Consider the following 55,755-nt stretch of genomic DNA (forward strand, 5'->3'; position numbering starts at 1 on the left):
CGGGCGCCCCGCCAGGCGGTCGCCCTCCCGCACCCGGGACGCCCTCACGGCGCCTCGAACCCGGCCCGGCTCAGCGCCGTCCTGCCCCGCTCCCCCAGCACCAGCTGGATGAACTCCTTCGCAAGCGCACTGTGCGGAGCCTCGGCGACCTCGACGATCGGGTAGTCGTTCGCGGCCCGCGCGGCCTCGGGGAACTCGATCCCCCTGATCTTCTCCCCCGCCGCCTCGACGTCGGTGCGGTAGACGAGCCCGGCGTCGGCCTCGCCCAGGATGACCTTGGTGAGGACGGCCTTGACGTCCCGCTCCTGCGACGCCGGCTCCAGTTCGATCCCGGCGGCGCCGAGCGCCTCCCGCGCGGCCGCCCCGCAGGGCACCTGCACGGCGCACAGGACGACCTTGAGCCCGGGCCTGGACAGGTCGCCGACCGCCGCCACCCCGCCGGGATCCTCCTGCGGGACGGCGATGACCAGCCGGTTCCGGGTGAACACCCGCGGCCGCCCGGCCGCGTCGCCCGCACCGGTCACGGCCGCCATCGTGGCGGGGCTCGCGGACGCGAACACGTCCGCCGGGGCGCCCTGGGTGATCTGCTGCGCGAGCGTCGAGCTGCCGCCGAAGTTGAACCTGACCCGCACGCCGGGATGGGAGCCCTCGAACGTCTCGCCGAGCGCGGTGAACGCCTCGGTGAGCGAGGCCGCCGCGAACACCGTCAGCGTCTCGCCGCCGCCCGTCCCGGACGAGCCGCCGTCCTCGATGCCGCCGCACCCCGCCACGACCGTGAGCAGCAGGGACACCGCCGCCGTTCGCTTGATCACGGACCCTCCCCCGGGGCGTCAGCCCGGCTCGGACACTTCGACGACGACGTTGGTGGACTTCACGACGGCCTCGGCGACCACGCCCACCCGCAACCCGAGATCGTCGGCCGCCTCCCGGCTCATCAGCGACACGATCCGGAACGGCCCGGCCTGGATCTCCACCTGCGCCATCACCCCGTCGCGGACGACGTCGGTCACGATGCCCCGCATCCGGTTGCGCGCGGACGAGAACCGCTCCCCCTGGTCGGACGGCCCTCCCCCGCGCGCCTGATCGCGCACGAAGGCGGCGAGCTCGGGGCCCGGCACCAGCCGGTGCCCGTGCTCGTCCCGGGACGCCGGGAGCCGCCCGCCGTCCACCCAGCGGCGGACGGTGTCCGCGCTGACTCCCAGCAGCGCGGCCGCCTCACTGATCCTGAACGTCGTCACAGGGCACAGGGTATCCCCTCGCAGATGCAAGCCGAGGCGCGCGGCTACCGCATCGAATACAAGCCCCGCCGCCTTCCTTCGCTGGCAAATGCCGCCCGCCGGGTCAGATCCCGGGCTCCGTCTCCGGCGGCACGGCCCCTGCGGCGTGTTCATGGCCGTGTGGAGTGGTTTAGTCCGGGTATTGGGTGATTTAAACGACAATCACACGCCCGGTCAGGAGGAATGATCATGACTGGGACCATGCGCGCACCACGTACCCGGGGCCTGCTCAGCGGGACACTGCTGGTGCTGCTGGGCCTGTGGGGCGGCCTGCTCCCCTTCGTCGGCCCGTACTTCGGCTTCGGCTTCGCGCCGGACGACACCTGGGTCTACGACACCGACCGGCTGCAGCTCAGCATCGCGCCCGCGGCGGCCGTCGTGCTGGGCGGGCTGATCGTGCTCGCCGTCGCCAACCGCGCGTTCGCGATGTTCGGCGCCTGGCTCGCCGCGCTCGGCGGAGCCTGGTTCGCCGTCGGGCACACCCTCGCCGGGCTGTGGGACGTCCCCGGCGTCGGCGCCCCGCTCGGAACGGACGAGGGGCAGCGGATCGCCGAGCAGCTCGCCGGATTCACCGCGCTCGGCATCGTCATCGCGTTCCTCGCCGGCCTCGCACTCGGCCGCTTCGCCGTCCTCGGCGCACGGGAGGCGGCACGGGGGACGGCGGGGCAGCCCGAATCCGAGCATCCCGGTGCGAACACCACCCAGCCGCTCGTGTACGGGCGCTACGCGCGGGAGAACCCGCCCGGGCAGGCACCGCCACCGCCACGACCCGGTGACCAGCAGGTGGCGGGCGAACCCCGCTACGACCGGTAGCCCACCCGGACCCGGACCGGCCCGTCAGCGGTCGGGGTTGCGCATGTTGCGGACGGACTTGGTGGTCTCGTAGCTGCCCCGCTCATCGTCCAGCCGCACGTCGTCGCGGTCGGTGAACATGGCGACGAAGGCGACCAGGAGGCCGACACCGCCGATCCAGGGCTCCCGCCATGCGAAGCTGAGCGCCACGCAGACGACAGCACAGGAGATGAGCAGCAAGAGCTTCACGTCGCACCCCTCGACCCGCGCCCTGATGTCCGGTAGATCCGGTCACTCCGGACTCGAACGTGCACTTCGCGCGGGATCGACGAGTAATGGAAGACTTACTCGCCCCCGCAGAAAGCATCCTGACATGCCGCGGCCCGCCCGGGAAAGATCCCCGGCGGGCCGCACGCCGAATATTTCCGCTACTTCTTGCCCTTGCCGCGCTTTTCCCGGATCTTCATGGCGATGTCGAGGGGCGTCCCGGCGAAGCCGAACTCCTCGCGCAGCCGCCGCTCGATGAACCGCCGGTACCCCTCCTCCAGGAACCCGGAGGTGAACAGCACGAACCGCGGCGGCCGCACCCCGGCCTGCGTCGCGAACAGCACGCGCGGCTGCTTGCCGCCCCGCACCGGGTGGGGGTGCGAGTTCACCAGATCGGCGAAGAACTGGTTCAGCTTGGACGTGGGGACGCGGGTGCCCCAGCCGTCCAGGGCCGTCTCGATCCCCGGCACGAGCCTGTCCATGTGCCGGCCCGTCTTGGCGGAGATGTTCGCCCGCGGCGCCCACCGCGCGTTGTGGAGCTGCCGGTCGATCTCCCGCTCCAGGTAGTGGCGGCGCTCCTCGTCCAGCAGATCCCACTTGTTGTAGGCGATGACCAGCGCCCGGCCCGAGTCGATCACCATCGAGATGATCCGCAGGTCCTGCTCGGCGAGCGGCTGGTCGGCGTCCACCAGGACCACCGCGACCTCGGCGCGCTCCAGCGCCGACTGGGTGCGCAGCGTCGCGTAGAAGTCGGCGCCCTGGTTCTCGCGGTGCCGCCGCCTGATCCCCGCCGTGTCGATGAACCGCCACGTCTTCCCGCCGAGCTCGATCAGCTCGTCGACCGGGTCGCGGGTCGTCCCGGCCACCGGGTCCACGACGGCCCGCTCCTCCCCCGCCAGCTGGTTCAGCAGGCTCGACTTGCCGACGTTCGGACGGCCCAGCAGCGCGACCCGGCGCGGCCCGCCCGGCTCACCGAACGTCTCCGGCGGGGCCTCCGCCGGCAGCGCCTCCAGCACCGCGTCGAGCAGATCGCCGCTTCCGCGCCCGTGCAGGGCGCTGACCGGGTGCGGCTCACCGATGCCCAGCGACCACAGCACGGCCGCGTCCGCCTCGGTGCCCATGTTGTCGACCTTGTTGGCGACCAGCACCACCGGCTTGCCGGACCGGCGCAGGATCTCCACCACGGCCTCGTCGACGTCGGTCGCGCCCACCGTCGCGTCCACCACGAACATCACGACGTCGGCCAGCTCGACCGCCAGCCGCGCCTGCTCGGCGATCGCCGCGGCCAGCCCGGACGAGTCCGGCAGCCACCCGCCGGTGTCGACGACGGTGAACCGCCGGCCGCTCCACGTCGCGTCGTAGGCGACCCGGTCGCGGGTCACGCCCGGCACGTCCTCCACGACCGCCTCACGGCGGCCGAGGATCCGGTTGACGAGGGTGGACTTGCCGACGTTCGGCCGCCCCACCACCGCCACGACCGGCGCCGGGCCCTCGTCCTCGGGGACGTCCTCGACGACGTCCACCGTTTCGATCTCGTAATCGCTCACTGTGACATCCCCGCGGGGGCCGTCAGGCCGCCCGCTCACTCATGCTCTTTGGCGAGGCGGACGATCGCCTCGATGACCTCGGCGAGGCTCAGCTCGGTCGAGTCGATCTCGTGCGCGTCGCCCGCCCTGGTCAGCGGCGACGCCTTCCGGGTGGAGTCAAGCCGGTCCCGCCGGGCCTGCTCGGCCCGCGTGACGGTCACCGACGCGCCCGGGTCGGCCGCGAGGTCCTTCGCGCGGCGCCGCGCCCGCATCTCCTCGCTGGCGGTCAGATACACCTTGACCGGCGCGTCCGGGGCGACGACCGAGCCGATGTCGCGGCCCTCCACCACGATGCCCCCGGCCCCGATGATCTCGCGCTGCAGCTCCACGAGCCGGGTGCGGACCGCCGGGACGGAACTGACCGCGCTGACCGCGTTCGTCACCTCACGGGTGCGGATCGGCCCGGACACGTCCGTACCGTCCACCGTGATCGCCGGCGCGTCCGGGTCGGTGCCGGACTCGATGACCGGTTCGAGCGCGCGGGCCGCGACGGCACCGCCGTCCTCGACCGGCACGCCGTTGTCCAGCATCCACCACGTCATGGCGCGGTACATCGCGCCGGTGTCCAGGTAGCGGAGCCCGAGCGCGCGGGCGACGCCCTTGGAAGCGCTGGACTTGCCCGACCCGGAGGGGCCGTCCATGGCGATGACGAGCGGCACGATCGCTCCCTCTCTGTTCCGTTGAGGCGCCCTCCGGCGCGGGCCGCGGGCGGATCGGGCGGCGGTCACCGCCGCGCCGGTGCGCAGGTGTCCCCGGACGAGCCCCGGCGAACCAGGCTACCGGCCCCGGCGCACTCCCCGCGCCGCCGCTCGCACGGCCGCGCCGCGGGCCGTCCGCTAGGGCACCGACCAGCCGCGGGCGCGCAGCTCGGCGGCCAGCCGTTCGGCCGCCTCCGGCACCACCGACAGCTCCAGCACGCCCAGCGGGCGGCCCGGCGAATGCTCGATCGTCACGTCCTCGATGTTGACCCCCGCGATCCCCGCCGCCTGGAAGATCATCGCGAGTTCGCCCGGACGGTCCGGGATGACCACCGGGACGGTCGCGTAGGCGGGCTGGTCCCCGCCGTGCTTGCCCGGGATGCGGGACCGGCCCGCGTTCCCGCGCAGCAGCAGGCCCGCCACATGGGCGGCGGCCTCCTCGCTGCCGTCGCGCAGCAGCGACGCGGCCACCGCGAGATCGGTCGCGACGGCCTCCAGCACGTCCGCGACCGGCTCGGAGTTCGCCGACAGGATCCCGATCCACAGCCGGGGGTCGCTGGCCGCGATCCGGGTGACGTCCCGGACGCCCTGACCCGACAACCCGAGCGCCACGTCGTCGGCGCCGGTGAGGCGTGCGGCGACCGCGGCCGACACCACATGCGGGCCGTGCGAGACCAGGGCGACGGCCCGGTCGTGCTCGGCGGCGTCCACCTCCACCGGCATCGCGCCGCACGCCTTCACGAGATCAGTGACGACCTCGACCGTTTCCGGCGTCGCGCCCGCGGGCGCGCACAGCGCCCACGGGCGGCCGAGGAACAGGTCCGCGCGGGCGGCGCCCGGCCCCGACCGCTCACTGCCCGCCAGGGGATGCCCCGCCACGAACGTCGTCAGGTCACAGCCCAGCTCGGCGGCCTGCGCCAGCGGCTGCGCCTTCACGCTCGCCACATCGGTGTAGGCGGTCGCGAGGCCGCGTTTCTGCGCGTCCAGCAGCGTCACCGCCACCGCCGCCGGCGGCACCGCGAGCACCGCCAGATCGGCGGGCTCCGCGTGCGCCCCGTCCGGCACCGCCTCACCGGCGCCCAGCTCCACCGCCAGCGCCAGCGCGGCCGCGTCCCGGTCGGTCAGCAGCACCTCCGCGCCGCGCTCCCGCATCGCCAGGGCGATCGACGTCCCGATCAGCCCCGTCCCGACCACGACGATGCGCCGCGCCACCACGTCCTCACTCACGCCGGTCACCCTACTGCGCCCCGTCTTCCGCCGAGCGATGCCTACTGTGCGATGTCGAGGCGCAGCGCCGTGGCGCCGCGCAGGTAGACGTGCTGGACGTCCGAGCGGGGACGGCCGGTCTCGATGTGGGCCATCAGCCGGATCACCCGGGGCAGCGAGCCGGGGACGGCGATCTCCGAGGCGCACAGCAGCGGCACCTCGTGGAAGCCGAGCTTGCGGGCGGCGAGCGCCGGGAACTCCGCCGTCAGGTCCGGCGTGGTCGTGAAGATCACGCTGATGACGTCGTCGGTGCTCAGCTCGTTGCGGGCCATCACCTCGGCGACGAGTTCCGTCGTCGCCTCCAGGATCTGGTCCCGGTCGTCGGCCTCGACCTGCGTCGCCCCACGGACCGCGCGTACCGTCACAGCCGTTCCCCTCCTCGTGTCCGCCGGCTACAGCCCGACGACCTTGTACAGCTCGCCGATCTCCTGCACGGACAGCGCCCGCATCGTGCCCGGCTTCAGCGACCCGAGCCTGATCGGCCCGAACTCTATTCGGGCCAGCTGCTGGACGGGGAACCCGACCTCCTTCAGCAGCCGCCGGACGATGTGCTTGCGTCCCTCGTGCAGGGTGATCTCGACCAGCACGCGCCTGCCGACCTGGTCGAAGATCCGGAACTTGTCGGCCTTGGCGGGGCCGTCGTCCAGCGTCACGCCGGCCCTCAGCCGCTTGCCGAGGTCCCGCGGGATCGGACCGTGGATCTCGGCCAGGTAGGTCTTGAAGACCCCGTAGCTCGGGTGGGTGAGGCGGTGCGAGAGCTCGCCGTCGTTGGTGAGCAGGATCAGGCCCTCGGTGTCGGTGTCCAGCCGGCCGACGTGGAACAGCCGCTCGGGCACGTCGACGTACTCGGCGAGGGACTTGCGGCCCCGCTCGTCCGACATCGTGCTCACCACGCCGCGCGGCTTGTTGATCGCGTAGTAGCGCATCTCGGCGCGGGTCTCGACCCGCATGCCGTCCACATGGATGACAGCGTGATCCGGGTCGACGCGCTCGCCGAACCGGAACACCTTCTTCCCGTCGACGGTGACGCGGCCCTCGCCGATCAGCTCCTCGCAGTGGCGGCGGCTGCCGATCCCGGCCTCGGCCAGGACCTTCTGCAGCCGCACGCCCTCATTGTCGGTCACTGGGCCCCTCGCCTGGCGGCTCGGCGCCCGTGACCGGACGGTGCTGTGCTTGCCTGGTTCGCTGCGTTCCTCGCCCGGGGGCTCGTCGCTTCGCTCACGTGTCCTCAACTATGTCGTCTGGAAGGTCATCGGGCAGGAAGGGGGCGAGCTCGGGCAGCTCGTCGAGGTCGCGGAGCCCGAGCCGCTCCAGGAAGTACCCGGTGGTGCGGTACAGGTGCGCCTGCGACTCGGGGTCCTGCCCGGCGTCCTCGATCAGGCCCCGCAGCGTCAGGGTGCGCATCACCCCGTCGCTGTTGACGCCGCGGATCGCCGACACGCGCGCGCGGCTCACCGGCTGACGGTACGCGACGACCGCGAGCGTCTCCAGCGCGGCCTGCGTCAGCCGCGCCTGCTGCCCGTCGGTGACGAACCGCTCCACGACCGGGGCGCACACGTCCCGGGTGTAGAACCGCCAGCCGCCGGCCACCTCTCTCAGGTCGAACCCGCGGCCCTGCCCGGTGTATTCCTCGGCCAGCTCCCGCAGCGTCTCCGCGATCTCGCCGCGGGGACGTTCCAGCAGCTGCGCGAGCGTCATCTCGGTGACGGGCTCGTCCACCACCAGCAGGATCGCCTCGATCGAGGCGCGCAGCCCCGGAAGCTCCGGCGCGTCCGCGCCGGGTTCCTCAGTCATCGTCTCCCTCGTCCCTCTGGTCCTTCTCGCCGTTCCGGCCGGCGTCGTCCTTCTTGGGAACGCCCTCGTAGTCGTCGCCGACCTCGATGTCGCCCTCGTCGGTGCCGACCCAGGTCACGTGCAGATCCCCGAGGGGCTCCAGCTGCTCGAACGCGACGTACTGGTCCCGGTACAGCTCCAGCAGCGCCAGGAACCGCGCGACGACCTCGTATGTGCCCTCGGCGTCGGACGCGAGGACGCGGAACGTCGTCCGGCGGAGCCGGCGGAGCCGTTCCACGACGATCGCGGCCTGCTCGGTGACGCTGGCCTTCGGCTGGTAGATGTGCTCGACGGAGACCGACGGCGGCTCCTTGGGCGTGAAGGCCCTGGCGGCGACTCGGGCGAACTCCTCGGGCCCGAGACCGAGCAGCACCTCCGGCAGCAGGTTCGCGAACCGCGGCTCCATCGGCACGACGCGCGGGAACCGGCGGCTCGCGTCGGCGATCCGCCCGGCGAACACCCGCGCGACCTCCTTGTAGGCGCGGTACTGCAGAAGCCGCGCGAACAGCAGGTCGCGGGCCTCCAGCAGGGCCAGGTCGTCCTCGTCGTCGACCTCGCCGGACGGCAGCAGCCGGGCGGCCTTGAGGTCCAGCAGGGTCGCGGCGACGAGCAGGAAGTGGCTGGCCTGGTCGAGGTCCCAGTCCTTGCCGTGGGAGTGGATGTGCGCGATGAAGTCGTCGGTGACCTTGTGCAGCGACACCTCGGTGATGTCGAGCTTGTGCTTGGAGATCAGCCCGAGCAGCAGGTCGAACGGCCCCTCGAAGTTGTCCAGGTGGACGCGGAACCCCTGCTCCTCCCCGGTCTCCTGCCCGGCCCCCCGCTCCGGCTCCGGCGACGTTTCGTCCACGTCGCTCACGGTAGCGGAGGTCACCTCCCGCGCTGTGCTCACCGGCCACATCGTCCCACGCGCGGCGCGTCCTCGCACCACGGCCGGTCACGAGCGGTGACGGCGCGGGCGCGGGCGCGGCGTCCCTACCGCCCGGTCATCCGCGCGACGAGGTCCTCCGCCTCCGACCGGGTGTACCGCCCGGAGATCATCACCAGGCCGCCGGTGATGGGGCCGCCGGACACCGAGGGCGCCGAGACGACCCTCCCGCCGACGATCATCGCGATCCGCCGGCCGGGAGAGCCCGCCGGCTGCTCGGCGGCCTTGCCGGTCAGCCGCCCGAACGCGGCCCCGTCGGGGGTGGTGAGCTCCAGCTGGACGGCCCAGCCGGTCTGGCCCGACCCCGGCTCCGGGGGCACCGCCTCGATGCGCTCGACCCGCTCGACGGTCATGCGTTCCGGGCCGAGCCGCAGGCAGCCGGCGTCTTCGGCGTCCGGCACGGTCCCGGATCCGCACGGCGGCCGGGAGGTCTCCGCGACCTGCTGGAAGATCATCGGCTCGCGCAGGTCCGCCGGGCCGCTCCCGCCGTCCCCGCCGCCCACGGCATCGCGGATGACGAGGAACACCGCGGCGCCCGCCAGCAGCACGCCGAGCGTCAGGAGGGCGACGACGATCACCACCCGTCTCCCGGCTCCCCGGTCCGGCGGAGGCCCGCAGGGCGGCGGGAACGCACCGTACGGCGGCTCGTACGGCGGGCCGGGCGGAGGCGGGGGCGGGGGGCCGGGGGGCTGGGTCACGGCGTGTCCGGTTCGTCAGGGGGCGCCGCGCAGGCGGCGGACCAGGGTGCTGTGCTCGCCGTGCGCGTCGAAATCGTTGATCATCGCGGCGACGGCCTCGCGGACGAGGCGGCCCCGGTCGACGGGCAGGCCGTGCTCGCCGCGCAACGTCAGGCGGAGCTGCTCCAGCGCGAACAGCTCGTCGGAGGAGATATAGACCGTGATCTTGGAATCGTGGCGCTGCCGCCCGGTGGGAGACCGGGGCTGCGGCGCTGACGCCCGCACGGGCGGGGACGGACGGAAGATCTCATCGACACCGGGCAGCCTTACCCGACGTGAGCCCACCTTCCGAGCACCTCCCGCGCCAGACCCCGGTATGCGTTCGCTCCCATCGAGTTCGGGTCGAAGAAGGTGATCGGCTCCCCGGCGACGGTCGCGTCAGGAAACCGTACCGTGCGGTTGATGACCGTGTGGAAGACCTTCTCGCCGAAGGCCTCGACGATGCGTCCGAGGACCTCGCGGGTGTGCAGGGTGCGCGAGTCGTACATGGTGCCGAGGACGCCGTCGATGACGAGTTCCGGGTTGATCCGGCCCTGTACCTTCTCGATGGTCTCCATCAGCAGCGCGACGCCGCGCATCGCGAAGTACTCGCACTCCAGCGGGATCAGCACGCCCTCGCTCGCGGCCAGCGCGTTGACGGTGAGCAGGCCGAGCGACGGCTGGCAGTCGATGAGGATGTAGTCGTAGTGGGGGATGGCCGACTTCAGCGCCCCCTGCAGGATGTACTCGCGGCCGACCTCGTGGACGAGCTGGACCTCCGCGCCGGACAGGTCGATGTTGCTCGGGAGCAGCTCCATCCCGTCGACACCGGTCTCGATGACGATGTCCTCCCACTCGGTGTCGCGTTCGAGCAGCAGGTTGTGGATCGTCACGTCGAGCTGGCGCGGGTCGCCCATGCCCAGGCCGACCGACAGGGCGCCCTGCGGGTCGAAGTCGACGAGGAGGATGCGGCGGCCGTACTCGGCGAGCGCCGCGCCCAGGTTGATGGTCGTGGTCGTCTTGCCGACGCCGCCCTTCTGGTTGCAGACGGCCACGATCCGTGCGGGCCCGTGCTCGGCCAGGGGTTCCGGTTCCGGAAACACCGGCACGGGTCGCTGAGTGGGCCCGAGAGCCCTGCTCGGATCGGTCTCTATGGTGGCGGAGGAAAGGACTCCATCCGCACCGTTAGTGCTGGTCACCAGATCCCTCCCCGGCGGCCCGGAAATGCCATCCAGAACGGGGACTCTAGGCCCGCCGAACCCGGGTCTCAAGCCGACGCGCGCCGAACGTCGCGATTTGTCGGCGCAGCGGTTCGCCCGATTTGTCCCTGCGGGTGCCGTCTCGCGGCCCGCCGGTCAGCTCCGCGCACGCGGATGCGAGGTGGCGTAGACCTCGCGCAGCAGCTGCACGGTCACCAGCGTGTAGACCTGCGTCGTGGTCACCGAGGCGTGCCCGAGCAGTTCCTGGACGACGCGGACGTCGGCTCCGCCGTCCAGCAGATGAGTCGCGAACGAGTGCCGCAGCGTGTGCGGGGACACCTCCGACAGGTGCGCCCGGTCGGCGGCGGCGCGCAGCACCATCCACGCGCCCTGCCGCGACAGCCGCCCGCCGCGCGCGTTCAGGAACAGCGCCGGGCCGCCCCGCCCCGCCCCGGCGAGCTCGGGACGCGCCCGCACCAGGTAGGCGTCCACGGCCTCGCGGGCGTAGTCGCCGATGGGCACGACCCGGGCCTTGCCGCCCTTGCCCGCCACACGGGCGAACCCGTCCCGCAGGTCGAGGTCGTCGACGTCCAGGCCGACGGCCTCCGAGATGCGCGCCCCCGACCCGTACAGCAGCTCCAGCAGCGCGCGGTCGCGCAGGCCCCGCGCCGTGCCGGGGTCGCCTCCGGACGGCCCCGCCGCCGCGGCGAGGAGCCGCTCGACCTCCTCAAGGGAGATCGCCTTCGGCAGCCGCCGCGGCGGCGTCGGCGGCTTCACGTCGTGGGCGGGGTCGCCGGCCGCCAGGCCCTCGCGCAACGCGAAACGATGCAGGCCCCGGACGGCGGCCAGCGCCCGCGCCGCCGAACCCGCCGACAGCGGCGGATGGTCGTCGTCGCCCTCCCGCAGGCTCACCAGGTACGCGCGGACATCGTCCTCGGTGATCTCGCCGACGGCCCCGCGGCCCCGCCCGTCCTGCACCCGCACATAGCGGCGCAGATCACGGCGGTAGGAGCTGAGGGTGTTCGCGGCCAGGCCCCGCTCGACGGCGAGGTGCCCCAGATACGTGCGCACGGCCGAGCCGAGCGCGGAACCGGCGCCGGCGTCGTCCACGGCGGGCCGCGCGGTGCTCCGGGGGGTCGGGCTCGGGGACAGTGCGGCACCTCTTCCGGCGGTGGCTACGGGGACCCGCCCATCATGCCCCCTCCCGCCGCGGACGGGGACCTCATCCGGGGTCAGGCCTCCGGCGCGTCGACCGGACGCAGCCCCGCGAACCCGGACGCGCGGGCCGCGTGCGCGGCCAGCACCCCCATACAGGCGATCATGTTGTGCAGGTCGCCGGCCAGCGCCTTGCGGACCGCCTCCTCCAGCGGCACCCACACGACCGGCATGTCGGCCTCCTCATGGACCCGCTCGAAATCGATCTGGTCGGCGGGCACCTCGGTGACGCCGCGGGCCAGGAAGATCCGGACGCGCTCGTCGGTCATCCCGGGCGACGGGTACACGTCCAGCAGCGTGTCCCACCGCTCGGCGCGGTACCCGGCCTCCTCCAGCAGCTCCCGCTCGGCGAGCTTGTGCAGCGGCTCACCGTCCACGTCCCGCAGCCCGGCGGGCGCCTCCCACAGCAGCCGCCCCACGGGATGCCGGTACTGGCGCAGCAGCAGCACCCGGTCACGGTCGTCGAGGGCGAGGACGCCGACGGAACCGATGTGCTCGATCACGTCGCGGTCGACGACCTCGGTGCCGTCGCCGCGCGGCATCTCCACCCGGTCGCTGCGGACACCGAACACGCGCCCCCGGTAGACCGTGGACTCCGCCACGACCCGCCACCGCGCCGGACCGTCGCGGACGTCGTCCGGGCCGAGTTCCCCCGCGGGACTCATGAGACGGTCACGTTCCCCGCGCCGCCATCGCCCGCGCGGTCCGCCGCGTAGTCGAGGGAGGCGGCGACCAGGCCGGTGAACAGCGGATGCGGGCGCGTCGGCCGGGACCGGAACTCCGGATGCGCCTGCGTGCCGACGAAGAACGGGTGCCGGTCGCGCGGCAGCTCGACGTACTCGACGAGGCGGCCGTCGGGCGACAGGCCGGAGAACAACAGCCCCGCCTCCTCCAGCCGGTCCCGGTAGGCGTTGCTGACCTCGTAGCGGTGCCGGTGCCGCTCCGACACCTTGGCCTCCCCGTACAGACCCCGGACCACCGACCCCTCGGCGAGGTCCGCCGGGTAGAGGCCGAGCCGCATCGTCCCGCCCATGTCGCGCTCACCGGCGACGACGTCGAGCTGGTCGCTCATCGTGGCGACGACGGGGTCGGCGGTGGTGGCGTCGAACTCGGCGCTGCCGGCGTCGGCGAGCCCCCCGAGCGTCCGCGCCGCCTCGATCACCATGCACTGCAGGCCCAGGCAGATGCCGAGCAGCGGGACGCGGTTCTCGCGGGCGTGCCGGACCGCGCCGATCTTGCCCTCGATGCCGCGGACCCCGAACCCGCCGGGCACGAGCACGCCGTCGACGCCGTCCAGCTCCCGCTTGGCGCCCTCCGGGGTCTCGCAGTCGTCGCTCTTGACCCAGCGGATGTGGACCTTCGCGTCATTGCCGAACCCGCCGTGCCGCAGCGCCTCGGTGACCGACAGGTAGGCGTCGGGCAGGTCGATGTACTTGCCGACCAGCGCGATCGTCACCTCCCTGGCCGGCTTGTGGACGCGCCGCAGCAGCTCGTCCCAGGCGCCCCAGTCGACATCGCGGAACGGCAGGTCCAGGCGGCGCACCACGTAGGCGTCCAGGCCCTCCGAATGCAGCACCTTCGGGATGTCGTAGATGCTGGCCGCGTCGACGGCCGACACGACCGCCTCTCGGTCCACGTCGCACATCATGCTGATCTTGTGCTTGAGCCCGTCGGTGATCGGCCGGTCCGAACGGCACACGATCGCGTCGGGCTGGATGCCGATGGAGCGCAGCGCCGCGACCGAATGCTGCGTCGGCTTGGTCTTCAGCTCCCCGGACGGCCCGATGTAGGGCAGCAGCGACACGTGCAGGAAGAAGCAGTTCTCCCGTCCGATCTCATGCCGGATCTGCCGCACCGACTCCAGGAACGGCAGCGACTCGATGTCGCCGACCGTCCCGCCCACCTCGGTGATGACGATGTCGACCCCGTCGTCGGCCGCCATCCCGATGATCCGGTCCTTGATCTCGTTCGTGATGTGCGGGATGACCTGCACGGTGTCGCCGAGATACTCCCCGCGCCGCTCCTTGGCGATCACGTTCGAGTACACCTGGCCGGTCGTGACGTTCGCCGAACCGTGCAGCTCGGTGTCCAGGAACCGCTCGTAGTGGCCGATGTCCAGGTCCGTCTCGGCACCGTCGTCGGTGACGAAGACCTCCCCGTGCTGGAACGGGTTCATCGTTCCCGGGTCGACGTTGAGGTAAGGGTCGAGCTTCTGCATGGTGACCCGGAGGCCGCGGAGGGTGAGAAGCCTCCCGAGGCTGGACGCCGTCAGTCCCTTGCCGAGGCTCGAGGCGACACCGCCGGTAACGAAGAGATGCTTGGTAGGCCGTGCTCTACCAGTGACTGCCGAAGGCAAGAAGGGCTCCCGTGGTGGTTGCGAGGCGGCTGTTGCCACTGTCCACGGGCCTCTAGCTTATTGCATTCACCTCGTCCTTCGGGCCCTGGGTACTGCTGTGTTCCTTGCAGTGCCCTTGGCGTCGGGCCTTGAAGGCCGTCCTTCGGCGGGCACTGCGTGCGATCGCTGCATCGCTCCGGCTCGCCTTGCGGCTCGCTGCGCGATCAGGTTCTCGCTTCGCTCGCACCTGCCTTCGGACGCGATCGCGACTGTTGGGGTCGTCGCGTGGCTGAGCCGGTGGCCGATGCGGGCGCGGACGGTGGCCGGCGCAGGTTGAGGGGGTGTGTTCATGGCACCGCCCTCCTGCTTGGGCCTGGCCCTCCGTCGCCGGGCCGGCTCGGTGCGCAGTCGGTCCTTGCTAGCTCGAAAGCGCCTTCGCCTCAGGTTGCGTGGGTGAGGCAGGCGTGTGCCGCGGGGTCGCCGTCAGAGTCTCGGGGTCGCTGCGGTGGGCATGATGGTGCGGAGCTGGCGGGTCAGCTCGTCGATCAAGGAGCGGGCCTGGTCGGCGGCGGTGCGGGCGGCGTCGCGTTCCTGGGACAGTTCGGCGATCTGCGCGCGCTGCTCGGTGACGGCCTGCGCGAGCTGGTCGACCCACTGGTCGCGCTCGGCGAGCTTCTCCGCGACCGCGTCGCGTTCGGCGGCCATCTGCCGCATGCCCGCCACGGCCTTGTCGCGCTCGCGCCCGGCCTGGTCGGCCCGGCCGCGGGCCAGGGTCAGCTCGGACTCCGCGCGCGCTTGGGCCTGGACGGCGGCCTCGCGGGCCCGCTCGGACGACTCCCTGGCCTTGGCGCTGCCGTCACGCTCACGCTCGGCCTTCTTGGCGGCCTCCAGCGACTGTGAGGCCGTGTCGAGGGCCTGCTGGCGCTCGGCCTCGGCGGCCTCGGCCCGCCCGGCGGCATCCTGGATGCGCCGCTCGGCCTCCTGCGCCCGGCGCTCGGAGTCCTGCGCGCGGCGTTCGTTCTCCTGGGCGCGGCGCTCGGCGACCTCGGCGCGGCGGCGGGACTCGTCGGCCTCGTTGCCGGCCGCGACGATGGCGTGCTGCAGGTTCTGCGCCGTCATCTCGGCGTCGGTGACCTTGGCCCGCAGCGCCGACAGTTCGGCGTGCGCGGACTCCAGGCCCCGCGACAGCTCCGCGGCCTGGTCGGCGACGCGGTCGCGCTCGGCTTCGGCGGAGCGGCGGCCGGCGACTGCGTCCTCCACGGCGCGGAGCGCGTCGTCGCGGGCCTCGCTCATGGCGTCGCGCTGCTGGATCGCCTGCCGGACGGTGGCCTCGGCCTCGGCGACCCGGCGTTCGGCCTGCTCGACCTGGGCCTGCACCTGCTCCATCTGCGCGCGGGTCTGCTCGGCCTGCGCGCGCGCCTGGTCGGCCTGGATACGCGCCTGCTCGGCCTGGTTGCGCGCCTGGTCGGCCTGGGCGCGTCCCTGCTGGGCCTGGTTCCAGGCGGCGGCCGCGTCCCGCTGCGCGTTCTCCTTCTCGGTCTGCAACGCGGCGATCTGGGTGACGGCCTCGTTCTGGACCTCGGCGACCCGGCGGTCGGCGTCGGCGAACTGCCGCTCGGCCTCGACCGCGCGGCGGTCGGCCTGCTCGGCCTGGCCGCGGGCGCGCTGCACCTCGCCCCAGGCGGCGGCCGCGTCGCGCTGCGCGGCCTCCTTCTCCGCCTGGACGGCCGCGACCTGGGAGGAGACCTCGTTCTGGGCGTCGCCGAGGCGGCGTTCGGCCTCCACGGCCCGCCGCTCGGCCTGCTCGGCCTGGCCGCGGGCGCGCTGCACCTCGCCCCAGGCGGCGGCCGCGTCGCGCTGGGCGGACTCCCGCTCGGCCGCGATCGCCGCGACCTGCGAGGCGATCTCGGTCTGGGCCTCGTTGACCTTGCGCTCCCCGGCGGCGAGCGCGTCGCCGATGAGGTCGGCCATCTGGCGGAGCCGCTCCACCATGTCCCAGGGCTGGGCCTCGGGCTGCTCCGGCTCGGGACGCACCATCTCACCGGTGCGGCCGTGCTGCCCATGGTGGCCGTGCCTGCCCTGCTGACCGGCTTGGCCGGGCTGCTGGCCGGGTGGCTGCTGCTGCGCGGCGGGGCCGGGCAGCGCGGGCTTGGACATCTGGATCGGCTGCTGGGCGGCCGGGACCGGCGCCTCGGGCGCGCGGTTCGGGTCGCGCCCCATGGCGGTCCAGGGTGACCCCGCGTCCGGGACTCCGCGGGAACCGCCCGATCCGTTCAGCTCACTCACTGCTCTCCTCGCCTCACGGCTCGGTGCCACGTGAACACAATGGCTGTGCTCATCGTGGTCGCGGCGCTGCTCGCCTGGCGGCTCGTCATTTCGCTCACGTGTCTCCTCGCCTGGCGGCGCCCGGCCGCGTTCGCGGGGGTCGGTGTGCACATCTCGTTCGCTCCGCTACCGGCCCTGAGCCTCGTCGCTTCGCTCACTGAAGGCACTCTAGTCCCGACCAGCGGAACCTTTGCCCAGTTTGGGGTTTACTTTCTTGATCCTCGCGAGGTATCCGCGCACGCAGGACGCCTGGTCGGGCCCCGTTCACGGCCTGCATGGGCCAGTCTGACGGGTGCCGCGGGTCACATCCGGGGAACGGCCGAACGGGTGGGACAATCGCACCCCATGGAGCTTCGCACCCTTTATCCGCCCGTCGAGCCGCACGAGTCCGGGCTGCTCGACGTCGGCGACGGCGACCGCGTCTACTGGGAGGTCTGCGGCAATCCGGAGGGCAAACCCGCGGTGATGCTGCACGGCGGGCCGGGCGCCGGCTGCAGCCCGGCGCACCGCCGGCAGTTCGACCCGGAGGCGTACCGGATCGTGCTGTTCGACCAGCGCAACTGCGGGCGGAGCGTGCCGCACGCGAAGGATCCGGAGGTGTCGCTGGAGGCGAACACCACCTGGAACCTGGTCGCCGACATGGAGAGGCTGCGCGAGCACCTGGGGATCGAGCGCTGGCTGGTGTTCGGCGGGAGCTGGGGCAGCGCGCTGTCGCTGGCGTACGCGCAGACCCATCCGGAGCGGGTGACCGAGCTGGTGCTGCGCGGCATCTTCACATTGCGGCCGTTCGAGCTGTACTGGTTCTACCAGGAGGGCGCGTCGCTGCTGTTCCCCGATCTGTGGGAGAAGTACGTCGAGCCGATCCCCGAGGACGAGCGGGAGGACCTCATCTCCGCGTTCCGCGAGCGGCTCGGCTCACCCGACCGGGACGTGCGCGTCGCGGCGGCGAAGGCGTGGGCGACCTGGGAGGGCTCGACGATCACGCTGCGGCCGGACACGGAGCTGGCCGGCGGGTTCGGCGAGCCGGACTACGCGGTGGCGTTCGCCCGCATCGAGAACCACTACTTCGTCAACGAGGGGTTCTTCGAGGAGGAGCAGCTGATCCGGGACGTGGACAGGATCCGCCACATCCCGGCGGTGATCGTGCAGGGCCGCTACGACGTGTGCACCCCGGTCGCGACGGCGTGGGATCTGCACCGCGCGTGGCCCGAGGCGGAGTTCCACATCGTCGACGACGCCGGCCACGCCTACAGCGAGCCGGGAATCCTGCATCGTCTGATCGAGGCGACCGACCGGTTCGCCGGAAAGCGCTGAGCGACACCCGGCGTAGCGTCCCGCTCGCAGAGAGCTAGATAAATCGGACATGTCGCAAAGCTATGGTCGGCAGGCCCGGAATCCCGGCCGGGGGACGGTGTTCATATCGTGCCCCGGCCGGCGCTCAGGAGACCGAAATCCCCGATTTCTTACCTCTGAGCTATGGACGCCTTACCGTCCGGTCACTGAACCTGCCCCTTGAAGGTCAGTGGACGCGACCTCCCAGAGCCCGCGTCAACGCCTTGCCGCACATCCGCCCCAGGGCGCCCTCGCCCGGACGACCTCGCCCGATGCGACGTGACGTCCGCCGCACCCGAGGCGTTCACATCGAATTTGAGTGACTTACCTCACACAACCGATACACAAAACCCCTCCCGAGGCCACGACAAAACATTAAGGTGGCGTTCAGGAAGCGTCCGGGCGACGCCGCCCGTCCGGGCGGCAGTACCTCCTGCGTAGCACAGGGAAAAGCGGACGGCCGCCCGCTCGGGCCCGCTCTGAATTGCACCGAATTCGACAAAGCCTATTACCCTACCCAGTGCGGTACACGGCTAAACATCTCGCAGATAACATTCCTCTGCGATCACGGTGCGAGATTCGCTAAGTTGCCTGGACATGGCAGCGCAACCCCTGGAATCACCGACCCGACGCCCCGACGCGAACGAGACGAACGCGGACGTGCAACTCCAGGAGCCGAGCCTCGCCGACGGCCCAGAGCTTTGGCGGATGGCGCGGGACTCACGTGTCCTGGACGTCAACTCGCCGTACAGCTACACGCTTTGGTGCCGCGATTTCCCGGACACTTCAGTGGTGGCGCGCGACGCCGGCGCCCCCTGCGGTTTCATCACCGGCTACGTCCGCCCGTCCCGGCCCGACACGTTCTTCGTGTGGCAGGTCGCCGTCGACCACGACCATCGCGGCCAGGGCCTGGCCCGCCGCATGCTCGACCGCCTCGCCGACCGGCTCGTCCCCCGCGGCCACCGGTTCATGGAGGCCACGGTCACACCGGACAACACCGCCTCCACCGCGATGTTCGAGTCGTTCGCCCGGGACCGCGGGTGCGAACTCGCTCGCAGCCCGCTGTTCGGCGCGGAGCACTTCCCCGAGGGGGGACACGAGCCCGAGGTGCTCTTTCGGATCGGCCCGATCACCGACGCGAACTGATCCACTCACTCCCCCGTCCGCTCCCCCACACCAACCTGCCTGGAGGCAGACATGGACGTTTTCGCCCGCCTGGAATCGGAAGTCCGCGGCTACTGCCGAGGCTGGCCCACGGTGTTCACCACCGCGCAGGGCAGCTACATGACCGATGAGAACGGGAAAAGCTACCTCGATTTCTTCGCCGGCGCAGGGACCCTCAACTACGGGCACAACAACCCGCAGCTGAAACGCCGGCTGATGGACTATCTCGCGAGCGACGCGATCGTGCACAGCCTGGACATGTACAGCTCGGCCAAACGGGAGTTCCTGGAACGGTTCAACGAGTATGTGCTCCAGCCGCGTGCGCTCGACTACAAAATCCAGTTCCCCGGCCCGGCGGGCAACAACTCGGTCGAGGCCGCGCTGAAACTCGCCCGCAAGTACACCGGCCGCGAGACGGTCGTCAGCTTCACCAACGCCTTTCACGGCATGACGCTCGGCGCGCTCGCCGTCACGGGGAATTCGATGAAGCGCACCGGGGCGGGCGTGCCCCTCGGGCACGGCGTCGCGATGCCCTACGACAACTACCTGGACGGCAGGACGCCCGACTTCCTGCTCTTCGAGACGATGCTGGAGGACAGCGGCAGCGGCCTCGACAAGCCCGCCGCCGTCATCGTGGAGACCGTCCAGGGCGAGGGCGGCATCAACGTCGCCACCGCCGAATGGCTGCGCGGCCTGCAGGACCTGTGCCGCCGGCAGGACATCCTGCTCATCGTCGACGACGTGCAGATGGGCTGCGGCCGCACCGGATCCTTCTTCAGCTTCGAGGAGGCCGGGATCACCCCGGACATCGTCTGCCTGTCCAAGTCGCTCAGCGGCTACGGGCTGCCGTTCGCGGTCACGCTCATGAAGCGGGAGCTGGACGTGTGGGAGCCGGGCGAGCACAACGGCACCTTCCGCGGCTTCAACCCCGCGTTCGTCACCGCCGTCGCCGCGCTGGAGGACTACTGGACCGGCGACGACATGGAGAAGCAGACGCTCGCCAAGGGCCAGCAGGTCCAGACGGCGCTGGAGTCGATCGCGCTGGCGCACGCCGGCGCCGTCGACTCCGTCCGCGGCCGCGGCCTGGCGTGGGGCCTGGTGATGAACGACGCCGAGATGGCGCCGCGGGTGTGCACCGAGGCGTTCGAGCGCGGGCTGCTGATGGAGACCTCCGGCCCGGAGGGCGAGGTGGTCAAGCTGCTGCCGCCGCTCACCACGACCGAGGCCGAACTGGGCCAGGGCCTGGAGATCATCGCGGACTCGCTGGAGGCCGTCCGCCAGAAGGTCGCCGTCTGACCCCGAGCCATCCGGACGCCGGGCGGCCAGGACACGGGCCGCCCGGACACGACGCACCCGGACCCGACCCACCCGGACGCGGGCCGCCCCCGGAGGCCGGGGCCCGTCCGAGCCGTCCGGGCCGGCCGAGCCGCACGGCTTGAGCGAACACCGTCCGAGCCGCCGGGCCCGCGCGGGCCCGGCGCCCCGGGCACAGCTGGAAAGAGGAGATTCATGATCGTTCGTTCCCTTGACGAGATCATCGGCACCGAGCGCGACGTGCAGGCGCCGACGTGGTGCAGCCGCCGGTTCGTGCTCGCCAAGGAGGGCGTCGGCTTCTCAATGCACGAGACGATCCTTTACGCGGGGTCCGAGACCAAGATGTGGTACGCGAACCACGTCGAGGCCGTCTACTGCATCGAGGGCCAGGGAGAGCTGACCAACGACGAGACGGGTGAGAAGCACAAGATCGAGCCGGGCGTGATGTACCTGCTGGACAAGCACGAGCACCACACCCTGCGGGCTCACACGGACGTGCGGACCGTCTGCGTGTTCAACCCGCCCTGCACCGGCCGGGAGGTCCATGACGAGAACGGTGTGTACCCGCTGCTGACTGAGGAGGACGCATGAGCATCATCGAGTCCCATCCGACCATCGACGACGCCTACCCCACCCGGAAGGGCATCGAGGCGGCGCTGCTGTACCGGCAGGACCCTGTCGTGTACGGCGCCCCGGAGGACGGGCCGATCGACGGTGCCACGCTCGACTCGTTCGAGGCCAACGGCTTCCTGTCCGTCGACCAGCTCATCTCCCCGGAGGAGGTCGAGGACTACCGCGCCGAGCTGCGCCGGCTGTCCTCGAACCCGCGGGTCCTGGCCGACGAGCGCACGGTCACCGAGCGAGGCTCGGACGAGGTCCGCTCCATCTTCGAGATCCACAAGATCAGTGAAGTCTTCGACCGGCTCGTCCGCGATCCCCGCGTCGTCGGCCGGGCGCGGCAGATCCTCGGCTCCGAGGTCTACGTCCACCAGAGCCGGGTCAACTACAAGCCGGGGTTCAGCGGCAAGGACTTCTACTGGCACTCGGACTTCGAGACCTGGCACGCCGAGGACGGCATGCCGCGGATGCGCGCGGTGAGCATATCCATCGCGCTCACCGAGAATTTCGTGCACAATGGCGGGCTAATGATTATGCCTGGCTCGCACAAGACCTTCGTGGCCTGTGTCGGGGAGACCCCGGACGACCACTACAAGGAGTCCCTGCGCGGACAGGAGATCGGGACGCCCGATCCCAACAGCTTGTCGATCCTCGCCGAAAAACACGGGATCGAGCTGTTCACAGGGTCTGCGGGCTCTGCGACCATGTTCGACTGCAACTGCATGCACGGCTCGAACGGGAACATCACCCCGTTCCCGCGCTCCAACGTGTTCATCGTCTTCAACAGTGTCGAGAACACCTGCGCCGAGCCCTTCTCGGCGCCCGCCCCGCGTCCGGAGTTCATCGGTGCCCGCGACTTCACCCCCGTGGGCGGCTGAATGAACACAACAATTCGATAACCCCGACCCACCCTGCTCCCGCGCCCGCGGGGGGCCGCACCGGCCCCCCGCGGGCGCGGGAGCACACCCATCCAGGAGTTCGATGATGACTTCCTCGAGACGTGACTTCCTGCGCAGCGCCGTGCTGCTGTCCGCCGCGGTACCGCTGGCCGCGGCGGGCTGCTCCACGACGGATCCGGAGGAGGAGAAAGCGGGCGGCGGAACGCTCGAAAAGGCCAAGAGCGCAGGCACGATCACCGTCGGCTTCGCCAACGAGCCCCCGTACGGCTACACCGACCAGTCCGGCAAGCTGACCGGTGAGGCGCCCGAGCTGGCCCGCGTCATCTTCAAGAAACTCGGGATCAACGAGGTCAAGGGCGTCCAGGTGGACTTCGGCGGCCTCATCGGGGGCCTCAACGCCAAGCGGTTCGACGCGATCGCCGCCGGCATGTTCATCACGCCCGAGCGCTGCGCCTCGGCGGCGTTCGCCAACCCCGAGTACGTCGCCAAGAGCGCCTTCATGGTGAAGGAGGGCAACCCGAAGGGCCTGAACGGCGCGCAGGACCCGGCGGAGAAGGGCGCCAAGGTCGGGGTCCTCACGGGCGCCGTCGAGGCCGGCTACGCCGAGAGCACCGGGGTCGAGAAGGGCGACATCAAGACGTACGCCGACCAGGCCAGCGCCTACGAGGGACTCAAGGCCGGGCGCATCGACTGCATCTGGCTGACCCGCATCTCCCTGGCCGACCTGCAGTCCAAGCACGAGGGCGAGGGCTTCGAGGTGACCGAGCCGTTCACCCCGGTCATCGACGGCAAGGAGCAGTTCGGCGCCGGCGCGTTCGCGTTCCGCAAGGCCGACGCGGACCTGCTGAAGGCATGGAACGACGAGCTCGCGAAGCTGAAGCAGGCGAACCAGCTGCTGCCGATCCTGAAGCCGTTCGGGTTCAGCCAGGCCGAGATGCCCGGTCCGGAGGACACCGCCGCCAAGTTCTGCCAGGCCTGATCCCGTGGGGGACGTCCTCAGCAGCCACCAGCAGTGGCTGGACGGCGCGTTGCTCACCGTGCAGCTCACCGTGTACGGCGGCGTGCTGGCGCTGGTGCTCGCCCTGATCTTCGGTCTGGCGGGCACCTCGCGCCATGCGTGGGTGCGTGTCCTGAACAGGGTGTACGTGGAGTTCTTCCGCGGGACCGCGACGCTGGTGCTGCTGTACTGGTTCTTCTACGCGCTGCCCCTGGTCGGGCTGCGGTTCACCACCATGTTCGCGGCCGTGCTGGCGCTCGGCATGAACGTCGGCGCGTACGGCGCCGAGGTGGTCCGCGGCTCGATCAAGGCCGTGCCCAAGGCGCAGTACGAGGCGACGGTGGCTCTCAACTTCACGCCGTACCAGCGGATGCGGCGCGTCCTGCTGCCGCAGGGCGTCGCGCTGATGCTGCCCCCGTTCGGCAACCTGATCATCGAGCTGATGAAGGCGACGGCCATCGTGTCCCTCGTCGGCCTCGTCGACCTCACCCGCGTCTCGAAGAACATCCAGAGCAGTACCGGCGAGACCATCGCCGCGTTCTCGGTGGTCCTGGTCCTGTACTTCATCATCGCGCAGGTGCTGCAGCTGTTCGTCCGCTACGCCGAGCGGCGCGTGGACCGCATGCTGGGCCGCAGGCTGCCCAGTGAGCCGTCGCTCAGCACGATCGCGGCCGGCTCTCCCGGAGCGGGGGTGTCGGGCTGATGACCTGGGACTGGCAATACTCGGGCGAGATCCTGCCCGATCTGCTGAACGGGCTGCGCTACACGGTCATCGCGACGCTGGTCGGCTACGTGATCGCCCTGATCCTGGGCCTGGTGTGGACGCTGCTGCGCCGAACGCCGTACACGGCCGTCAACCAGACGGTCCGGTGGGTCACGGAGTTCATCAGGTCGACGCCGCTGATCCCGCAGCTGTACTTCGTCTTCTTCGTCCTGCCCGCCTGGGGCATCACGATCGGGCCGCTGACGGCCGGGATCATCACGCTCGGCATCCACTACTCGACGTACACGGCCGAGGTGTACCGGGCCGGGATCGCCGACGTCCCGAAGGGGCAGTGGGAGGCGTGCACGGCCATCAACCTGCCGAAGTCGCGGGTGTGGCTGGACGTGATCCTTCCGCAGGCGATCCGCCGGGTGATCCCGACGCTGGGCAACTACCTGATCGCGATGTTCAAGGACTCGCCGATGCTGCTGGCGATCAACGTCGCGGAACTGCTCTTCTCCGCCTACCAGGTGGGGTCGCGGACCCTGCAGTTCCTCGAGCCGATCACCATGGTCGGGCTGTTGTTCGTCATCGTCAGCGTCATATCCTCGATACTTGTCCGCCGCTTGGAGAGGCGTTATGCCACCAACTGACACCACACCGGAAGCCCCGACGCCCCAAGACCCCGAGGGCGGCCCTACGCCGAAGGGCGCCGCGACCGGCGACGACGTCGCCGCGGACGAGAGCGTCTCGGTGAGCAAGGGCGTCTCCACGCAAAAGGGGGACGTGCAGGAGGGCGAGCCCGTCGCGGGGCTTCCGCACGGCGGCGCGCCGGGCATCCGCTTCGAGAAGGTGGTCAAGCGGTTCGGCGACAACGTCGTGCTCCGCGAGCTCGACTTCAACGTGGAGCCCGGCGAGCGGGTGACCCTCATCGGGCCGAGCGGGTCGGGCAAAACGACCATCCTGCGGCTGCTGATGACGCTGGAGTCCCTCAACGAGGGCGTCATCTGGATCGGCGACGAGACGCTGTGGCACATGGAGCGCGGCGGCAAGCGCGTCCCGGCCAACCAGAAGCACCTGCACGAGATGCGCAAGCAGGTCGGCATGGTGTTCCAGCAGTTCAACCTGTTCCCCAACATGAACGTGCTGCGCAACCTCACCGAGGGGCCGGTGCGCGTGCTGGGGGTGCCCAAGGACGAGGCGGTCGAGCGCGCCAGGGACCTGCTGGAACTGGTCGGCCTCGCCGACAAGATCAACGCTCATCCGTCCCAGTTGTCGGGCGGCCAGCAGCAGCGGGTGGCGATCGCGCGCGCGCTCGCCATGCAACCCCGGGTGCTGCTTCTGGACGAGGTCACCTCGGCGCTCGACCCCGAGCTCGTCGTCGGCGTCCAGGACCTGCTGCGCGACATCGCCCGGCAGAGCGACCTGACCTTGCTGTGCGTCACCCACGAGATGGCCTTCGCCAAGGACATCTCCGACCGGGTCCTGATGTTCGACCAGGGCCAGATCGTCGAGGAGGGTCCCCCGGACCAGATCTTCGGCGAGCCGGCCGAGCAGCGCACCCGGGACTTCCTGCAGGCGGTCCTGGCCTCCTGACCGGCCTCCCGCAGGCAGCCCGTCGCCCGCGTCCCCGTCGCCCCGGGGGCGCGGGCGACTCTCGTCCACCCCATTCACCGGACACGCCCCGGGCGCGGTCCCAGGTGGCGGACCGGCTCAATCGACGCCGGGCCAGGCGGCGGCGATGAGCTCCGACCATTCCGGGACGGGCGCGCCGGTGCCGTACTGGCGCGCGATCTCGCCGGGGAACGAGCCGATCGGCGCCTTGGCCGGGTTCCGGGCGATCTGGTCGACGATGGACTCGGTGATCGCGCATCCGGCCCCGAGCCGGGGGAACGCGGCGTGAGCGCGGTCGGCGAGGCCCTCGGGGAGCGCCCCGGCGCCCAGCCCGGCGATGTCGGCGCCGGTCCCGGCGTGGGTGAGGGCGATCTCCGGCCGCATCCGGTGGGCGATGCCCAGGCTGCTGTGCAGCGCGATCGCCTCCCAGACGACGCGGACCCGCTCCTCGTCCATACCGTTCTCGCTCAGGAACTCCGCGGCGCGGTCGGCGCCGTCCACCTCGAAGCGCTGCCCGCCGTCCGCCCGCTCGGTGAGCCCGACGTCGTGCAGGACGCTCGCCAGGAAGAGCACCTCGTCGTCGTAGTCGGCGCCGGAGCGCAGCGCCCGCCGTTCCCCGATGGCGCGCGCGAACAGGTAGGTGCGCACGCTGTGGTTGGCGAGCGCCGCCGTCCCCTCGGAGAACACCAGGTCGTACGCCTTGCGGGCGAGGCCGGTGCGGGGAAGGGAGAACTCGGCGAAGTGGTCGGTCATGGGCTGCTCCTCGGAGGTGCTCGGACGAACGCCACCGATCGTCCGCCGCGGCCGGGGATGCGGGACAGTGTCCAGACTGCCGATATGCGCTACGTTCTGGCCATGCATGTGGTGGCGGTGCTCGCGCTGGACGGTGTGGTGGCGTTCGACCTGGCCGTTCCGGGCCAGGTGTTCGGCACGACGACCACGTCCGGGAACGTCCCGCTGTACGAGGTGCGGGCGTGCACGGCGCCGGGCGGCGCGGAGACGTCCCCCATGCTGGGCCGCATGCGCGTGGAGACGCCGTTCGGCCTGGACGCGCTCGCGTCGGCCGACACGATCGTCGTCCCCGGCCATGAGAATGTGCGGGCCGGCCCGCCCGCCGAGGTGCTGGACGCCCTGCGACACGCGGCGGCGCGCGGCGCCAGGGTCGCCTCCATCTGCGTCGGCGCGTTCGTCCTCGCCGCCGCCGGGCTGCTCGACGGGCGGCGGGCCACCACGCACTGGCGGTACGCGGGGGCGCTGGCGCGGCGGTATCCGGACGTCGAGGTCGACCCGTCGGTGCTGTACGTGGACGGCGGGCAGGTGCTGACGTCCGCCGGGGTCGTCGCCGGGATCGACCTGTGCCTGCATCTCGTCCGCCGCGACCACGGCTCGGCGACGGCGGCGCGGACCGCGCGCCGGATCATCATGCCGCCGCAGCGGGACGGCGGGCAGGCCCAGTACATCCGGCACGAGGACCCGCCGGACGACGGCGCCGCCCTCCAGCCGGTCCTGGCCTGGCTGGAGGCCAACCTGCATCGGCCTTTGACGCTGGAGGACATCGCGCGGCACGCGTCCGTCAGCGTCCGGACGCTGACGCGGCGGTTCCGGGAGCAGGCGGGCACGACGCCGCTGCAATGGCTGTCGCGCGCCCGTGTCCACCGCGCGCAGCAGCTCCTGGAGAGCACGGACCTGCCCGTGGAGCGTGTCGCCGCCGAAGCGGGCTTCGGGTCGCCGGTGACGCTGCGCGCCCATTTCGCCCGCCGGGTCGGCGCGTCCCCGCTGGCCTACCGCGGCGCCTTCCGCGCGCGCACGCCGCCCTCCTGATCTGGGCCGCCCGCCGTGGAACCCACCGAACGCCATTCGGTACCGTGGCCTGGTGAACCGTGGAGGGGCGAGGTTGCGTTGATGGGCACATCGATCGTGGGGCTCGGGATGACCGAGCTCGGCAAGGTCTACGGGCGCAGCCCGCGGAGGCTCGCCGCCGACGCGGTGCGGCTCGCCGTGGCCGACGCGGGGCTCGCGCTCGGCGACCTGGACGGGCTGCTGGTCAGCCACGGCATGGGCGGCTCCCCCGGCATCGAGCTGGCGGGCACGCTCGGTCTCCGCGACCTGCGGCTGCTCTCGCAGATCAACGCGTTCGGCGCGACCGCCGGCGCGATGCTGTCGTACGCGGCGATGTCGGTGCTGAGCGGCTCGGCGACCACCGTCGCCTGCGTGTTCGCCGACGCGCCGCTGAAGCCGCAGGAGTCGGCCGGTTCGGCGTACAACCGCGACGCCCGCGAATGGTACGGGTTCGGCGGGATGACGGCGGCGCTCGGGCTGCGCAGCGTCAACTCCTACTACGCCCTCGCCGCCCAGCGGCACATGGCCCGGTACGGCACCACCAGCGAGCAGCTCGGCGCGATCGCCGTCTCGACCCGCGAGTGGGCGGCCCGCAACCCGCTCGCCCAGATGCGCGAGCCGATCACCCTCGCCGACCACCAGGAGTCCCGCTGGGTGTCCGAGCCGCTGCACCTGCTGGACTGCTGCCTGGTCTCCAACGGCGCCGTCGCCGTCGTGGTCACGAGCGCCGACCGGGCCCGCGACCTCGCCCGTCCGCCCGTCCACCTGTGGGGATGGGGGCAGGGCCATCCCGGGCACCGCAAGGAGCGCGGCAGCGAGTTCGGCCTGACGACCGGCGCGGCCTCCTCCGGCGCGACGGCGATGAAGATGGCGGGGATCACCCCGTCCGACGTCGACGTGTGCGAGCTGTACGACTGCTACACCTACACGGTCCTGGTGTCGCTGGAGGACTACGGGTTCTGCGCCAAGGGCGAGGGCGGCGCGTTCGCCGCGTCCGGTGCGCTCGGCCCCGGCGGGTCGCTGCCGACCAACACCGGCGGCGGCCAGCTCTCGGCGTACTACATGTGGGGCATGACGCCGCTGTCGGAGGCGGTGATCCAGGCGCGCGGGGACGGCGGGGAGCGGCAGGCCCCGTCCAACGACGTGATCCTGGTCAGCGGGAACGGCGGGATCCTCGACCACCACTCCACGCTCGTCGTCAGCCCGCACGAGAAGGGAGCCCGGGCATGAACATCGGTGTTCTGCGGCGGGACGGCCGCACCGACCCGTTCTTCGACGGCACCGCCGCCGGCCGGCTCGTCATCAGGCGCTGCGAGGCGTGCGACCGCTGGTTCGCGCCGGACGAGGCCGGCTGCCCGGACTGCGGGAACGAGGACCTCGGCTGGGCCGAGGCGAGCGGCGAGGCGACCCTGGTGACCTGGACCGTCACCCATTCCCGTGACGCCGGGCAGCCGCCCGCCCACCTGGCGCTGGCCGAACTGGCCGAGGGCCCCTGGCTGCACACCCGCCTGGACGGCGTCGACCCGGCGTCCCTGCGCGAGGGCCTCCCCCTCCGCGCGGTGTTCGTGCATCCGGACGAGGGCGAGTCCTACGTCCTGTTCCGCCCCTGGACCGAACGCCATTCGGTCCGTTAGCGTCTGGGGTCATGAACACCGAGGTCTGCGCACGGTTCGGCATCGAGTTCCCGCTGTTCGCCTTCAGCCACTGCCGCGACGTCGTCGCCGCCGTGACCAACGCGGGCGGCTTCGGCGTCCTCGGGGCGGTCGCCTACACCCCCGAGCGCCTCGAAGAGGAACTGCGCTGGATCGACGACCACGTGAACGGCCGCCCCTACGGCGTGGACGTCCTGGTCCCCGGCAAGATCGACAAGTCGGCTGAGGGCGGCGGCCTCGACGCCATGCTCGCCGCGATCCCCGACGAGCACTGGGACTTCCTCACCGGCCTGTTCGCCAAGTACGACGTCCCGCTGCCGGACTTCGAGCAGGCCAAGCGGTCCAACGCGCGCGGCGGCACGCAGGTCACGGCCAAGGGCGCGACCGAGCTGATCGACGTGTCGCTCGCCCACCCCATCGGCCTCATCGCCAGCGCGCTCGGCACCCCTCCCCCCCTCATGGTGGAGAAGGCGAAGGCCGCCGGGATCCCCGTCGCCGCGCTCGTCGGGACGTCCGAGCACGCCCGCCGCCAGGTCGCCGCGGGCGTCGACCTGATCGTCGCGCAGGGCGGCGAGGCCGGCGGCCACACCGGCGAGATCTCCACGATGGTCCTCGTCCCCGAGGTCGTCGACACCGTCGCCCCGGTGCCCGTCCTCGCCGCCGGCGGGATCGCCACGGGACGCCAGATGGCCGCCGCCCTCGCCCTCGGCGCGTCCGGCGTCTGGTGCGGCTCGGTCTGGCTCACCACCGAGGAGGCGGAGACCTCCGCCCCGGTGAAGGAGAAGATGCTCGCCGCCACGTCCCGCGACACGATCCGCTCCCGGTCCCGCACCGGCAAGCCCGCCCGCCAGCTCCGCTCCGCCTGGACGGAGGAGTGGGAGAGCCCCGCGAGCCCCGGCCCCCTCGGGATGCCCCTCCAGATGATCGTCGCCGAGGGCGCCATGCGGCAGATCACCAAGATCGCCGAGTCCGGCAACCCCGGCGCCCGGCAGCTCGCCAACTACTTCGTCGGCCAGTGCGTCGGCCTCATGAACACCGTCAAGCCCGCCCGCCAGGTCGTCTACGACATGGTCGAAGACTTCGCCGACGCCGTGGACCGCCTCAACACCATCACCGGCGAAGACTGAACGTCAGGAACCGGACGCTGCGGAGGGGCGGGTACTCCTCCCGTCACGCCGTGGTGCGCGCGCGGCTCGATCCTGCTCGCGACGGCGACGCCGCGGCCGCCTGTTCCGCGCTGTGCCGGGCCTGGGCGTCCTGACAGGAACTGGACGCCGCGTAGGCGAGCCGTCTGCACAGAATCACCCATGTCCGCGGGCGGCGTGGTTTGGGTTGTCCGCCCGATGCGGTCCCGGCCCGCCCGTCCGTACGTTCGCCTCGAGGCCCATCGGCACGCCGGAGACGCCGAGATCGGCGATACGCCCGTGACCTGCGGCGACTCCGGGGTATGGCGGTGACGGCGACCGGCGAACGAGCAGGAGGCAGGACCATGACCACTCAGGCATCCACCCAGCGGACACGGGACGCGTGGGAGGCGATCGCGCCCGGCTTCGACGAGTTCGTCACCCCGGCGAACACCCGGTACGGCGAGGAGGTGCTCCGCCGCGCGGGCGTCCGGCACGGCACGCGGTTCCTGGACGTCGCCGCCGGCAGCGGCGCGCTGAGCATTCCGGCCGCCCGCGCCGGCGCCGAGGTGGTGGCGACCGACATCGCGCCGGCGATGATCGAACGGCTCGCTGCCCGTGCCCGCGCGGAAGGGCTGGCGAGCATCGAAGGCCGGGTGATGGACGGCCAGGACCTGGAGTTTCCGGACGACGCGTTCGACGTGTCCGCGTCCCAGCACGGTGTGTCGTTGTTCCCCGACCTGGCCGGCGGGCTGGCCGAGATGGCGCGCGTCACCAGGCCCGGCGGGAAGGTGCTCGTCGTCGCGTTCGGCGCGCTCGCCAGAGCGGAGCCCTTCGGCCTCCTCGTGAGCGCCGTCCGGGCGGCCGTGCCCGGAGCCGCGGCATTGCCGGCGGACCCGCCGCCACCCTTCCGGCTGGCCGACCCCGGCCTGTTCGAGCGGTACCTGGCCGCGGCGGGCTTGGCGGACGTGACGGTGGACACGACCACCTGGGACTTGCCGGTGCGGTCCGCGACGCACCTGTGGAACCTGATCACGAGCAGCCACCCGATCCCTGCGGGGCTGGTCGCGGATCTGACCGCGGAGCAGCGCGACGACGTGCTGCAGGTCCTGGAGGGCATCCTCCGCGAACGCTCCGGCGGTGAGCCCGGCGCGATCCTCCACACAGAGATCAACATCGGCGTCGGCACGAAGTGACGCGGCCCGCTCGGCGCCCGGTCGCGGATCGCGCGGCGCGCGGCGCCGGGTAGGCGTGCACGTCGAAGGTTTCGCCCTGCGGCGCAGCGTCGCGTCGATCGGCGCGGTGGCCTGCGGCGGCCCGGCCACCCCGACCGGCACGCGGTTGCGGGTGCTGCGCGTACAGGCCGCCCACGTAGGAGGCGATGAAGGCGGCGCTCAGGACGAAGACGATTTGGCGATGACGGAGGTGGGGCGATTTAATAAATGCACATTCATTTATTAGCAAGGGAGGCCGGGCGATGGCGGGGCGGCCGCGAGGCGTGGACGACTCGGTGATCCTGCGGGCGGCGGTCGAGGTGATCGGGCGGATCGGCCCGGCGAGGCTCACGCTCGCGGCGGTCGCGGACGAGGTCGGGCTCGTGCCCGGCACGCTCGTCCAGCGGTTCGGGTCCAAGCGGGGGCTGTTGCTGGCGCTCGCGAAGCAGTCGGCTCGGGACGCGGACGCGCTGCGCGAACGGGCGCGAGAGGGGCACGCGTCGGCGCTGGCTGCGCTGCGGGCGTTCGCGGTGGAGTCGGTGTCGGAGATGACCACGCCGGAGAGGTACGCCAACCATCTGGCCTTCCTCTGCATGGATCTCACCGACCCGGAGCTTCACGAGCAGGCCCTGGCCGTCCACCGGGCGAACGGCCGGGTGATCGAGATGCTGCTCGGCGCGGCCGTGTCCGAGGGCGGTCTCGCGTCGGGGACGGAGGTCGGCGCGCTGGCCGGGTCGATCCAGGCGGTCATCGCGGGTGCGGGCCTGACATGGGCCCTCGACCGGCGGGGGACGCTGCCGGAACGACTCGGACGCGAGGTCGACATCGCCCTGGCACCGCACGTCATATGAGGAGGAGACCATGGAGGAACGTCCGTTGGCGGGCCATGTCGCCCTGGTCGCGGGTGGTACGCGAGGAGGCGGACGGGGCATCGCCGTCCAGCTCGGGGCCGCCGGGGCGACCGTGTACGTGACCGGGCGCAGCAGCGGTCCGGGACGCTCCGACCTCGGGCGGCCGGAGACCATCGAGGAGACCGCCGAGCAGGTCACGGCGGCGGGCGGCGCCGGCATCCCCGTACGTACCGATCACAGCCGCCCGGACGAGGTCCGTGCGCTGGTCGAGCGGATCGCGGCGGAGCAGGACGGGCGGCTCGACGTGCTCGTGAACTCCGTGTGGGGCGGCGACCCGCTGACCGACTGGTCGCATCCGCTGTGGGAGCAGGACCTCGACAACGGGCTGCGGCTGCTGCGGCAGGCGGTGGAGACGCACGTGATCACCAGCCGGTTCGCGCTTCCGCTGCTGGTCGCCCGCGGCCGGGGGCTCGTGGTGGAGGTGACCGACGGCAACACCGCCCGCTACCGCGGCTCGTTCTTCTACGATCTCGCGAAGTCCGCGGTGATCCGGCTGGCGGTCGCGCAGGCCGCCGAACTGAAGCCGCACGGGGTCGCGGCCGTGGCCATCACCCCCGGATTCCTGCGTTCGGAGGCCGTCCTGGAACATTTCGGCGTCACCGAGGCCAACTGGCGGGACGCCATCGCCCAGGACCCGCACTTCGCCCATTCCGAGACACCGGCCTATCTGGGACGGGCCGTCGCCGCGCTCGCCGCCGACCCCGGCGTCATGGCGAAGACCGGGAGGGCGCTGGCGACCTGGGGCCTGTACGAGGAGTACGGGTTCACCGACGTGGACGGCGCCCGACCCGACTTCGCCGCCCACTGGGCCGACGCCCTCGTGGACGAGTACGGGCCCCTGGGCGATCCGCTCTAGCCCGGCCGGTCGTCACCGCCGGCGAGCCGGGTCGTCCAGCGTTCGGTGAGAAGCCGGGGCGAGGGCGGGGAGCCGGGGAGGGGGGAGTGCCGCCCCGCACGCAGGCCGTCGACGGCGATGCGGACGAGCCTGCGGTGGGCCTCGGCCGCGGCCTCGAGCAGATCGGTGCGCCCCTGCCGGCGGAGCTGCTCGACGGCGGGTGAGCGGCCGAGTTGTTCGAGCAGCAGGAAGATGTCGGCGCCGGTGACGTCCGGCCGCAGCGCCCCGGCCGCATGGGCGCGGGCGATCAGCGCCTCGACCAGTTCGTCCGAACGCGCGGACTTGGCCGCCATCGCGTCGGTGACCTCGATGGTCCCGGCGATGGGGCCGAGCGTGCCCTGCCCGTACTCGACGCGCGCGGTGATGAAGCCGGCCAGGCCCCGCCACGGATCCTCGTCGGCCAGCCCGCGTTCGGCGGCCTCGACCCAGTGGTCGAGGGACAGCTCCGTCAGCCGCTGGAAGAGGGCCTCCTTGGTGCGGTAGCGGCGGTAGAGGCTGCCGATCCCCACCCCGGCGCGGGCCGCGATGGCCGCGACCGAAGCGTGGGCCCCGTCTTCGGCCAGCACCTCCCGCGCCGCCTGGAGCAGGGCGCGGTCGTTGCGTTCCGCCTCGGCGCGGCGGGGGGCGCGGCGCCCGGACGTCTCGGTCATGATCCCATCCTACTTTCGCGGAGCGGATCGCTCCGTCAATGTGGCCGCCCCTCTTGCGGAGCGATTCGCTCCGCGTTAGTGTTCCTTAAACGGAGCGAATCGCTCCGAACAAGGACGCATCCGCGTGGACCCGGGAAGGGGCCGATCACCATGGCGAACATCGACCAGGAGGCGGAGACCGCCGCCGTCCGGCGGCTCGTCGCCGATGTCCAGGAGCATCAGAACGACCTCGACCGCTTCGTCTCCCTCCACACGGCCGACACCAGCATCGTCAACTTCGTGGGACGCCGCGTCCGCGGCAGGGACGTCCTCCATCGGGTCGCGAAGGCGGCCCTGGAGTCGCCGCTGGCGAAAGTGACCTCAACGGCCGAGATCGAGGACATCCGCTTCGTCCGGCCCGACGTGGCGATCGTGGCCGCCGTCAAGCGCGTGTTCGACGAGCGGGAGGACTCGCTGCGCGACGCCCCCGACACGGCCCTGCCCGCGTCCTCAGGATGGATCACCTACGTCGTGGCGAAGGAACACGGCACCTGGCGCATCGTCTCCGCGCAGACCACCCCGATCGTGGCCTGACCGTCCGGAGCCCGCTACGGCCCGCCCGCCCGCGGCGGCCCGTCGATGACGAGACGGCCCTCGTCGGTGGTCACCCGCGTCCCGAAGGCGGCGCAGGCCCTGGTGAAACGCTCGGCGATCCACAGGTGGTCGGCGTCACCGGCGAGGCTGGTGTGGCTGAAGCCGAGCCGCAGCGGCACGGCCTCGATGCGGGACGGGCCCGCGCGGTCGAGCGTGACCAGGAACAGCAACCCGAGGTCGTTGCGGAGCATCTCGCTGACGACGTAATCGTCGATGAAGTCGCCCATGTCGAAGATGACGGGCCAGGCCACTCCGTGGAAGACGTGCGCCGAACTGCCGGCGATGAGCGTCGCGCCGGCGTCCACCAGCGCCCTGGCCGCCCGCCGGACGTAGGGCAGCGGCTCCTGCGTCATGTTCGGGCCCCAGTGCGGCAGGACGAGCACCGCGTCGCTGCTCGCCCGGAGGCGGCGGATCTGCTCCAGGAGATGCTCCGGGACGCCTTTCTCCAGCTCGGCATGGGCGACGCCCGGCCGGCCGGGCCCAACGGCGAAGTCGGCGGGATGGTCGGTGATCCCCACGACCGCGACCCGGACGCCACCGGCTTCCAGGACGACGCTCTCCCGCGCCTCCTCGGGGCTCGCACCCGCGCCGACGACCCGGATGCCCGCCCTCTCCAGGTGTTCGAGCGTGTCCTCCAGCGCGTCCGGGCCGTAGTCGAGCGCGTGGTTGTTGGCGAGCGTCACGCAGTCCACGCCGAGATCGGTGAGAGCCCCGACCGCATCCGGGGGCGCCCGGAAGTGGAAGGGCTTGCCCGGCGCGTCCCACCGCCTGCCGCGGGCGGACACGCAGCACTCCAGGTTCAGCAGGGCGAGGTCGGCTTCCGCGAAGACTTCGCGCACACCTGCGGAGAACAGGCCATGCGGGCCGGAAGCGGCGATCTCGTCCGCCACGCCGCGGCCCAGCATGGTGTCACCGGCGAGCGCCACTGTGACGGCCATCGGCTCCCCCAATCGAGGCGGCTTCTACTGCCCTACCCGCCGGGGCGGGGCCGGTCACGGCGGAGCCGCCGGACTCCGTGCGCGGCAGATCGCCTCGCCGCGCGTCACGGGGTGCGGGTGAACCAGGTGACCTGCGCGCCGTTGCTGAAGGACCGCCGCTCGGTGGGAGTGAACAGCGTGGGACGGAATCCGCCGGAGAACGCGGAGACCCCCGCGCCCGCCACGACCGGGTAGTTCTTGACGATCAGTTCGTCGATCTCGGGCAGGAGGGCGGCGGCGAGCCTGCCGCCTCCGCAGAGCCAGACGTCCTTGTCACCTTCCTCGGCCTTGAGCTTGCGGGCGATGCCGAGCGGTTCCCTGACCAGCTCCACGCCCGGATCGGCGACGTCGTCCAGCGTGGTGGACACGACGTACTGCCGCATGTGCGCGAACGGGCTGGCCACATCGATGTCGAGCGCGGGCTGATACGTACCGAGCCCCATCATCAGCGTGTCGAACCGCTTGTTCGGCGCGTCCTCCAGGCCGGCATGCGGACGGATGTGCGTGGGGACGGTCTCCGGATACCGCTCATTGATCCACGCCGCCATGTCGTCGGCGAGCGGATAGAAGTCGAACTCGCCGCCGGGCCCGGCGATGTACCCGTCGATGCTGACGCCGACGTAGTAGACGAGCTTTCGCATACCGAGAACTCCGTTCGTAGTACTCTAGCTGAAGTGGTTTGAACGTAGTACTACAAATGGAGTGGTGTCAACATGCGGCGGAACATCGAGCGGAGAGCGGCGCTGGTCGACGCCGCGATCGAGGTACTGGCCAGGGAAGGGGCGCGCGGCCTGACGTTCCGGGCGGTGGACGCCGAGGCGGGCGTGCCGGCCGGCACCGCGTCCAACTACTTCGCCAATCGGGACGACCTGCTCACACAGGCGGGCGGGCGGATCTACGAACGCCTCCAGCCGGACGCGGCCACCCTGGCCCGGACGTTCGAGGGCCCGCGCGACCTGGCCAAGGTCACCGAGCTGCTGCGCGGCACCGTCGGCCGGATCGCCGACTTCCGCACCGGCTACCTGGCGCTCCTGGAACTACGCCTGGAGGCGACGAGGCGGCCCGAACTGCGCGCCGTCCTGACCGAGCGGGTGCGCGCGGACGTGGAGGCCAACATCGCCCACCACCTGGACACCGGGCTCCCGGGCGACGCCACCTCCGTCCGCCTCCTCTACCTGGCGCTCAACTGGCTGATCGTGGAGCACCTCACCCTGCCGGGCGTGTTCTCCGACGACGAGGTCCAGGAACTCGTGGCGATCGCGGTCGAACGCGCCGTCCCGCGCTAGGAGAGCGGCCGTCCCGGGCCTTTCTTGATCTGTTCGATGAACAGGCCCGCGAGCGCGTGGTGCCCGTTGGCGGTCGGGTGGTAGCTGCGCGGCTCGGCTTCGAGCGCCGACAGGTTCAGCACCAGGCCGTTCATGTACGGGTCCTTGCTGCCCACCTCGTGACCGGCGAACGCGCTGTAGGCGTCGACGAACTCGACGCTGCCCCGGCCGTTCCGGGCGGCGATCTCCGCGTCCGCCTCCACGGCGGACTGGCGGATCAGCCGGCCCAGGTCGTAGGCCCGCGCGTTCAGCCAGCGCTGGTCGGACACGGTGATGTTGTCCCCGTCCACGCCGCTGACCTCGGAGAACGCCTTCGGGTACCCCATCACGATCACCCGTGCGCGCGGTGCCTTCGCCGTGATCTTGTCGAGCAGGGCGGGGAGGCTCGTGCGCAGCTCCGCCATCCGCCCGGCGATGTCGTCGCCCTGCCGGGTGCAGTCCTTGCTCCACGGCAGCTTGACGACGCATCCGGCGAGCACGCGGGAGAACCCGACGTCGTTGCCGCCGATGCTCAGCGTGATCAGGCTCGTGCCGGGACCGATTCGGTCGATCTGCGGCGGTTCCCCGCCCTTTCCGTCCAGCACATCGGCCGTCGTCGCGCCGGAGCAGGCCCAGAACGCGCTGCCCTTCGCGAACCGGAAGGCCTTCGAGACCTCGTGGTAGTACGCCTTGGACGTCCGATGGCACCGATCGAGAGGGTTGTGGTCGGCGACGGTCGCCTCCGCGCCGACGCCCGACGAGTACGAGTCGCCCAGCGCCACGTACGAACCCCAGGTGGCCGCTTCGAGCGGTGTGGGCGCCTTCTCGGCGGCCACCGGATCGGCGCGCACGTCGGGCCCGTGCTCGCGGCACCCGCTGTCGAAGACCTTGCACCGCGCCGCCGGCAGCGCCACCAGCGGGACGACGGCCAGTGCCAGCAGCGCCACCAGGACGGCGACGGCGAGGCCGCGTTCGCCGAAACGGTTCCGGACCCAGGCCACCGGGCTGATCATCGTCCTCCTTCACGTCCATGGGGCAGACGTCCACGGGGCGTCGCGGGTTCCCGCCTTTACGTTGTAGATTCACAACTGGGCTTCGGCCCGCCGGCCGGCGCCCACATGACCAGCCGCGGCCCCAACCTGTGCAGCCCCGCCGCGATCTCGGCATTCCAGTACGACCTGATCCCGGGCCCCCACCGGTCCTCGGGCAGCTCCGCGAAGCCGTGCCTGGCGTACCAGGGCCCGTTCCACGGGACGTCCCGGAACGTCAGCAGGCTGACCCCGGGCGACCCCGCCACGGCGGCCCGCGCCATCACCGCGTCCAGCAGCCGGGCACCGATCCCCCGGCCCGTCAGGTCGCCGCGCACCGAAATCTGCTCCAGGTGCGCCGCGCCGTCGACGTCCTCGACCGCCGCGAAGCCCACCGGCGGATCACCGGCCACGACGATCTCCGCGTCCTTGCCCATCATCTGCTCGACCACGGTCGGACCGGGAGGGAACACGATCCCGATCTCCGCGAACATCGCGTCGCCCGAGTTCTCGATCGCGGCCAGCCCTGCCAGGTCCTCCGGCCGCGCGAGGCGAACTTCCGTACTCACCCGATACTCCGTCCCGCGGTCTCGAATCGCTCTCCGGCCCGGCGCCGGTCTGCCCGACGCGGCGGGCGCGCCCGGCGACCGCCCACCCGGCAGCCGATTTTACGGGCCGCGTCCGACGGCGGTGCCGGGCGGCGGCGCGACCCCTCTGCCGCATCCACTGGATTGGCCCCTTCCCACCCCGAACCGATAATGGAAATTTCTATGCCAGCATACTGGCGCGCAGTAGAAGTCTGATGTACGGGACAGCCAGAGAAGAATGGCCTCACAGGTAGCCGCTACACCTTATTGGACGCCCCCATAGCGATCAAAACAACCTACCTTATCCGGATTCCTTCCGGTTTGTCGTCCGCACGGGCCCGGAGGACGTTTGCCAAGGTCACAGGCTTGCACGGATGGTGTTCACCCACTCCGCGTGGCATGCTTCGCTCGTTCGCCAATGGTGCGGCGAATATGGGAGCTCCCCGGAAAAGTCACGGCAAGACAAGGAGAGAAGATGAAGAAGTACGAAACGCCCGTCCTCGTGGCGGCCGGCTCCTTCCGCGAGGTGACCGGCCTGCTCATGAAGCACGGCAACGACCGCCTGATCTTCAGCAAGAACTGACGGCGCTCACCGCACATGCCCATGCCTGAGCACAGTGGCATGCCGGGTCACGGCGAGGCGTACTTCGTGGTCCTGCCGGACCACGAGGCCGCCCTCGCCGTGGCCTCGGGCCTCCCCCACACCCGCACGCTCCGGTACGCCTCCGGCCGGCCGTGGCTGATCGGGAACTGGGCGGACACCGAGATCGCCGTGGCCGAGGCGGGCGCCACCCGGCTGGCCGTCATCGGCACCCGCCCCGCCGACCCCGCCCGGCTGGACCGGGAGGCGGGGCGCCTGACCGGCCTCGCCTCGCTCGACCGGACGGCCCGCGAGCTGCCCGGAAGCTTCCACCTGGTGGCGTCGCTGGACGGCCGGTCGCGCGTCCAGGGCGACGCGGCCGGGCTGCGGCTGGTGTTCCACGCCCGCGTCGGCGGGGTCACCGTGGCGGCCGACCGCGCCGACGTGCTCGCCGCCCTGACCGGCACCGAGCTGGACGAGCGGCAACTCGCGGCGCGGCTGCTGTGGCCCGTCCCGCACCCGCTGCCGCACTCGCCCCTGTGGCGGGGGCTGGACGCGCTGGAACCCGGCGCCCAGCTCACCGTGGAACCGGACGGCCGTACCCGGGTGCGCCGCTGGTGGACGCCGCCGGAGACGGAACGGTCGCTGGCCTCGGGCGCGGCCGCGCTCCGGACCGTGCTCGCCGAGGCCGTCGAGGCGCGCACCGCGGGCGGCGGCGTCGTGAGCTGCGACCTGTCCGGCGGCCTGGACTCGACCTCGGTGTGCTTCCTCGCCGCCGGAGGCGAGGCCGGGGTCATCGCGAGCACCTGGCCGGGCCGCGACCCCCTCGACGAGGATCTGGCCTGGGCGCGTCAGGCGGCCGGCCATCTGCCCGGGGTCGAGCACGTGGTGTGGCAGGCCGACAAGTCCCCGCTCGTCTACGACGGGCTCCTCGACATCGACGACCCCCTGGACGAGCCCAGCATCGGCATGATGGACCGCGCGCGGGCCCTCGCCCACGTCCCGGGGCTGCTCGCGAAGGGGAGCCGCCTGCACATGACCGGCATCGGCGGCGACCACGTCGCCTGGTGCTCGGAGGCCCACTACCACGGGTTGCTGCGGCGGCGGCCCCTGCTGGCGCTGCAGCGGCTGCGCGGCTTCCGGGCGCTGTTCCAGTGGCCGCTCGGCCCGATGGCGCAGGCCCTGGCGGACGGGCGCCCGTACCGCAGGTGGCTGGCGGACACGGCCGCCGACCTCCGCCGACCTCCGCAGCCGCCCGTCGCCGGCGCGCTCGGCTGGGACGGGGCCCCTCGGCTGTTCGGCTGGGTGACGCCGGACGCGGAGCACGCGGCGGCGGAGGTGCTGCGGGAGGCCGCCCGCACGGCCGAGCCGCTGTCGCCCGACCGGGGACGGCACGCGGACCTGCACGCCATCCGGGTGTGCGCCCGCATCATCCGCCAATGGGAGCAGATGAGCGCCCACGCCGGGCTGCCGATGGCCTCCCCCTTCCTCGACGACCGGGTGATCGAGACGTGCCTCGCCGTGCGGCCGGAGGAGCGGGTCACCCCCTGGCGGTACAAGCCGCTGCTGGTCGCGGCCATGCGCGGCATCGTCCCGGACGTGTGCCTGGCGCGGTCGAACAAGGCGGAGGCGTCGATGGACGCGGCCGATGGCCTGCGCGCGAACAGCGCCGACCTGATGACGCTGTGGGACGACTCCCGGCTGGCCCGGCTCGGGCTGGTCGACGCGGCGCGGCTCCGGTCGCTCGCCGCCCGCCCCGCCACTCCCGCGCTGCGCGAGGCGATCCTGTACTCGACCATCGCCTGCGAGGTCTGGCTGCGCACCCTGGACGGCCCGCGGACGGCGGCGGCCGGCGCGCGGGTCCCGGGGTCGAGCCCGTGCACGGAAGAGGAGACCGGATGAATCTGCGACTGCGTCCCGGCGTGTCCACCGCGGACACCGCGTACGGGACGGTGCTGCTCGACGAGCGCACCGGAGACTACTGGCAGCTCAACCCGACCGCGGCCCGGGTGGTCGCCCTGCTGGGGGACGGCGCCGGCGCGGCACGGGCGGCCGCGGCCCTCGCCGAGGAGTTCGACGTCGACCCGGCGCAGGCCATGCTGGACGTGACCGCCCTGGTGGACCAGCTCCGCGCCGCCCGGCTGGTGACGCCGTGACGGTCCCGAGCGCGCTGCACCGCCCGTCCGGGGTGCCGCCGGCGCGGCGGGCGGCGGCCCGGCTCGCCGTGTCGCTGGCCAGGCTCCTCACCTTCCTGCCGCCCGCGAGGCTCCGGCCGGTCCTCGGGGTGCTCAGCAGGGGCGCCCGGCCGGCCACCTACGACCGTGCGCGGGCGGCGCGCGAGGCGGTGCTCGCCGTCAGCCTCACCTGCCTCGGGCCGCGCGGCTGCCTGCCCCGGTCGCTGGCGACCGTCCTGCTGTGCCGGATGCGGGGTGAATGGCCGACCTGGTGCGCCGGCGCCCGGGTGATGCCGCCGTTCGGCGCGCACGCGTGGGTGGAGGCGGAGGGCCGCCCCGTCGAGGAGGACGTGCCGGACGGCTACCTCACCCCCCTGATCACGGTCCCGCCGCGCGGTGAGGCGGACCGTGGGCGCTGATAAGGACCCACCCGGCGGCCCGGCGGTCCGGGACGCGCCACACGTCCCGGACGACCCGGCCCGGACGCCCGAGGGAAGGGCGACGGGGCTGCGCGGCCTGCTGCGGCTGGCCGCCGGGCACCGCGGGCCGGTCACCGGAGCGGTGGCGCTGACCCTCGCGGCGACGGCGCTGGGGCTCGCTCAGCCGCTCGTCGCCCGGGACGTGATCGAGACCGCGGGATCGGGCCGGACGCCGTGGCGCGGCGCGGCGGCGCTGGCCGCGCTGTTCGCCGTCCACGCGGCGGCACAGGCGCTGGTCCGCTTCCAGCTCGCGCGCGCCGGCGAGGGCATCGTGCTCGGCGTCCGGCTGAACATGATCGACCATCTGCTGCGGCTGCGCATGCCCGCCTACGACCGGCACCGGGTCGGCGACCTGATCTCCCGGACCGACGCGGACACCTTCGCGCTGCGGCAGGTCATCGCCGGCGGCCTCACCGACGCGGTGACCGGGACCGTCGGCCTGGCCGCCGCGGTCGTGCTGATGCTGTGGCTGGACTGGGTGCTGTTCGCGTGCGTCGCGGGCGTCGTCGCGGCGGCCGCCGCCGTCCTCGGGCCGGCGCTGCGCGGCATGCGGGCCGCGTCGCTGCGCGGGCGGCGGGCGACCGGCGAGATGGCCGCCGACCTGGAGCGGGCGCTCAGCGCGATCCGGACCGTGAAGGCCGCACGGGCCGAGGCGCGGGAGAGCGCACGCATCGGCGGCCGGGCCGCGGCGGCACGGGCCGCCAACGTGCGGATGGCCGGGTTCGACGCGCTCGTCGCGCCCGCCACGGAGCTGGCGGTGACGGGCACGTTCCTCCTGGTGCTGCTGGTCGGCGGGGCACGCGTCGCCGGCGGGACGGGCTCCGTCGCCGATCTCGTCGCCTTCCTGCTCTACATGCTGTACCTGACGGGGCCGCTGGGCTCGCTGTTCGAATCGCTCAGCGTCGTCCAGCAGGGCGGCGGCGCCGTGCACCGGATCGCGGAGACCCTCGCCCTGCCGCGGGAGAGCGACGTTCCCGCCGCCGCGAACGCGGCGCCACCGCGCGACCGCCGTCCCCCCGCCCTGGAGTTCCGCGACGTGTGGTTCGGCTACCGGCCGTCGCGGCCGGTGCTGCGGGGAGTCTCGTTCGAGGTTCCGCGGCGCGGCCAGGTGGCCCTCATCGGCCGCTCCGGCGCCGGCAAGTCGACGATCTTCGCGCTGGCCGAGCGGTTCTACGATCCCGACCGCGGGGAGGTGCTGGTCGGCGGCGTCCCCGCAGGGGCGCTGAGCCGGTCCGGCCACCGCGCGAGGATCGGCCTGGTCGAGCAGGACTGCCCGGTCCTGGACGGGACCCTCCGCGACAACCTCGTCTACGCGGCCCCGCACGCCGCCGACGACGAGATCCGCGCGGTGGTCGCCGCGACGAACCTGGCCGGGCTGGTCTCGCGGCTCCCGTGCGGCCTGGACGCCCGCGTGGGCGAGCACGGCCGGGAACTGTCGGGCGGTGAGCGCCAGCGCCTGGCGGTCGCCCGCGCCCTCGTCGCCCGGCCGGATCTGCTGCTGCTGGACGAGCCCACCTCGCACCTGGACCTGGAGAGCGAACTCGCGCTGCGCCGCACCCTCGACGAGGCCGCCGGCCGGTGCGCGCTCCTGGTGATCGCGCACCGGTTCAGCACCGTCCGCGCCGCCGCACACGTCGTCGTCCTGGACGAGGGCAGGATCGTCGCCCGCGGCACCCACGAGGACCTCATGGAAACCAGCGAGTACTACCGCTTCCTCGCCACATCCCTCGCCCTCGGCGGCGAGCCCGGCGATGAGCCCGCCGCGCGGCGCTGACGAGCGCGCCCCGCCAAAAGGAGATGCGGGCGGGGATCGGGCCGTGGTCAGGTTCTGGTATGGGATGGACGCTGACTGACGATCTTGAAGAGTTCCTCGCGCGGGCGGGCGGGTTTCTGCGGGACGATCCCGTCCCGAACACCGTGGCGCTCACCGTGACCGAGGACATGCGGGTGCAGGGGCCCGGCCTCTACACGGACGCGCTGTTCGGCTGGTGGGCGGCGGGCGGGGCCGTCGAGGGGACGTTCGTGTGGACCGGTTCGTATCCGCCGCTGCTCAGCGCCATGCCGGAGCCGGCGGCGGCGGGGCTCGCGGACGTCCTGGCCGGCCAGGGAGCGGCGGTGCCGGGGGTCAACGGTTCGCGGGCCGCCGCGGAGGGTTTCGCGGCGGCGTGGCGGCGCCGGGCGAGGACGTCGAGCCGGGTGGCGATGAGGCAGCGGCTCTACCGGCTGGACGAGCTGGACGCCCCCGATCCTCCGCCGGAGGGCTCGGGGCGCGTCGCGGGCGGCGGCGACCGCGGGCTGATGCTGGAGTGGTCCGCGGCGTTCTCCCGGGACGTCGGCGAGCACGGTGCGGTGAACACGGCGATGGTCGACGCCAGGATCCGGCAGGGCGCCATCGCGCTGTGGGAGGCCGGCGGGCGGCCGGTGGCGATGGCCTGGAGATCTCCCGTCGTCGCCGGGATGTCGCGGGTCTCGGCCGTGTACACCCCGGCCGGGCACCGCCGCCGCGGGTACGGGGCGGCGGTCACCGCGGACGCCACCCGTGCGGCACTGGACGCGGGCGCCGCCGACGTCGTGCTGTTCACCGATCTCGCCAACCCGACGAGCAACGGCGTGTACCGGCGGCTCGGCTACCGGCCGGTGGAGGACCGGGTCATGCTCGCCTTCACCTGACCCCCGCCTCCTTCATGTCGCGGAGTTCGCGCTTGAGCTCCTTGATCTCGTCGCGGAGGCGGGCGGCGAGTTCGAACTGGAGGTCGGCGGCGGCCTGGTGCATCTGCGCCGTCATCTGCTCGATGAGGGCCTCCATCTCCTCGCGGGGGCGCTCGCCGACGAGGTCGGCGGCGTGCCGCCCCACCTCCCTGGTGCGGGACGCGAGACCGGGGACGGGGGCCTTGCCGCGGCTCTGCTGGCGGCCGGCGCCGCCGATGAGGGTCTCGGTGTCGGCGTCCTCGCGGACGAGGGAGTCGAGGATGTCGGCGATGCGCTTGCGGAGGGCCTGCGGCTCGATGCCGTGCTCGTCGTTGTAGGCCTGCTGCTTGGCGCGGCGGCGGTTGGTCTCCTCGATCGCGCGTTCCATCGACGGGGTCACGGTGTCGGCGTACATGTGGACCTGGCCGGAGACGTTGCGGGCCGCGCGGCCGATCGTCTGGATGAGGGACGTCTCGGAGCGCAGGAAGCCCTCCTTGTCGGCGTCCAGGATCGCGACGAGGGAGACCTCGGGCAGGTCGAGGCCCTCGCGGAGCAGGTTGATGCCGACCAGGACGTCGAACTCGCCGGCGCGCAGCTCGCGGAGCAGCTCGATGCGGCGCAGGGTGTCGACCTCGCTGTGCAGGTAGCGGACCTGGATGCCGAGTTCGAGGAGGTAGTCGGTGAGGTCCTCGGACATCTTCTTGGTGAGGGTGGTGACGAGGACGCGTTCGTCGCGCTCGGTGCGCTCGCGGATCTCGTGGATGAGGTCGTCGATCTGCCCCTTGGTCGGCTTCACGACGATCTCGGGGTCGATGAGGCCCGTCGGGCGGATCACCTGCTCGACGACGTCGCCCTTGACACGGTTCATCTCGTAGGCGCCGGGCGTGGCGGACAGGTAGACGGTCTGGCCGATGCGGTCGAGGAACTCCTCCCACTTGAGGGGCCGGTTGTCCATGGCGGACGGCAGCCGGAAGCCGTGCTCGACCAGCATCCGCTTGCGGGACGCGTCGCCCTCGTACATCGCGCCGATCTGCGGGACGGTCTGGTGGGACTCGTCGATGACGAGGAGGAAGTCCTCCGGGAAGTAGTCGAGGAGGGTGTTGGGGGCGGTGCCGGGGCCGCGGCCGTCGATGTGGCGGGAGTAGTTCTCGATGCCGGAGCAGGTGCCGACCTGCCGCATCATCTCGATGTCGTAGGCGGTGCGCATGCGCAGGCGCTGCGCCTCCAGCATCTTGCCCTGCCGTTCCATGACGGCGAGGGCCTCCTCCAGTTCGGCCTCGATGTCGCGGATGGCGCGCTCCATCCGCTCGGGGCCGGCGACGTAGTGGGAGGCGGGGAAGACGTACAGCTCGTCGTCCTCGGTGATCAGCTCGCCGGTGAGGGGGTGCAGGGTGGCGAGCTTCTCGATCTCGTCGCCGAACATCTCGATGCGGACGGCGAGTTCCTCGTACTGCGGGATGATCTCGATGGTGTCGCCGCGGACCCGGAACGTGCCGCGGGTGAACGCGAGGTCGTTGCGGCTGTACTGCATGCCGACGAGCTGCCGGAGCAGGTCGTCGCGGTCGATCTCCTGTCCGACGTTGAGGCGGACCATGCGGTCGACGTACTCCTGCGGGGTGCCGAGGCCGTAGATGCAGGAGACGGACGCGACGACGACGGTGTCGCGGCGGGTGAGCAGCGAGTTGGTCGCCGAGTGCCGCAGCCGGTCGACCTCGTCGTTGATCGAGGAGTCCTTCTCGATGTAGGTGTCGGTCTGCGGGATGTACGCCTCGGGCTGGTAGTAGTCGTAGTAGGAGACGAAGTACTCGACGGCGTTGTGCGGCATCATCTCGCGCAGCTCGTTGGCGAACTGGGCGGCGAGGGTCTTGTTCGGCTGCATGACCAGGAGGGGCCGCTGCACCTTCTCCACCAGCCACGCGATCGTGGCGGTCTTGCCGGTGCCGGTGGCGCCGAGCAGCACCGAGTCCTTGTCGCCGCCCTCGATGCGGGCGGCGAGGTCGGCGATCGCCGTGGGCTGGTCGCCCGACGGCGTCATCTCCGTGACGACCTCGAACGGCGCCACGCGGCGCCGCAGATCGGTGATCGGCCGCATCGTCGCCTCTTCCCGTTGGTCCGGATCCGGTCCGGCGCTCTCCCCTGCCCCACCACTGTATTCAGCGGGTGGGACAATCGGTATCCCGCCAGGTCAGGGCGCCGGCAGGGGGATCTTGGCGCGGACGGCGTAGCCGCCGTGGCGGGGGCCGGCCTCGAAGGTGCCGCCGAGGGCGGTGACGCGCTCGCGGAGTCCGACCAGGCCGTTCCCGCCGCTCGGCAGCCGGTGGTCGGGGCGTGCCGTGGGCGGGTCGTTGGCGATCTCCACCTCGACGGCGCCGGGCATGAGGCCGAGTTCGACGCGGGTGTCGGCGGCGCCCGCGTGCTTGTGGACGTTGGTCAGCGCCTCCTGGACGAGGCGGTAGACCGTCCGTCCGACGGCGGCGGGCATGGGGTGCTCGTCGCCGCGTATCGACAGGTCGACGCGGAGGCCGGCGGCGCCGGACTGCCCGACGAGTTCGCGCACGTGGGCGAGCGTCACGGCCTCGCGGGGCAGGGTCTCCTCTCCCTGCCTGAGGACGCCGATGACGTGGCGGAGCTCCTCCAGGGCCTGGCGCCCCATGTCCCCGATGACGGTGGCGGTCTCGGCGGCCCGCACGGGGTCGCGGACGGCGGTCGCCTTGAGCGCCCCCGCGTGCACGACCATGACGCTGATCCTGTTGGCGACCACGTCGTGCATTTCCCGGGCGATGCGGGTCCGTTCCTCTCCCCGCGCGCGCTCTGCGAGGAGGTGCTGTTCTCGTTCGAGGCGTGCGGCGCGTTCTTGGAGCGATACAAGGAGTTGCTTGCGCGCACCCATGTACAGGCCGAGCAGGACGGGGACGGCGATGAACGCGACACCGAAGATGGCCTGCGCGATGAACGCCTCGTTGCTCGCCGTCGGGGAGGGGAGGGCGAGCGAGAAGACGTAGCCGAACACGGCGATGCTCAGCACCGTCCGCCGGGACGCGGTGTAGGCCGCGAGCGAGTACAGGATCACGAGCGCGGAGAACACGCCCGCGCCGGTGATTCCGCCGAAGACGACCGCGAACAGCCCCAGGCCGACGGGGTGGATCCGCCGCACGACCGTCGCCAGGCCGAGGATGACGCTGCAGACCGACACGACCGGCGGCGGCAGCCAGAACTCCTGCTCGGCGAACCACAGGAACACGCCGTCGCCGGCGGCCAGCGCCACGGCGAGGGACACGTCGAGCGCGCGTGACCTCCGAGTCGGCCACGCCGCCGACCACCAGCCCCGCGCGCGCATGCGACGAGCCTATAGCGAGCCACGGGCAGCGAAGGTCGTCCAGGTGGGGAAGGTGAGGGCGGCCATCCCCCGGAGGAACGCGAATCGCCCTTCCCACGGGCCTTTCCCGCCCTCCGGGTGCTGTGGTTACGATGACGGCGCCGACCGTGCTGCCCGAGGGGGACGGCCCTCCGCGCCCCCGCAGCGCCTTCGGCGCCGACCTAGGACGGGGTAACCGCAGAACATGACCCGCTTCGCCAACTGGCTCGGGAAGAACGCCGACGCCGTGATCGCGCTCGTGCTCGCGGTCACCGTCGCGGTGATCGGCGTCGGGGTGAAGCTGCCGAACGAGGCGGAGATCACCAACAGCGCGATCCTGGCGGTCATCGGCCTGCTGGCCACGTCGGTGCTGCGGGACCGCAGCCGCCGCATCCCGGTCGAGGCGGAGGTCCGGGACACGCTGCGCGCGTCCTCGACCACCCTGGACGACCTGAGCGGCAGGCTGTCCCACATCGAGGGGTTCGAGAACGTCCTGTCCGACACCAAACGCGCCCTGGACGAGACCACGGTCGTCCGCGTCATCAGCGGCACGCAGGTGGCGCAGGTCCTCGAAGAGGCGCGCCGCGACACGGACCGGTGGTTCTTCAAAGGCGGGACGGGCACCTACATCCGCGCGCGGACGCTGCCCGAGTGCGTGGCGGCGGCCCGCAGGGAGCGCCGGACCCTGCTGTTCCGCCTGGAGATCCTCGACCCCACCGACGTGGAGGTCTGCGAGGCGTACGCGCGTCACCGCCGTTCGGTGTCGGACGGCCCGGACGCGACGGGCGAGCCGTGGACGCTGGACCGCACCCGCAAGGAGGCCTACGCCACGATCCTCGCGGCGTGCTGGCACAAGCAGCGGTTCGCGATGCTCGACATCGACATCGGCCTGGCGCGGACGATGACGACGCTGCGCTACGACCTGGCGGCGTCGCGGGTGGTCGTGACCCGCGACGACCCGCGCGGCGAGGCGCTGGTCGTGGACAGCAACAAGTTCTACTACAGCTGGGTGAGCGCGGAGCTGCAGACCAGCCTCGACCAGGCGCGCCGCGTGCCCGTCGAGCAGGCGCGGCTGGCGCCGCTGGACGACGAGCCGACCGTCGAGGAGGCCCGCAAGCTCTTCGAGGTGATCGGGATCGATCTTCCGCAGGGCTGCACCGACCGTGACGTCATCGAGATCATCCGTAAGGCGCTGCGGGCCAAGGATCCCTACGAATGACGCGAGTGATGGGGCCGCCGGAGTGAGGTACGAGGAGATCCGCGAGGAGATCCGGGCCGGTACGGCGGCGCGGACGTTGCCGGCGTGGGCCGGCCGCGTCCTGGACGACGTCGCGGCGGGCCGTTCGCCCGTCCCGGCCGTGCGCCATCCGCTGGGCTTCGTGTGCCTCCCCGTGGAGCGCAGCGGCGACTTCGGCGTGTGCCTGCACATCTGGACGCCGGAGGTGCGCCCGGCCCCGTCCACCACGTCCCCGGTGCACTGCCACAGCTGGGATCTGCTGAGCTTCGTCCTGTACGGGACGGTGCGGAACGTGCGCATGGAGATAGACGACGCGCCGGGCGAGACGTCCGGCCGGGAGCCCGCGGAGGAGACGCGGCAGGTTTTCGAGGTCGTCAGCGCGGACGGCGTGGACGAGCTGAGGGCGACCGGGCGCACCGTCCGCTGCTCTCCCGGCCGTTCCAGCGCGCACCGGACCGGCGAGTCCTACACGCTGCCGGCGGGCGTGTTCCACACCACGCTCATCGAGGACGGCAGGGACGCGGCGACGGTCGCGCTGGGGCGCCGGACACCCGGTGGCGGCGACCTGTCGCTCGGTCCTCTGGACATCCCCACTCACCTGGTGCACCGTTCACGCTCCGGCCATGCCGACGCCGTTCGCGCCCTGCGGCGTTCGGCCCGCAGGATCGCGGCCGCGCATCGGTCCCCCGCTCCGGCCGCCTCCCCTCCCGGTGAGCGCCCTTCCCCCGATCCGCACGCGCGGCACCGCCGCTCGGCGCGCCGTTAGCCCGGCGCCGGACCCGACTGGAGAGGCCCCGATGAGATCCACGACCCCGTCACCGGCCCTTCCGGTCGATCTCTCCGAGGCCCGCCGCGTGGCGGTGGACGCGGCCGTGGCGGCGGGGGCGCTGCTGTCGGCCGGGGTGGGCGGGCCCCTGGACGTCCGGCCGAAGGGTTCGGGCGGGGACGTGGTGACCGAGCTGGACACGGCCGCCGAGGAACTGATCGTCGGTCGGCTCCGGGCCGCGTATCCGGGGCATCGCATCATCGCCGAGGAGTCGGGGGTCCTCGAAGGCGCGCCCGGTGAGCAGATGCTCTGGCTCGTCGATCCCCTGGACGGCACCAACAACGTGGCGATCGGCATGCCGGTCTACGCGGTGGGCCTGGCATTGTGCGCGGGGGCGGAGCCCGTTCTGGGCGTCGTCCACGACCCGGTGGCGGGACGGACGTGGTCGGCGGTGCGCGGGAGGGGCGCCCTGGGGCCGGACGGCGAGCCGGTGACGCTGGCCGATCGCCCGCGGCCGGGACGGGAGAAGAACCCGGTCTTGGCGTGGACGCAGGGCCACCGGGTCACGTCGGACGATCCCGTGGCGTTCGGGCTGCGTTCGGCCCTGGAGGGGCGGTGCGCGCGGATGCTGCAGCTCTGGGCGCCGCTGGTGGCGTGGGCGATGCTGGCGCGCGGCGACATCGACGGAATCGTGGGCTACCTGCCCGAGATCGTGGATCTGCCCGCCGGGGCGCTGCTGGCCGCGGAGGCGGGAGCGGAGCTGCGCCGCCTCGACGGGCGGCCGTACTCGCTGGGCATCGACCGTCCGGCGTCAGAGCTCGGTTTCGTGGCGGCGCGGCCGGAACTGCTCGACCGCCTCCTGGAGACCACGGCGAGGATCACCAACCGGGACGGCCGCGTCCGTCTCACGCGGTGAGCTTCAGCCGGTCAGCAGCAGCGCCGGGATGGTGGCCGCACAGCCCGCCACGGCCAGTACGGTCCCCGTCAGGACGAACTTGCGCATGGGCACCCGGACGTCCCACCGGCGGCACCACTCGAACCACAGGAGCGTGGCGAGCGACCCCCACGGCGTGATGACCGGCCCCACGTTCGTCCCGATGAGCAGTGACAGAAGCTGGTCCCTGTTCGACGCGGGCACGGCCGACTCCCCCGCCACGTACGCGGGGAGGTTGTTGAGGAGGTTCGACAGCCCCGCACCGGCGAACGCGGCCCGGAACGCACCCGCGACGCCGTCGTCCCCGCCGATCACGGCGCGCATCGCATCGTCCAGCCCGAAACGCTCCAGCGCGGGCACGACCAGGAACAGGCCGGTGACGAACACCATGAGCTGCCACGGGATGAGCGTGGGACGCAGCGCCGACCTGTCGCGGACGGCGAACGCGGCCACGGCCACGGCGGCGGCGGCGGTCGCGGCGATGCCGAGCTGGATCCCGGTGTGCACGCCGGCGAGGATCGCGCCGATGAACATCAGGCAGGCGAGCCCGGTCGCGGAGAACAGCACCCGGTCCCGGACCGGTGCGGGGGTGGGCGGGTCGTAGGCGTCGGCGCCGCGCATCCGCCGCCGCCAGTAGAACACCCACAGCAGCGCCATCGTGACCGCGAGTGCCGCGAGCTGCGGCGCCCACATGCGGGCGGCGAACGCGCGGGTCCCCAGCGCGACGCGGTCGGCGGCGAGCAGGTTCGTCAGGTTCGACACCGGCAGCAGAAGGCTGGCGGTGTTGGCCAGCCACACCGTCGTCATGGCCAGCGGGAGGGTCGCGATCCGCGCGCGCGCCGCCAGCGCCAGCATGACGGGAGTCAGCAGCACCGCGGTCGTGTCGAGGTTGAGGAAGATGGTGGTGACCGAGGCGAACGCCACGCACAGCAGGAACAGCGCGACGTAGTTCCCGCGTCCCGCCCGCGCCATCCGCTGCGCGATCGCGTCGAAGACCCCGGCCTCCTTGGTGAGCTCCGCCAGGATGATCACGCTGAACAGGAAGAGCAGCAGGGGCGCGATCCGCTCGACGCTGGAGCGCGCCGTGCCGGCGGGCAGCACACCGGTCGCGACGAACACGAGGCCGAGGACGAGCACCCCGATACGGACCCAGTCCAGAACGCCCAGCCGGCCGGCCGCGCGGCGCAGGATCTCGGTCCGGGGTGACACGCGCGACATGATCCCATAGGTGGCGCGGGGCGCTGTTTTCGTCGCCCCGCCGCGCGATACTGGCGGCATGACCACCCCCGGCGAGCCCCCCAGGCAGGAGCGTCCGACCGACTTCTTCATCAGCTACTCCCCCGCGGACGAGCGGTGGGCGTCCTGGATCGCCTGGCAGCTGGAGGCCTCGGGGCACCGGACGATGATGCAGGCGTGGGACTTCGTGCCCGGCACCAACTTCATCGACTTCATGGACCGCGGCCTGTCGGAGGCCAGGGCCGTCGTCGCGGTGCTGTCGCGCAACTACCTGCGTTCCCGGTACGGGCGGATGGAGTGGATGGCGGCGCTGCGGGCCGACCCGGACGACCCGGCCCGCAAGCTGGTCACGGTCCGCATCGAGGACTGCCCGATCGACGGGCTGCTGTCCACGATCACCTATGTGGACCTGGTGGGGGTCGACGACCCGGACGAGGCGCGCGGGCTGCTCATGAGGCGCATCGGCGAGGCCCTCGCCGGCCACGCGCGCCCCCAGGACGGCCCCGGTTTCCCCGGAACGGGCCGGGGCGTCCCCGGCGGCCCCGGTGACCGGCCGCCCCTCCCCGGCCGTCTGGAGGACGCTGACGGCGAGCGGCCGGATCCGGCCGGGGAGCGGCCCGCGCGGCGCGCGCCCGTGGCGGCGCCGGCGTTCCCCGCCGGTGGCGGCGGCGACGGGCCGCGCGAGCGGCTGAGCGTCCTGCACGTCGCCGGCCCCCGGTTCGGCCGGACGCTCGCCGACCCCGGCGAGCCCACCACCGCCACCGAGCTGCAGGACCGCATCTGGAGCGACGTGACGCGGCTGGCCGACTCCGGTGTGCCGCGCCCCGACCTGCTGGTCGTCACCGGCAACATCACCCACTCGGGCAGCCGCAAGGAGTTCGCCGAGGCGCTGTCGTTCCTGACGAGCCTGCGGGCCCTGCTCGGCCTGGAGGCGCAGCGCGTCGTGGTCGTCCCCGGCAGCCACGACGTCACCCGCGCGGCCTGCCAGGCGTACTTCTCCAGCTGCGAGGCCGACGACATCGAGCCGCAGCCGCCGTACTGGCCGAAATGGCGGCACTACGCGGGGCTGTTCAAGGAGTTCTACCAGGGCATCGACGCGCTCATCTTCGACAGCGCCCAGCCGTGGACGCTGTTCCCCGTCCCCGACCTGCGGGTCGCGGTCGCCGGCCTCAACTCGACGCTGCCGCAGACCCACCGCGAAGAGGACCGGTACGGGCGGGTCGGCCGGGCACAGGCCGCGTGGTTCAACGAGCGGCTGCGGCACTTCGAGGACGACGGCTGGCTCCGCCTGGCCGCGGTCGAGCACACGCCGATCACCGGGGAGCCCGGCGCGCTGCGCGACCCCGAGACCGTCGAGATGCTCCTCGGCGGCCACGTCAACCTGTTCTTCCAGGGGGCGGAGTCGGAGTACGGCGCGATTCCCCTGCTGGGCGGCGGCGTCCCGTCCGTCCCGGCGCTCGGGCCCGGCCGCCACCAGATCGTGGTCGTGGAACGGGACGGCCTGGAGCGGTGGATCCCCGAGGACGCCGAACGGCGCGGCCCGGAACGTCTCGAACGGTCCTGGACGGACGTCACCGGAACGTTCCCTCCGCCGCGCGCCGAGACGCCGCCTGCCCCGCCCGTCCCCGAACTCGGGCCGGGCGCGGCCGGTGCCGCCGACCCGGTCCCCGACCCCGCGGCGCGGCTGCTCGACCGGCTGACGGAGGCGTGCGAGACGCGGTTCGAACGCGCGACGATCCGGCGCATCGTCCCGCCGCCGCGTGAGGACGGCCGGTCGGATCCGCCGCACCTGCTCCTCACCCACCTGGAGGACGGGTTCGTCCGGCAGTACCGCATCGGCGCGCACGTCGGCCAGGTGACCGAGGCGGACGTGGACGCGTTCGTCCGGCATGTGCACGCCGACGGCACCGACCACGGGTCCGAGCTGGTGTACATGGGGCCCGCGCCGGCCCGGTCCCTGCGCGACGACGCGCTGCGGCGCGGGATCCGCGTCCGGAGCCTCACCGAGTTCCAGGGGCTCGTCGACCTCTCCGAATACGTGACGGCGCAGACGGGACGGCTCTCCGCCGGCGGCCTGTACCCGCCGTCCCTGTACGTCCCGCAGCGCTACCGCGAACTCGACCGTTTCAGCACCGGCGCGCCGCCGGGATCGCAGAACGGTGAAGGGGGCCGCCCCGCCACCGACGTCCACGACGACGTGGTCGGCGAGATGCTGCGGCTGCTGGCGGCCGACCACGGCCGGTTCCTGCTGCTGCTCGGCGACTTCGGCCGCGGCAAGACGTTCGCGCTGCGCGAGCTGGCCCGCCGCATCCCCGAGGAGCTGCCGCACGTCATCCCGATCCTCATCGAGCTGCGGGCCCTCGACAAGGCGCACTCGGTGGACGGCCTGGTCGCCGCGCACCTGGCCAACCACGGCGAGGAGCTGATCGACCTCAAGGCGTTCCACTACATGCTCCGCCAGGGACGCATCGTCCTGCTCTTCGACGGGTTCGACGAGCTGGTGACGCGGATGACCTACGACCAGGCCGCCGACCACCTCGACACGCTGCTCCAGGCCGCCCAGGACAAGGCCAAGATCGTGGTGGCGAGCCGCACGCAGCACTTCAAGTCGCAGGCGCAGGTGCTGACCGCCCTCGGCGAGAAGGTCGGCGTGCTGCCGCACCGGCGCGTCCTCGGGCTGGAGGACTTCACGGCCCCGCAGGTCCGCTCGTACCTCGTCAACCGGTACGGCGACGAGGGCGCCGCGGAGGCGCGGCTCAGCCTGCTGGCGGGCATCGAGGAGCTGCTGGCGCTGACGTCCAACCCGCGGATGCTGTCGTTCATCGCCGACCTGCCCGAGGAGCGGCTCCGCGCCGTCGCGCAGGCCCGCCGGGCCGTCAGCCCCGCCGACCTGTACCACGAGATCCTGTCGTCGTGGCTGGCGTACGAGGCCGACCGGGTCGGCGGGTCGGGCGGGCCGTCCGGGCTGAAGGCCGACGACATGTGGCGGGCCGTCGGCACGCTCGCCCTGCGGCTGTGGGAGGGCAACGAGCAGTTCCTCCGCCTCGCCGAGCTCGCCGACGTCGCCGACACCCTCACCGGCCTCGCGGGCGGCCGCATGTCGCCGCACCAGGTGACGCACGCCGTGGGCGCCGGGAGCCTCCTCGTCCGCACCCCGGAGGGCCTGTTCGGGTTCATCCACACATCCGTGATGGAGTGGCTCGTCGCACGGCACATCGCGGACGAGTTCGCCAGCGGGGCGGCACCGGCCGCGCTGGGCGCACGCGCGCTGACCCAGCTCATCGTCGACTTCCTCTGCGACCTCGCCGACACCCGCGCCTGCCAGGAGTGGGCGGCCGGGGTGCTCGCCGACCCCGCCGCCGACGACATCGCCCGCGCCAACGCGATCCGCATCACGACGCGGCTGCGCACCCCGGCGCGCACCGACCTGCGCGGCGCACGCCTCCAGGGCGAGGACCTGTCCTACCGCGACCTGCAGGAGGTCGACCTGACCGGCGCCGACCTCACCGACGCGCAGCTCGTCGGCGCCAACCTGTCCCGCGCCGTCCTGCGCGACGCGTCACTGGCCGGGGCCCGGCTCGACGAGGCCAGGCTGACCGGGGCCGACCTGCGCGGCGCCGACCTGTCACGCGCCCGCCTGGCCCGCGCCGACCTGCGCGACGTCGCCGTCGAAGGCGGACGCTGGACCCGCGCAGCCCTCGTCGACGCCACGCTCCCCGACCGCGTCGCGAACGCACCGGAACTGCGGGAGGCGGCCATCGTGCCCGGCCGCCCCATCGACATCCAGGTCGCCCCGGCCGGCGTCGGCGTCCCGTACGGCTTCCACTTCCAGACCAGCCGCCTCCCTCAGCCGCTCGCCTACAGCCCGGGCGGCTCCGTCCTGGCCGTGGGCGGCGAGGACGGCGGCGTCCTCGTCTGCGACGCCGTCACCGGAACCCTCCTGCGCACCCTCCAGGGCCACACCGACCGCGCCTACGCGGTGACGTTCGACTCCGGCGGGAACCTGCTGGCCAGCGGGTCCGCGGACGGCACCGTCCGGCTGTGGGACCTCGCCACCGGGCACAGCGCCCACACCTTCACCGTCCACCCGGAGGGCGTGTGGCCGGTCGTCGTCGGCGGCCGCTCCCCATCGCGGACCGACCTCGTCGCGGCGGGCGCCGCCGACGGGACCATCCGCGTCTGGGACGCCGCGACCGGCGCCCTGCTGCGCGAACTGCACGGGCACACCGCGCCCGTCTACACGGCCGTGTTCGACCCGGTGGGCTCGCTCATGGTCACCGGCGACGCCGGCGGCACCCTGCGCGTCTGGGACCTCGCCGACGGTGCTCTGCTGCGGGAGCTGACCGGCCATCGCGGCGCCGTGTTCCGGTCCGTGTTCCACCCGGACGGCTCCATCCTGGCGGCCGGGGACGAGGCG

General features: G+C 72.4%; 57 protein-coding genes (2 of these 57 only partly in view). 30 read left to right on the forward strand and 27 right to left on the reverse strand.

Features of this window, described 5'->3' with window-relative positions; genetic code table 11:
- The 3 genes in view from ACTWPP_RS16690 to ACTWPP_RS16700 are tightly spaced (at most 18 nt apart) and all read right to left on the reverse strand, a layout consistent with a single transcriptional unit that may run on beyond the window.
- A protein-coding gene (locus tag ACTWPP_RS16690) for an ABC transporter permease (RefSeq protein ID WP_443105173.1) crosses the window boundary here: on the reverse strand, positions 1-33 show its start. Its footprint begins 771 nt before the window's first position; the window shows 33 of its 804 coding nt (coding positions 1-33); it begins with the start codon at positions 31-33; its stop codon lies off the left edge, out of view.
- 11 nt (positions 34-44) lie between these two features.
- Positions 45-812: a molybdate ABC transporter substrate-binding protein gene (gene modA, locus ACTWPP_RS16695; RefSeq protein WP_443105174.1), complete on the reverse strand. Its 768-nt coding sequence runs from the start codon at positions 810-812 to the stop codon at positions 45-47.
- An 18-nt stretch (positions 813-830) separates the two neighbouring features.
- Positions 831-1,238, reverse strand: a complete 408-nt coding sequence (locus ACTWPP_RS16700; protein ID WP_443105175.1) for a TOBE domain-containing protein — start codon at positions 1,236-1,238, stop codon at positions 831-833.
- Positions 1,239-1,466: 228 nt separating this feature from the next.
- Between ACTWPP_RS16700 and ACTWPP_RS16705 the strand changes: the two genes are divergently transcribed.
- Positions 1,467-2,090, forward strand: a complete 624-nt coding sequence (locus tag ACTWPP_RS16705) for a hypothetical protein (RefSeq protein WP_443105176.1) — start codon at positions 1,467-1,469, stop codon at positions 2,088-2,090.
- A gap of 24 nt (positions 2,091-2,114) precedes the next feature.
- Here ACTWPP_RS16705 and ACTWPP_RS16710 read toward each other — a convergent pair whose 3' ends face one another.
- The 15 genes from ACTWPP_RS16710 to ACTWPP_RS16780 all read right to left on the reverse strand — a co-directional run bounded on the left by ACTWPP_RS16710 (position 2,115) and on the right by ACTWPP_RS16780 (position 16,395).
- Positions 2,115-2,318, reverse strand: a complete 204-nt coding sequence (locus ACTWPP_RS16710; protein WP_443105177.1) for a hypothetical protein — start codon at positions 2,316-2,318, stop codon at positions 2,115-2,117.
- A gap of 179 nt (positions 2,319-2,497) precedes the next feature.
- On the reverse strand, positions 2,498-3,883 hold the full coding sequence (gene der, locus ACTWPP_RS16715) for a ribosome biogenesis GTPase Der (protein WP_443105178.1): 1,386 nt from the start codon (positions 3,881-3,883) through the stop codon (positions 2,498-2,500).
- A 35-nt stretch (positions 3,884-3,918) separates the two neighbouring features.
- A complete protein-coding gene (cmk, locus tag ACTWPP_RS16720) occupies positions 3,919-4,581 on the reverse strand; it encodes a (d)CMP kinase (RefSeq protein WP_443105179.1) in 663 nt (220 codons plus the stop codon).
- Positions 4,582-4,758: 177 nt separating this feature from the next.
- Positions 4,759-5,847: a prephenate dehydrogenase gene (locus ACTWPP_RS16725; protein ID WP_443105180.1), complete on the reverse strand. Its 1,089-nt coding sequence runs from the start codon at positions 5,845-5,847 to the stop codon at positions 4,759-4,761.
- A 41-nt stretch (positions 5,848-5,888) separates the two neighbouring features.
- Complete coding sequence (gene aroH, locus ACTWPP_RS16730; RefSeq protein WP_443105181.1) at positions 5,889-6,251, reverse strand: chorismate mutase; 363 nt, start codon at positions 6,249-6,251, stop codon at positions 5,889-5,891.
- 27 nt (positions 6,252-6,278) lie between these two features.
- On the reverse strand, positions 6,279-7,010 hold the full coding sequence (locus ACTWPP_RS16735) for a pseudouridine synthase (protein WP_443105182.1): 732 nt from the start codon (positions 7,008-7,010) through the stop codon (positions 6,279-6,281).
- 94 nt (positions 7,011-7,104) lie between these two features.
- Positions 7,105-7,680, reverse strand: a complete 576-nt coding sequence (gene scpB / locus ACTWPP_RS16740) for an SMC-Scp complex subunit ScpB (protein ID WP_443105183.1) — start codon at positions 7,678-7,680, stop codon at positions 7,105-7,107.
- Positions 7,673-8,566, reverse strand: a complete 894-nt coding sequence (locus ACTWPP_RS16745) for a segregation and condensation protein A (RefSeq protein ID WP_443105184.1) — start codon at positions 8,564-8,566, stop codon at positions 7,673-7,675. The genes scpB and ACTWPP_RS16745 overlap by 8 nt, the downstream gene beginning before the upstream one ends.
- 125 nt (positions 8,567-8,691) lie before the next feature.
- Positions 8,692-9,222: a SecDF P1 head subdomain-containing protein gene (locus ACTWPP_RS16750; RefSeq protein ID WP_443105185.1), complete on the reverse strand. Its 531-nt coding sequence runs from the start codon at positions 9,220-9,222 to the stop codon at positions 8,692-8,694.
- Positions 9,223-9,357: 135 nt separating this feature from the next.
- Positions 9,358-9,666 carry a hypothetical protein gene (locus ACTWPP_RS16755; RefSeq protein WP_443105186.1) on the reverse strand — a complete coding sequence of 103 codons (309 nt, stop codon included), beginning with the start codon at positions 9,664-9,666 and terminating at the stop codon, positions 9,358-9,360.
- A complete protein-coding gene (locus tag ACTWPP_RS16760) occupies positions 9,648-10,514 on the reverse strand; it encodes a ParA family protein (RefSeq protein ID WP_443105571.1) in 867 nt (288 codons plus the stop codon). Before ACTWPP_RS16760 ends, ACTWPP_RS16755 begins: the two co-directional genes overlap by 19 nt.
- A 201-nt stretch (positions 10,515-10,715) precedes the next feature.
- Entirely contained in the window at positions 10,716-11,669 is a 954-nt protein-coding gene (locus ACTWPP_RS16765) for a site-specific tyrosine recombinase XerD (RefSeq protein ID WP_443105187.1), read from the reverse strand.
- A gap of 122 nt (positions 11,670-11,791) precedes the next feature.
- Complete coding sequence (locus tag ACTWPP_RS16770; RefSeq protein ID WP_443105188.1) at positions 11,792-12,439, reverse strand: NUDIX domain-containing protein; 648 nt, start codon at positions 12,437-12,439, stop codon at positions 11,792-11,794.
- A complete protein-coding gene (locus tag ACTWPP_RS16775; RefSeq protein ID WP_443105189.1) occupies positions 12,436-14,130 on the reverse strand; it encodes a CTP synthase in 1,695 nt (564 codons plus the stop codon). Before ACTWPP_RS16775 ends, ACTWPP_RS16770 begins: the two co-directional genes overlap by 4 nt.
- Positions 14,131-14,592: 462 nt before the next feature.
- Positions 14,593-16,395, reverse strand: coding sequence for a hypothetical protein (locus ACTWPP_RS16780; protein ID WP_443105190.1), 1,803 nt, complete (start codon positions 16,393-16,395; stop codon positions 14,593-14,595).
- 384 nt (positions 16,396-16,779) lie between these two features.
- On the opposite strand from ACTWPP_RS16780, the gene pip reads away from it, so the two are divergent.
- From pip to ehuA, 9 genes are all read left to right on the forward strand, one after another.
- Positions 16,780-17,748, forward strand: a complete 969-nt coding sequence (pip, locus tag ACTWPP_RS16785; RefSeq protein WP_443105191.1) for a prolyl aminopeptidase — start codon at positions 16,780-16,782, stop codon at positions 17,746-17,748.
- 615 nt (positions 17,749-18,363) lie between these two features.
- Complete coding sequence (gene ectA, locus ACTWPP_RS16790) at positions 18,364-18,912, forward strand: diaminobutyrate acetyltransferase (RefSeq protein ID WP_443105192.1); 549 nt, start codon at positions 18,364-18,366, stop codon at positions 18,910-18,912.
- A gap of 51 nt (positions 18,913-18,963) precedes the next feature.
- Positions 18,964-20,226, forward strand: a complete 1,263-nt coding sequence (ectB, locus tag ACTWPP_RS16795; protein WP_443105193.1) for a diaminobutyrate--2-oxoglutarate transaminase — start codon at positions 18,964-18,966, stop codon at positions 20,224-20,226.
- 213 nt (positions 20,227-20,439) lie between these two features.
- Positions 20,440-20,835, forward strand: a complete 396-nt coding sequence (locus ACTWPP_RS16800) for an ectoine synthase (protein WP_443105194.1) — start codon at positions 20,440-20,442, stop codon at positions 20,833-20,835.
- On the forward strand, positions 20,832-21,740 hold the full coding sequence (gene thpD, locus ACTWPP_RS16805; protein ID WP_443105195.1) for an ectoine hydroxylase: 909 nt from the start codon (positions 20,832-20,834) through the stop codon (positions 21,738-21,740). Before ACTWPP_RS16800 ends, thpD begins: the two co-directional genes overlap by 4 nt.
- Before the next feature lie 106 nt (positions 21,741-21,846).
- Positions 21,847-22,740 carry an ectoine/hydroxyectoine ABC transporter substrate-binding protein EhuB gene (gene ehuB, locus ACTWPP_RS16810; protein ID WP_443105196.1) on the forward strand — a complete coding sequence of 298 codons (894 nt, stop codon included), beginning with the start codon at positions 21,847-21,849 and terminating at the stop codon, positions 22,738-22,740.
- 4 nt (positions 22,741-22,744) lie between these two features.
- Positions 22,745-23,461: an ectoine/hydroxyectoine ABC transporter permease subunit EhuC gene (gene ehuC / locus ACTWPP_RS16815; RefSeq protein ID WP_443105197.1), complete on the forward strand. Its 717-nt coding sequence runs from the start codon at positions 22,745-22,747 to the stop codon at positions 23,459-23,461.
- Entirely contained in the window at positions 23,461-24,114 is a 654-nt protein-coding gene (gene ehuD / locus ACTWPP_RS16820; RefSeq protein ID WP_443105198.1) for an ectoine/hydroxyectoine ABC transporter permease subunit EhuD, read from the forward strand. Before ehuC ends, ehuD begins: the two co-directional genes overlap by 1 nt.
- On the forward strand, positions 24,101-25,057 hold the full coding sequence (ehuA, locus tag ACTWPP_RS16825; RefSeq protein ID WP_443105199.1) for an ectoine/hydroxyectoine ABC transporter ATP-binding protein EhuA: 957 nt from the start codon (positions 24,101-24,103) through the stop codon (positions 25,055-25,057). The genes ehuD and ehuA overlap by 14 nt, the downstream gene beginning before the upstream one ends.
- A 117-nt stretch (positions 25,058-25,174) precedes the next feature.
- Here ehuA and ACTWPP_RS16830 read toward each other — a convergent pair whose 3' ends face one another.
- Positions 25,175-25,828: an HD domain-containing protein gene (locus ACTWPP_RS16830; RefSeq protein ID WP_443105200.1), complete on the reverse strand. Its 654-nt coding sequence runs from the start codon at positions 25,826-25,828 to the stop codon at positions 25,175-25,177.
- 102 nt (positions 25,829-25,930) lie between these two features.
- Between ACTWPP_RS16830 and ACTWPP_RS16835 the strand changes: the two genes are divergently transcribed.
- The 8 genes from ACTWPP_RS16835 to ACTWPP_RS16870 all read left to right on the forward strand — a co-directional run bounded on the left by ACTWPP_RS16835 (position 25,931) and on the right by ACTWPP_RS16870 (position 32,671).
- Positions 25,931-26,896, forward strand: a complete 966-nt coding sequence (locus tag ACTWPP_RS16835) for a GlxA family transcriptional regulator (protein WP_443105572.1) — start codon at positions 25,931-25,933, stop codon at positions 26,894-26,896.
- An 81-nt stretch (positions 26,897-26,977) separates the two neighbouring features.
- Positions 26,978-28,144, forward strand: coding sequence for a thiolase family protein (locus ACTWPP_RS16840; RefSeq protein WP_443105201.1), 1,167 nt, complete (start codon positions 26,978-26,980; stop codon positions 28,142-28,144).
- Positions 28,141-28,548, forward strand: a complete 408-nt coding sequence (locus ACTWPP_RS16845) for a Zn-ribbon domain-containing OB-fold protein (RefSeq protein ID WP_443105202.1) — start codon at positions 28,141-28,143, stop codon at positions 28,546-28,548. The genes ACTWPP_RS16840 and ACTWPP_RS16845 overlap by 4 nt, the downstream gene beginning before the upstream one ends.
- Before the next feature lie 11 nt (positions 28,549-28,559).
- Entirely contained in the window at positions 28,560-29,693 is a 1,134-nt protein-coding gene (locus tag ACTWPP_RS16850) for an NAD(P)H-dependent flavin oxidoreductase (RefSeq protein WP_443105203.1), read from the forward strand.
- A gap of 362 nt (positions 29,694-30,055) precedes the next feature.
- Positions 30,056-30,886 (forward strand): class I SAM-dependent methyltransferase, encoded by an 831-nt coding sequence (locus ACTWPP_RS16855; RefSeq protein ID WP_443105204.1) that lies wholly within the window; start codon positions 30,056-30,058, stop codon positions 30,884-30,886.
- A 55-nt stretch (positions 30,887-30,941) separates the two neighbouring features.
- Positions 30,942-31,151, forward strand: coding sequence for a hypothetical protein (locus ACTWPP_RS16860; protein WP_443105205.1), 210 nt, complete (start codon positions 30,942-30,944; stop codon positions 31,149-31,151).
- Positions 31,152-31,167: 16 nt separating this feature from the next.
- Positions 31,168-31,755 carry a TetR/AcrR family transcriptional regulator gene (locus ACTWPP_RS16865; protein ID WP_443105206.1) on the forward strand — a complete coding sequence of 196 codons (588 nt, stop codon included), beginning with the start codon at positions 31,168-31,170 and terminating at the stop codon, positions 31,753-31,755.
- Positions 31,756-31,765: 10 nt separating this feature from the next.
- Positions 31,766-32,671: an SDR family oxidoreductase gene (locus tag ACTWPP_RS16870; protein ID WP_443105207.1), complete on the forward strand. Its 906-nt coding sequence runs from the start codon at positions 31,766-31,768 to the stop codon at positions 32,669-32,671.
- Here ACTWPP_RS16870 and ACTWPP_RS16875 read toward each other — a convergent pair.
- Positions 32,668-33,360, reverse strand: coding sequence for a TetR/AcrR family transcriptional regulator (locus ACTWPP_RS16875; RefSeq protein WP_443105208.1), 693 nt, complete (start codon positions 33,358-33,360; stop codon positions 32,668-32,670). The genes ACTWPP_RS16870 and ACTWPP_RS16875 overlap by 4 nt on opposite strands.
- A gap of 150 nt (positions 33,361-33,510) precedes the next feature.
- Here ACTWPP_RS16875 and ACTWPP_RS16880 point away from each other — a divergent pair, with 150 nt between their 5' ends.
- Entirely contained in the window at positions 33,511-33,933 is a 423-nt protein-coding gene (locus ACTWPP_RS16880; protein WP_443105209.1) for an SgcJ/EcaC family oxidoreductase, read from the forward strand.
- A gap of 14 nt (positions 33,934-33,947) precedes the next feature.
- On the opposite strand, the gene ACTWPP_RS16885 is transcribed toward ACTWPP_RS16880, so the two are convergent.
- Both ACTWPP_RS16885 and ACTWPP_RS16890 read right to left on the reverse strand, forming a co-directional pair.
- Positions 33,948-34,931 (reverse strand): CapA family protein, encoded by a 984-nt coding sequence (locus ACTWPP_RS16885; protein ID WP_443105210.1) that lies wholly within the window; start codon positions 34,929-34,931, stop codon positions 33,948-33,950.
- Positions 34,932-35,035: 104 nt separating this feature from the next.
- Positions 35,036-35,611 (reverse strand): dihydrofolate reductase family protein, encoded by a 576-nt coding sequence (locus ACTWPP_RS16890; RefSeq protein WP_443105211.1) that lies wholly within the window; start codon positions 35,609-35,611, stop codon positions 35,036-35,038.
- Positions 35,612-35,683: 72 nt separating this feature from the next.
- Between ACTWPP_RS16890 and ACTWPP_RS16895 the strand changes: the two genes are divergently transcribed.
- The gene (locus ACTWPP_RS16895; protein ID WP_443105212.1) at positions 35,684-36,256 is read left to right on the forward strand and encodes a TetR/AcrR family transcriptional regulator; all 573 of its coding nucleotides are present in this window, start codon (positions 35,684-35,686) and stop codon (positions 36,254-36,256) included.
- On the opposite strand, the gene ACTWPP_RS16900 is transcribed toward ACTWPP_RS16895, so the two are convergent.
- Complete coding sequence (locus ACTWPP_RS16900) at positions 36,253-37,287, reverse strand: SGNH/GDSL hydrolase family protein (protein WP_443105213.1); 1,035 nt, start codon at positions 37,285-37,287, stop codon at positions 36,253-36,255. The genes ACTWPP_RS16895 and ACTWPP_RS16900 overlap by 4 nt on opposite strands.
- Positions 37,288-37,343: 56 nt before the next feature.
- Positions 37,344-37,871: a GNAT family N-acetyltransferase gene (locus tag ACTWPP_RS16905; RefSeq protein ID WP_443105214.1), complete on the reverse strand. Its 528-nt coding sequence runs from the start codon at positions 37,869-37,871 to the stop codon at positions 37,344-37,346.
- Between the two features lie 493 nt (positions 37,872-38,364).
- Between ACTWPP_RS16905 and ACTWPP_RS16910 the strand changes: the two genes are divergently transcribed.
- The 6 genes from ACTWPP_RS16910 to ACTWPP_RS16935 are packed head-to-tail and all read left to right on the forward strand — an operon-like array spanning position 38,365 to position 43,792.
- A complete protein-coding gene (locus tag ACTWPP_RS16910; protein WP_443105215.1) occupies positions 38,365-38,472 on the forward strand; it encodes a keywimysin-related RiPP in 108 nt (35 codons plus the stop codon).
- A 21-nt stretch (positions 38,473-38,493) separates the two neighbouring features.
- Positions 38,494-40,371 (forward strand): lasso peptide isopeptide bond-forming cyclase, encoded by a 1,878-nt coding sequence (locus tag ACTWPP_RS16915; RefSeq protein WP_443105216.1) that lies wholly within the window; start codon positions 38,494-38,496, stop codon positions 40,369-40,371.
- Positions 40,368-40,625 carry a lasso peptide biosynthesis PqqD family chaperone gene (locus ACTWPP_RS16920; RefSeq protein WP_443105217.1) on the forward strand — a complete coding sequence of 86 codons (258 nt, stop codon included), beginning with the start codon at positions 40,368-40,370 and terminating at the stop codon, positions 40,623-40,625. Before ACTWPP_RS16915 ends, ACTWPP_RS16920 begins: the two co-directional genes overlap by 4 nt.
- Positions 40,622-41,062, forward strand: coding sequence for a lasso peptide biosynthesis B2 protein (locus ACTWPP_RS16925; RefSeq protein ID WP_443105218.1), 441 nt, complete (start codon positions 40,622-40,624; stop codon positions 41,060-41,062). The genes ACTWPP_RS16920 and ACTWPP_RS16925 overlap by 4 nt, the downstream gene beginning before the upstream one ends.
- Complete coding sequence (locus ACTWPP_RS16930; RefSeq protein WP_443105219.1) at positions 41,052-42,896, forward strand: ABC transporter ATP-binding protein; 1,845 nt, start codon at positions 41,052-41,054, stop codon at positions 42,894-42,896. Before ACTWPP_RS16925 ends, ACTWPP_RS16930 begins: the two co-directional genes overlap by 11 nt.
- A 59-nt stretch (positions 42,897-42,955) precedes the next feature.
- Entirely contained in the window at positions 42,956-43,792 is an 837-nt protein-coding gene (locus ACTWPP_RS16935; protein WP_443105220.1) for a GNAT family N-acetyltransferase, read from the forward strand.
- Here the strand turns inward: ACTWPP_RS16935 and uvrB are convergent.
- Both uvrB and ACTWPP_RS16945 read right to left on the reverse strand, forming a co-directional pair.
- Complete coding sequence (gene uvrB / locus ACTWPP_RS16940) at positions 43,785-45,902, reverse strand: excinuclease ABC subunit UvrB (protein ID WP_443105221.1); 2,118 nt, start codon at positions 45,900-45,902, stop codon at positions 43,785-43,787. The genes ACTWPP_RS16935 and uvrB overlap by 8 nt on opposite strands.
- 93 nt (positions 45,903-45,995) lie before the next feature.
- Positions 45,996-47,147 carry a sensor histidine kinase gene (locus tag ACTWPP_RS16945; RefSeq protein ID WP_443105222.1) on the reverse strand — a complete coding sequence of 384 codons (1,152 nt, stop codon included), beginning with the start codon at positions 47,145-47,147 and terminating at the stop codon, positions 45,996-45,998.
- Between the two features lie 223 nt (positions 47,148-47,370).
- Between ACTWPP_RS16945 and ACTWPP_RS16950 the strand changes: the two genes are divergently transcribed.
- Genes ACTWPP_RS16950 through ACTWPP_RS16960 form a run of 3 tightly spaced genes read left to right on the forward strand, consistent with a single transcriptional unit; the run spans position 47,371 to position 50,084 of the window.
- Entirely contained in the window at positions 47,371-48,384 is a 1,014-nt protein-coding gene (locus ACTWPP_RS16950) for a hypothetical protein (RefSeq protein WP_443105223.1), read from the forward strand.
- 22 nt (positions 48,385-48,406) lie between these two features.
- On the forward strand, positions 48,407-49,168 hold the full coding sequence (locus ACTWPP_RS16955) for a hypothetical protein (RefSeq protein ID WP_443105224.1): 762 nt from the start codon (positions 48,407-48,409) through the stop codon (positions 49,166-49,168).
- Positions 49,169-49,199: 31 nt separating this feature from the next.
- Positions 49,200-50,084, forward strand: a complete 885-nt coding sequence (locus ACTWPP_RS16960) for an inositol monophosphatase family protein (protein WP_443105225.1) — start codon at positions 49,200-49,202, stop codon at positions 50,082-50,084.
- 3 nt (positions 50,085-50,087) lie between these two features.
- On the opposite strand, the gene ACTWPP_RS16965 is transcribed toward ACTWPP_RS16960, so the two are convergent.
- Positions 50,088-51,320 (reverse strand): SLC13 family permease, encoded by a 1,233-nt coding sequence (locus ACTWPP_RS16965; protein WP_443105226.1) that lies wholly within the window; start codon positions 51,318-51,320, stop codon positions 50,088-50,090.
- 58 nt (positions 51,321-51,378) lie between these two features.
- Between ACTWPP_RS16965 and ACTWPP_RS16970 the strand changes: the two genes are divergently transcribed.
- On the forward strand, positions 51,379-55,755 hold the 5' portion of the coding sequence (locus ACTWPP_RS16970; RefSeq protein ID WP_443105227.1) for a TIR domain-containing protein. Its footprint extends 1,497 nt past the window's final position; only the first 4,377 of its 5,874 coding nucleotides appear in the window; it begins with the start codon at positions 51,379-51,381; its stop codon lies beyond the right edge, outside the window.

The sequence above is a fragment of the Actinomadura sp. 3N407 genome (assembly GCF_052245875.1).
Lineage (GTDB): Bacteria > Actinomycetota > Actinomycetes > Streptosporangiales > Streptosporangiaceae > Spirillospora.

Excerpts from the sequence above, each read along its gene's own strand:
- ACTWPP_RS16880 (WP_443105209.1), top strand. The coding sequence starts at position 33,511 with ATGGCGAACATCGACCAGGAGGCGGAGACCGCCGCCGTCCGGCGGCTC.
- uvrB (WP_443105221.1), bottom strand. The coding sequence starts at position 45,902 with ATGCGGCCGATCACCGATCTGCGGCGCCGCGTGGCGCCGTTCGAGGTC.
- ACTWPP_RS16855 (WP_443105204.1), top strand. The coding sequence starts at position 30,056 with ATGACCACTCAGGCATCCACCCAGCGGACACGGGACGCGTGGGAGGCG.
- ACTWPP_RS16885 (WP_443105210.1), bottom strand. The coding sequence starts at position 34,931 with ATGGCCGTCACAGTGGCGCTCGCCGGTGACACCATGCTGGGCCGCGGC.
- ectA (WP_443105192.1), top strand. The coding sequence starts at position 18,364 with ATGGCAGCGCAACCCCTGGAATCACCGACCCGACGCCCCGACGCGAAC.
- ehuB (WP_443105196.1), top strand. The coding sequence starts at position 21,847 with ATGACTTCCTCGAGACGTGACTTCCTGCGCAGCGCCGTGCTGCTGTCC.
- ehuA (WP_443105199.1), top strand. The coding sequence starts at position 24,101 with ATGCCACCAACTGACACCACACCGGAAGCCCCGACGCCCCAAGACCCC.
- thpD (WP_443105195.1), top strand. The coding sequence starts at position 20,832 with ATGAGCATCATCGAGTCCCATCCGACCATCGACGACGCCTACCCCACC.
- ACTWPP_RS16770 (WP_443105188.1), bottom strand. The coding sequence starts at position 12,439 with ATGAGTCCCGCGGGGGAACTCGGCCCGGACGACGTCCGCGACGGTCCG.
- ACTWPP_RS16920 (WP_443105217.1), top strand. The coding sequence starts at position 40,368 with ATGAATCTGCGACTGCGTCCCGGCGTGTCCACCGCGGACACCGCGTAC.
- ehuD (WP_443105198.1), top strand. The coding sequence starts at position 23,461 with ATGACCTGGGACTGGCAATACTCGGGCGAGATCCTGCCCGATCTGCTG.
- ACTWPP_RS16895 (WP_443105212.1), top strand. The coding sequence starts at position 35,684 with ATGCGGCGGAACATCGAGCGGAGAGCGGCGCTGGTCGACGCCGCGATC.
- scpB (WP_443105183.1), bottom strand. The coding sequence starts at position 7,680 with ATGACTGAGGAACCCGGCGCGGACGCGCCGGAGCTTCCGGGGCTGCGC.
- ACTWPP_RS16915 (WP_443105216.1), top strand. The coding sequence starts at position 38,494 with ATGCCTGAGCACAGTGGCATGCCGGGTCACGGCGAGGCGTACTTCGTG.
- ACTWPP_RS16945 (WP_443105222.1), bottom strand. The coding sequence starts at position 47,147 with ATGCGCGCGCGGGGCTGGTGGTCGGCGGCGTGGCCGACTCGGAGGTCA.
- pip (WP_443105191.1), top strand. The coding sequence starts at position 16,780 with ATGGAGCTTCGCACCCTTTATCCGCCCGTCGAGCCGCACGAGTCCGGG.
- ACTWPP_RS16900 (WP_443105213.1), bottom strand. The coding sequence starts at position 37,287 with ATGATCAGCCCGGTGGCCTGGGTCCGGAACCGTTTCGGCGAACGCGGC.
- ACTWPP_RS16845 (WP_443105202.1), top strand. The coding sequence starts at position 28,141 with ATGAACATCGGTGTTCTGCGGCGGGACGGCCGCACCGACCCGTTCTTC.
- ACTWPP_RS16965 (WP_443105226.1), bottom strand. The coding sequence starts at position 51,320 with ATGTCGCGCGTGTCACCCCGGACCGAGATCCTGCGCCGCGCGGCCGGC.
- ACTWPP_RS16890 (WP_443105211.1), bottom strand. The coding sequence starts at position 35,611 with ATGCGAAAGCTCGTCTACTACGTCGGCGTCAGCATCGACGGGTACATC.
- ACTWPP_RS16950 (WP_443105223.1), top strand. The coding sequence starts at position 47,371 with ATGACCCGCTTCGCCAACTGGCTCGGGAAGAACGCCGACGCCGTGATC.
- ACTWPP_RS16800 (WP_443105194.1), top strand. The coding sequence starts at position 20,440 with ATGATCGTTCGTTCCCTTGACGAGATCATCGGCACCGAGCGCGACGTG.
- ACTWPP_RS16840 (WP_443105201.1), top strand. The coding sequence starts at position 26,978 with ATGGGCACATCGATCGTGGGGCTCGGGATGACCGAGCTCGGCAAGGTC.
- ACTWPP_RS16875 (WP_443105208.1), bottom strand. The coding sequence starts at position 33,360 with ATGACCGAGACGTCCGGGCGCCGCGCCCCCCGCCGCGCCGAGGCGGAA.
- ACTWPP_RS16870 (WP_443105207.1), top strand. The coding sequence starts at position 31,766 with ATGGAGGAACGTCCGTTGGCGGGCCATGTCGCCCTGGTCGCGGGTGGT.
- ectB (WP_443105193.1), top strand. The coding sequence starts at position 18,964 with ATGGACGTTTTCGCCCGCCTGGAATCGGAAGTCCGCGGCTACTGCCGA.
- ACTWPP_RS16865 (WP_443105206.1), top strand. The coding sequence starts at position 31,168 with ATGGCGGGGCGGCCGCGAGGCGTGGACGACTCGGTGATCCTGCGGGCG.
- ACTWPP_RS16910 (WP_443105215.1), top strand. The coding sequence starts at position 38,365 with ATGAAGAAGTACGAAACGCCCGTCCTCGTGGCGGCCGGCTCCTTCCGC.
- ACTWPP_RS16705 (WP_443105176.1), top strand. The coding sequence starts at position 1,467 with ATGACTGGGACCATGCGCGCACCACGTACCCGGGGCCTGCTCAGCGGG.
- ACTWPP_RS16960 (WP_443105225.1), top strand. The coding sequence starts at position 49,200 with ATGAGATCCACGACCCCGTCACCGGCCCTTCCGGTCGATCTCTCCGAG.
- ACTWPP_RS16935 (WP_443105220.1), top strand. The coding sequence starts at position 42,956 with ATGGGATGGACGCTGACTGACGATCTTGAAGAGTTCCTCGCGCGGGCG.
- ACTWPP_RS16830 (WP_443105200.1), bottom strand. The coding sequence starts at position 25,828 with ATGACCGACCACTTCGCCGAGTTCTCCCTTCCCCGCACCGGCCTCGCC.
- ACTWPP_RS16835 (WP_443105572.1), top strand. The coding sequence starts at position 25,931 with ATGCATGTGGTGGCGGTGCTCGCGCTGGACGGTGTGGTGGCGTTCGAC.
- ACTWPP_RS16850 (WP_443105203.1), top strand. The coding sequence starts at position 28,560 with ATGAACACCGAGGTCTGCGCACGGTTCGGCATCGAGTTCCCGCTGTTC.